This is a genomic window from Pseudoxanthomonas koreensis (assembly GCF_041890415.1).
GTDB lineage: Bacteria > Pseudomonadota > Gammaproteobacteria > Xanthomonadales > Xanthomonadaceae > Pseudoxanthomonas > Pseudoxanthomonas koreensis_A.
On sequence record NZ_CP169056.1, the window covers coordinates 2,417,773 to 2,473,329 of the forward strand.

The following is a 55,557-nucleotide window of genomic DNA, read 5'->3' on the forward strand; positions in this document are numbered from 1 at the left end:
GCTGCTGCAGGCCAGCAAGCTGCAGGCCGGCGCGGCCGACGCCAGCGTCCAGACCGCGCGCAGCGGCCACTACCCGACCCTGTCGCTGGGCGCCGGCTGGGGCAAGGATGCGGCGTGGGGCGACACCGTGGCCACCGGCGGCGGCACCCGCGGCGACAGCACCGGCTCGAGCATCGGCCTGACCCTGAGCGTGCCGATCTTCTCCGGCGGTGCCACCCAGTCCCGCGTGCGCCAGGCCATCGCCCAGCGCGACATTGCCCAGGACCAGTTCGAGCAGCAGCGTCGCGCGGTGGTGCGCAACACCCGCAACATCTACCAGGCGCTGGTGGCCGGCGTGAGCGAGGTCGAAGCGCGCCGCCTGGCGGTGGTCTCGGCGCAGAGCGCCTACGACGCCTCGCAGGTGGGCCTGGAAGTGGGCACGCGCACGGTGCTGGACGTGGTCCAGAACCAGCGCACGCTGTTCACCGCGCAGGTCGGTTACGCGCGCTCCAAGTACAACTTCCTGCTCAACCGGCTGCTGCTGGCGCAAGCCACCGGCGAGCTGGACATCGAGCAGATGCGCGAGGTCAACCGCCTGCTCACCGTGGAGGCCGAAGCGCGCCTGTCGCCGGAGCAGACCACGCAGTAATCCCAGGATGCCGGCGGCGTGACGCGCGGCTACGGCGCGGTGGACGCGGGTGCGTCCACCGATGCCGGCAGGTCGTCGCCGATCAGCTCCAGGGTCCTGCGCAAGGTGCCGCGGTTGCGTTCCAGCAACGCACTGCCGGCGGCGGCCATCGCCTGGCGCGCCGCGCCATCGTCCAGCAACGCGAGCAGGTGGTCGCCCACGGCGGCCATGTCGGCGCCGATGCGCAGCGCGCCGGCGGCGGTCATGCGCCGCGAGATCTCGGCAAAGTTGTGCAGGTGCGGGCCGGTCACCACGGCGGTGCCGGTGGCCGCCGGCTCCAGCAGGTTGTGCCCGCCCACCGGCTGCAGGCTGCCGCCGACGAAGGCGACCTGCGCGCAGGCGTAGAAGGGCATCAGCTCGCCCAGGGTGTCGATCACGAACACGTCATCGTCCGGGCGTGGCCACGGGCCGCACGTGCGCGTCCCCACCTGCCATCCGGCCTCGGCCGCCAGCGCCTGCACCCGGGCGAAGCGCTCCGGGTGGCGCGGTGCCCACAGCAGCAGCAGGTCGGGCCAGCGCGCACGCAGGCGCCGGTGCAGGGCGATGACATCGGCCTCCTCGTGCTCGTGGGTGCTGGCCGCGATCCAGACCGGTCGCGGCGTGCCCAGTGCCGCGTTGAAGGCGGCGACAAACCCGTCGATACCCTCGGGCAGGGCCATGTCGTACTTCAGGTTGCCCAGCACCCGCACGCGCTCGGGGCGTGCACCCAGCACCCGGTAGCGGCGGGCATCATCGTCCGACTGCGCGGCCACGCAGGCCACGGTCCGCAGTGCCCGCCCGATCAGCGGCCGCAGCACCCGGTAGCCACGCAGCGATCGCGCCGACAGGCGCGCGTTGACGATGTACACCGGGATGCGCAGGTCGCGGCAGCCGAACAGCATGTTCGGCCACAACTCGGTCTCCATGATCAGCGCCAGGCTGGGCCGGAAATGCAGCAGGAAGCGATCCATGCTGCCGGGCAGGTCGTAGGGCAGATAGACATGCTTGACCCGCTCGCCCCAGATCGCGCGCACGCGCTCGGATCCCGTCGGCGTGATCGTCGTCACCACCCAGCCGATGTCCGGGCGCTGCTGCAGCAGCGCATTGACCAGCGGCGCCGAAGCATTGACCTCGCCCACCGACACCGCATGCAGCCACACGCATGGGCGCCCGGGCTGGGTGCCATAGGCGGCGTAGCGCTCGTCCCAGCGCCGGAAATACTCGCGCACGCGGAAACCGCGCGCGACCAGGTGGTACAGCGTGAGTGGCGAGAGCAGGTACAGCGCAAGCGAGTACAGGGCGCGCAACGCGCCTTCGCCACGCTCCCTGTGCACGGGGGGGTCGGTCATCGGCGCAGCATAGCCGAGCGCGGATGTGGCAATCGTGGCGTCCACGTAGAATCGGGGCCATGACCGCGCCCGACGCGCCACCTCCGCGCCCCTCGTTCGCCCTGCGCCATTGGCCGATGTGGCTGGGCCTGGGCGTGATGGTGCTGGGCGCGCGGCTGCCATGGCTGTGGCAGCGCGCCATCGGCCTGGGCGTGGGCCGGCTGGCATTGCGCCTGGGGCGCACGCGCCGGCATGCGGCCGAGGTGAACATCGCGCTGTGCTTCCCCGGGCAGACCCCGCAATGGCGGCAGCAGTTGCTGCGCGACAGCTTCGACGCACTGGGCATCGGCCTGTTCGAATTCGCGCGCGCCTGGTGGGGCCGGCTGGGGCCGATCGGCGTGCAGGCGCGGATCGAAGGCCTGGAGCAGCTGCACGCGCTGCAGGCACAGGGCCGCGGGGTGCTGCTGGTGTCCGGCCACTTCATGACCCTGGAAATGTGCGGCCGGCTGATGTGCGCGCACGTGCCGCTGGCCGGCATGTACCGCCGCCACCGCAACCCGGTGATGGAGTGGGCGGTCAAGCGCGGGCGCCTGCGCTATGCCACGGCCATGTTCGCCAACAACGACATCCGCGGCGCGATCCGGCACCTCAAGCGCGGCGGCATGCTGTGGTACGCCCCCGACCAGGACATGCGCGGCAAGGACACGGTGTTCGCACCGTTCTTCGGCGTGCCCGCCTCCACCATCACCGCCACCCACCAGCTGGCGCGGCTGACCGGATGCGCGGTGGTGCCGTTCTTCCATCGCCGCGAGGGCGGGCGCTACGTGCTGCGCGTGGCGCCACCGCTGCAGGATTTCCCCAGCCAGGACGTGGTGGCCGACACCACCCGGGTCAACGCCGCGATCGAGGCGATGGTGCGCGAGGCGCCGGCCCAGTACCTGTGGATCCATCGGCGCTTCAAGCGCCAGCCCGACGGCCGCGGCCACCATTACGCGCGCACGCAGCCTCCCTCTTCCTGACCCGGCTGCAGGGCCTGCGGCGCGTGCAGGGGGATGCAACGCCGCTTCACCCCTCGCGCGCGTGGTGGCCGTGCAGCGCGCCGGCGCACAGGCCGGCCAGCAGCAGGGTCAGGCCGCCCCAGAACGTCGAATAGAACGCCAGGTGGGTGTTGAACGGGAATACCGTGACCGCCAGTGCCAGCAGCGCAGGGCCGGCGCGCGCGCGCGCGGCCACGCCGGCCCGGCGCCACGCACGCCACAGGGCGAAGGCGCCTGCCAGCCATAGCAGCAGGCCGGCGATCCCGGTTTCGCTGAGCAACTCCAGCACGATCTGGTGCGCGTGGTAGGCCTGGCCCTGGCCCCACGCCGGCGCCTGCTCCGGCGCCGGATCGCAGTGCGGCCAGGCACTGCGGAATCCGCGCACGCCCACACCATTGAGCGGATGCGCACGCGCCATGCACAGCGCGCCCTGCCAGATGCGCGTGCGTCCGGACAAGGCCTGGTCCACGCCCTCCCCGCCAGCATCGGCCTGCACCGCCAGCGCAGTGCGCGCGACCCGTTGCTGCAGTTGCGGCGAGGCCGCGTACAGCGCGGCCATCGCCAGCGCGCCGGCAGCCGCGAAACCGAGCAGCCGGCGCGGACCCAGCGTCTTCCATCCCGCCCATGCCAGCACCAGCGCATAACCCAGCCAGGCCGCGCGCGCACCGGCCAGGACGATGGTGATGCCCAGCACCAGCGCCGCCACGCACCAGCCGGCCACGTCGAAGCGGCGCGCCGCCGCAGCCAGCGCGAACGGCGACAGGCTGGCCAGCACCAGCCCGAGCTTGAGGTTGCATGGGCCGAACACGCCGCTGAGGCGATCGGCTGCACCCACCTCGCACAATCCCTCGCCTCCGGCCACGCGCTGCAGGCTGTCCATGCTCCAGAACAGCGCACTGGTCCCCGATGCCGCCTGCAACAATGCATCCACGCTCCACACCGCCACGATCAGTGCCAGCCCGGTGCCGATCCGCTGCAGGCCGCGTGCGTCGGCGGCAGCGATCGCCACTGCCCACAGGAACGGCAGGTAACGCAGGTCGACCGCCACTTCCTTCCACGCCCGCGCGCGGTCCAGCGCGTCCGGCGCCGACAGCAGCTGCGGCAGCCAGTACGCGGCAAACAGCACGCTCGCCAGCGCGGCGGCCCGGCCCGGCAACGGCAGCACCTGGCCGCGCACCAGCGCCACTGCGAGCAGGGCCAGCACCGCCAGCGCGCCCAGCGCCAGTACACCCTCGGCCGGACCCGGCAACGGCCACAGCGCCACGCAGGCCAAGGCCCATGCAGGTGTCCACGCGAATGCGCGCGGCAGCGGTGCGTGGTGGTCAGTGCGCCAGTTCGGCATACAGGTCCAGGGTGGCGTGCTGCATGGCCTGCAGGCTGAAACCGACGTGCGATGGCGGTGGCGGCGGCGCGCGCAGCAGGTTGGTCGCAGTGGCGGCCAGCGCCTGCTCGTCGAACGGCGCCACCGCGCCCTGCGGCTGCAGACTGGCCAGCAGTTCGCCGACCCCGCCATGGGCCCAGCCCAGCACCGGACGGCCCACCGCCAGCGCCTCGATCACGGTGCGGCCAAAGGCCTCCGGCTTGCGTGACAGCTGCAAGACCAGGTCGGCGGCCGCATAGGCCTGGGCGATGTCCGCGGTGGGCGCGGTGAACAGCACCGCATCGGCCATGCCAGCGCCGGCCGCCCGCCCTTCCAGCTCGCGCAGGTAGGCCTCGCGTCCGCGCGCGCGCGCGCCGGGCAGCCACAGCCGCGCGCCGGGAAACGGCCCGGCCCGCAGCGTCGCCAGCAGTTCCAGTGCATCGGCGTGGCCTTTGAGGCGTGTGCCGCGGCCTGGCAGCAGCAGGAGCGGCCCATCGCCGGCCAGCGCCGGATGCAACTGCGCCACCGCCGCACGCGCGGCCGGGTCCGGCTGCGCACGGCGCGGGAACAGCGCCGGGTCGATCCCGCGTGGGATCACCCGCAGGCACTGCGGATCGGTGCGTGGATAGTGCTGCAGCACATGCGCGCGGACGCTGCCGGAGACGCAGATCACGCGCTCGCCGCTGGCCATCACCGCGCTGTAGCGGCTGGGCGAGTTGAGCCCATGCACGGTGGTCACCCAGTGCGGCCGCCGCGCCTGCGGCAACGTCGCCAGGGTGATCCGGCCCAGCCAGGCCGGCAGCCGCGAGCGTGCGTGGACGATGTGCGCACCGGTCTCCAGCAGCAGCCGGCGCAGCGCCGGCACATGCCGCAGCGACGCCGGCGACTTGCGCCCGATGTCCATGGCGATGTGTTCGCCGCCACATGCATGCAGCGCGGGCAGCAGGCGGCCACCGGCGCAGACGACGATGGCGCGGTGCCCGGCGGCGACCAGCGCGGCGGCGATCTCGAGGGTGGAGCGTTCCACGCCGCCGGATTCCAGCGCGGGCAGCAACTGGATCACGGTCAGGCGGCGGTTCATGCTGCCGGCCCGGCGCGGGCGGCGGTCAGTCGACCAACTGGTAGGTGGCGCTGCAGTACGGGCACTGAGCCTGGTGGTCCGGTGCGTCCTCGATCGGCAGGTACACGCGCGGATGCGAGTTCCACAGCGTCATCTCCGGGGTCGGGCAGCTCAGCGGCAGGTCGCTGCGGCGCACGGTGTAGCGCGTCTGGGTGTTGGCGGGCACGGGGGCGGTGGTGGTCATGGCAGGCGCGCAAGGGAAATCCACCGGGATTCTAGCAGCGCCGCGGTGCAGGCGGCCTGCGTGCCGGCTCTGCAGGTCATGTTGGAAATGGGTTCAACCCGCCGGGGATGTGCGTCGCATGGACGTCTGAACACCGTGAGGCCGGAGGTTTGGTCGGGGCGCTTTGACGTCCGGAACGCCGTGAGGCCGGAGGTTGGTCGGGGCGCTTTGACGTGTGGCGTGCTGCCGCTCATGTCCCCCGGCCCAGGCCCTGCGGGCCCGGACCTCCTCCTTTACTTCCCGTCAGCACGCCACACGCCAAATCGCCCCAGGGGTGCCGGCGGCCAAGGAAACGCCAAAGCCGCATCAAGACCGGCGAAGGTGCCCCGGCCTTGCGTGCGGGGCGTGCACGCCCTCGTAGGAGCCGGCCTTGCCGGCGACCGCGGTGGGGTGGGGGGGGTGGCAATGCCGTAGCGCGCATCGGGTCGCCGGCAAGACCGGCTCCTACATGTGGGGGTCGATGAACGTTGGACGGTGTGGTGCGATGCCTGCTGACGGGAAGTCAAGGAGGAGGCTGCGGCCGCAGGCCGGAGCATCGGGTCGCCGGCAAGACCGGCTCCTACATGTGGGGGCCGATGAACGTTGGACGGTGTGGTGCGATGCCTGCTGACGGGAGGTCAAGGAGGAGGCTGCGGCCGCAGGCCGCAGCCGGGGGACATGAGCGGCAGCAGGCATCGCACCGCACCGCCGCGATCAAGCCTCCCGCCTCACGACGCTGCGAAAGCACCTCGACCCCGCCTCTCGCCTATCGCCGCTGCGAAGCATCGTGACACTGCATCCGGCTGTCCGGGCACCTGGAACCACAAAAAAACCGGCCCGCATGACACGGGCCGGCGCACGGCAGGGGGAGGGGCTGCCGGGTTTACTCGGCCTTGGCCGCTGCGGCCTCGGTGGTGATTCGCAGGGTCACCTCGTCGCCCACGTGCGGCACGTAGGCACCCACGCCGAAATCGGTGCGGCGGATGGTGGCGCTGGCGTCAAAGCCAATGGTCGGCGCGTTCGACATCGGATGGACCGCGGCCTTGTTCAAGGTCACGTCCAGCACCACCGGGCGGGTGATGTCCTTGATGGTGAGGTCGCCGGTGACCTTGAGCTTGTTCTGGCCGGCAGCTTCGACCCGGGTGCTCTTGAAGGTCGCATTGGGATACTTGGCGGCGTCGAAGAAGTCGGCCGCACGCAGGTGCTGGTTGAAATCGCTGCTGAACCCTTCCAGCCCCGACAGCGGCATGGTCACCTCCACGCGCGAGGCGGCGATGTCGTCGGCGTCGTACACCAGGGTGCCCTGCACGTCGCCGAAGTTGGCGAACGGGTTGGAGTAGCCGAAGTGGTTCCACTGGGCCAGCACGTTGGTATGGGTGGGATCGAGGGTGTAGGTGACCGGTGCGGCGAAGGCCGGGCCCGTGGCCAGGGCGAGGACGGCGGCGGCGGTCAGCAGGCGGATGCGCATGGGAAGCTCCTTGTGGATTCGGGTGTGGGTGGTGACACGGACGCGGGAGGTTGAACGGATTACTCGATGCGTGCAGCTTCGTCGAACGGCAGTCGCGGCGAACGCGGATGGATGCTGGCCGGATCGCCGCGGCCAAGGTTGACCAGGATGTCGGACTTGATCGACGTGCCGGCGAAGAACTCGGCATCGACCCTGGCATGGTCGAAGCCGGTCATCGGCCCGGCGTCCAGGCCCAGCGCACGCGCGGCCATGATGAGGTAGCCGGCCTGCAGCGACATGTTGCGCAGCGAAGGCCGCTCGCGCCTGGCGCGGGGGCCGTCGAACCAGGCGCGGGCATCGGTGTGCGGGAACAGGTAGGGCAGCTTGTCGTGGAAATCCTCGTCGCGACCGATGATGACTGTGACCGGGGCGGCCATGGTCTTGGCGTGATTGCCCGGGTCCAGCGCCGGACCCAGCCGCGCCTTGGCCTGCGCCGACTTCACGAACAGGAAACGCGCCGGCGTGGTGTTGGCCTCGGTCGGGCCCCACTTGAGCAGCTCGTAGAGCTGGCGCAGGGTGGCATCGTCGACCTCGCCACTGAAGGCGTTGTAGGTGCGGGCACTGCGGAACAACTGGTCCAGGGCGGCATCGTTCAGGGGCGGGGACATGCGGGATTCCTGAGCAATCGATGGAAGGAAGGCTGCACCGTCGCAGCCATGGGAATGATCTGGAGCCAAGTGTAGAGTGTTGCAGTGGCGATAAAAACATGCCGTCACGAAACTAATTAGCATCATTTATGGAACAATTAACTCCCCTATGGGCCTGGCTGCTCACCGATGGCCACGCCGGCAACCTGCGCCAGGCCCAGGCGCTGGCGCACGCCCTGCACGCCGCCGCCAGCACCCCGCCGCTGCTGCCGGCCAGGCCGTGGCGGTGGCTGGCGCCGCGTCGCCTGCCGGGTGCCGAGCGCGCGTTCGGCCCTGGATTTGCGCAGATGCTCGCGCAGCCGCTGCCACCATCCCTGGCCATCGGCTGCGGCCGCCAGGGCGCGCTGGCCACGCGCATGCTGCGCGAGCGCGGCGTGGCGGCGGTGCAGATCCTGGATCCGAGGGTCGATCCGCGCCATTGGGACCTGGTGATCGTGCCCGAGCACGATGCCTTGCGCGGCCCGAACGTGGTCACGATGCATGGCAGCCTGCATCCGGTGGATGCGGACTGGCTGGCCGCAGCCGCCGTCGCGCACCCGCACCTGCAGGCGTTGCCGCAACCCCGGGTCGCGCTGCTGGTGGGCGGGCCGACCCGGCACGCGCCGTGGACGCCACGGCGGCTGCGCAGCCAGCTCACCGCCCTGCGCGCCCACGTGCAGGCCAGCGGCGGCAGCCTGCTGGCCACGGTGTCGCGACGCACCCCGGCGAGCGTGGCCGCCGCCGTGCGCGATGCGGTGGATGGCATCTCCGGCCTGGCGTGGGATGGACAGGTTCCCAACCCCTACCCCGGGCTGCTGGCATGGGCCGACCGCATCGTGTGCACGGCCGACTCGGTGAACATGCTGTCCGAAGCCTGCGCCACCCAGGCGCCGGTGTTCGTGCTCGACCCGACGTGCGCAGGCGGGCGCCTGCGCCGGTTCCTGGACGGGTTGCTCGCCTCCGGCCGCGTCCGCGAAGCCGACGCCGGCCTGCCGTACTTCGATGTGCAACCGCTGCGCGAGACCGCGCGCGTGGCCGCGCAGGTGCGGCAGCGGCTTGGCCTGCCGCGCGCGTAACGGCCTGCGCGCGCACGGATTTCCGGAAACTGCACGAAGCGCCCGTCGCGCCCGCGCCGCCGGCAAACCCGCGACCGGGCTCAGGCCGGCGCCTGCGGCGGCTCGAAATCCAGCCCGTGGCCCTGTACGGCGCGGGCGATCGCTGCACGCGCGGCGGCCACCGCCGCATCCTCGGCCAGCAGGCGCGGGCGGCGATCCAGGGTGCAGCCCAGGCCGGCCTCCACCAGGCTGGCATGGGCATCCCCCAGCGCGGCCGCATCCTCCGGCGCCAGCCAGCCCGTTGCCGCCAGCGCGGTGACGATGGCGGGCGTATCGCGCGGCTGCAGCAAGGCCGGGTGCTCCGCCGCCTGCGCCAGTACGCCGTACTGCACCAGGAACTCCAGGTCGACCAGGCCACCTGCGCCCTGCTTGAGGTCGAAGCGCGCCGCATCGCCGCGGTCCAGTTCGGCACGCATGCGCTGGCGCATCCGGCTGACGTCGTCGGCCAGCGCCTGCCGGTCGCGCGGGCGCGCAAGCGTCTGCGCGCGGACCTGCTCGAAATCGGCGCACAACGCCGCATCGCCGGCCACCGCGCGGGCGCGCACCAGGGCCTGGTGTTCCCAGGTCCAGGCGCGCTGCATCTGGTAGTCGCCATAGCTGGCCAGCGTGGATACCAGCAGGCTCTTGCCACCGTCCGGGCGCAGCCGCATGTCGGTTTCGTACAGGCGCCCGGCGCTGGTCACCGCACCGAGCAGGGCCACCATCTTCTGCGCCAGGCGTGCGTACCAGCGCCCCGGCTCCAGCGGCCTGGCTCCGTCGGACACTGCAGCGCCGTCGGCGTCGTACAGGAACACCAGGTCCAGGTCCGAGCCGAAGCTCAGCTCGCGCCCGCCCAGGCTGCCGTAACCGATCACCGCAAAGCGCCCGCCCGGCAGCGCGCCGTGCGCGGCCTGCACCTCGGCGGCGGCCATGTCCAGCACCTGCACCACCACCGCGTCGGCCAGCGCGGCCAACTGGCGCGCCCCGTCCACCGCGGACTGGCGCCGGTCCAGCGCAGCCAGTGCGATCCGGAAACTCAGCGCCAGGCGCACCTCGTTGAGCGCGCGCAGCGCCGTCTCCGGGTCATCGTGCACGGCGTGCACCGCACTCGCGCAGGCCGCCTGCAGCGCGTCGGTGTCGGGCAGCGGGCCGGCCACCCGGGTGTCGAGCAGTTCGTCCAGCAGCAACGGGTAGGCGGCGATCCGCTCGGCCAGCAGTGCGCTGCGGGCGAGCACGTCCACCAGCCGCGCCAGGGCACTGGGTTGCTCATCGAGCAGGGCCAGGTAGCTGGCCCGGCGCAGGATCGCCTGCAGCAGGCCGAGCAGGCGCTTGAGCGCGGCGTCCGGCTGCGCCGAGCGGGCAGCGGCCGACAGCAGCGCCGGCACCACCCGGTCCAGGCGCGCGCGCGCGGAATCGGACAGTGCGCGCACGCCGTTGCCACGGGCAAAATCGCGCAACGCCGCATCGGCACCATCGGCGTCGAGGAACCCGGCCTGCGCCAGCACTTGCGGCTGGCCGGCCGCCGGAAGCGCACGCCAGTAGCCGCCCAGCGCATCCGGGGCGGACTGGCCACGACGCGGCACCAGCAATGCATCGAACTCGGCCGAGACCTCTGCGCGGCACGCAGCCAGGTCCCGCTCCAGCGCAGGCCAGCCGTCGTAGCCGAGCGCCAGCGCAAGGCGCAGGCGGTCGTCCGGATCCTGTGGCACGGCATGGGTCTGGGCGTCGCGCAGCATCTGCACCCGGTTCTCGAGCCGGCGCAGGAAGCGGTAGCAGCGCGCCAGCGCCTGCCCGTCTGCGGTGGCCACCTGCCCGGCCTCCATCAGCGCCTGCAGCGCCGGCAGCAGGCGGCGCTCGCGCAGCGCCGGTTCGCGGCCGCCGCGGATCAACTGCAGCGACTGCACCAGGAATTCGATCTCGCGGATGCCGCCGGGCCCGCGCTTGAGGTCGTCGGCCATGTCGCGGCGCTGCATCTCCGCCACGATCGCCGCCTTCATCGTGCGCAGGCCGTCCAGCGCGGTGTAGTCCAGATAGCGGCGATAGACGAACGGGCGCAGCGTCTCCAGCCAGGCCTGGCCGGCATCGGTGTCGCCGGCCACTGCATGGGCCTTGAGCCAGGCATAGCGCTCCCAGTCGCGGCCCTCGCGCTGGAAGTACTGGTCCATGGCCGCGAACGACCACGCCACCCGGCCGGCATTGCCGAATGGGCGCAGGCGCAGGTCCACGCGGTGGCAGAAGCCGTCGGCGGTCGGTTCGTCCAGCAGCCGGGCCAGTTGCTGCCCGAGTCGTGCGAAGTAGTCTTCGGCGGCCAGGGTGCGGCGGCCATCGGACTGGCCGTCGCGCGGATAGGCGTAGACCAGGTCCACGTCGGACGAGAAGTTCAGTTCGCCACCGCCCAGCTTGCCCAGTGCAAACACCACCAGGCGCTGCACGCTGCCGTCGGCGGCGCGGATCACGCCATGGCGCTGCGCGAACTCGTGCTCCAGCGCGTCCAGGGCAAGGCGCAGGCAGGTTTCGGCCAGGCGCGTGGTGCCGGCCAGGGTGGCGTCGACATCATCCAGGCCAAGCACGTCACGCCAGATCAGGCGGGTGGACTCGGCGGTGCGGTACAGGCGCAACTGCGCCGGCCAGGCCGTGGGCTGCTGCGGATCCAGCACCGGCTCGGGCATGGGCGGCGGATCGTCGAAGGCCAGGTGTTCGAGCAGGGCGGGCTGCCGGCGCAGGGTGTCGATGGCGAAGTCACTGGCAAGCGCCACCCGGGCAATGCGGTCGCGCAAGCCCGGATTCTCAAGCAACGCCGCATGCGACGACGAAGCGGTGGTCAGCGTGGACAGCGCCCGTTCGGCGCAGCGCCGGCGCAGGGCTTCGGCGTCCTGGGGGCAAGGCGGCGTCGGGGCATCCATGGCGCCGATTGTGGCATGCACCCAGGGGTGACCACAGGAGCGCGGTCAGTCGCCAACCAGGACGTATTCGCGCCCTTCGCTCTTCCACGTCGCAGCGCTACGGTCGATCCGGATGCATGGGCGCCCCCCGCACGAGCTGATCTCCACATGCCGCGCGGCTTCCTGCACCTGCGCGTCCACCTCTGCCGCTTCGGCACGTGCCTGGGCCGCGCTCAACCGCTCATTGGCCTGCTTCAGAAGCAGCAGGCTGCCGGCGAACATGAGTATGAGGACGCCGGCGGCCGCTGCCACGACCTGCCACGCGCGCACGATCGCTGGACGCAGCGCCAGCTCCATCCGTCGCCGGTGTTCCTGGAACATGGCATCCATCGACTGCCGGAACTGGGCCTCCTCCCGCTCGCGGGCTGCATGCAGCTGCTGCCGGCAGTCCGCTGCCTGGTGCTGGAGGTCGGCGACCAGCGTGTGCAGCCTGCCCAGGCTGACGGTGACCTGGTCCAGGCCATCGGGCATCGTGCCACTCACGTTGATGTTTCCATGGCAGGCATGGTCATCATGACAGGCCCAGTTCCTGCGGGGCCGGCGACCGGTCGCGTGTCGCCTGCGCCTCCTGGCGCCGCGCCTCGGCCGCCAGTTCCTCAAGGCTTTGCCCCAGCGGGCGCGTGCCTGCCTGGATGCGATCGACAGTGCAGTAGCAGTCGAGTGCGGCGTGGCGCGGATGCTTCCATGTCGCCATCAGGTGCTTCCCGTCCTGGCTGGGCACGACCTCGTCGATTGCCGGCATCTGGTATTTGCGCGCCTGGGAAGCCAAGGCGCCAGCCATTCCTTCCATCTGCAGACGGTCCAGATATCCGCCCGCCTCGGGGCCCATCCGCTCCAGCGCGCCCAATGCATCGGTGAACAACCGGTGGTCACGGCCTGGAAGTCGCTGCTGCCGGTCCCATGCCCGCTGTTCGGCATCGATCTCGATCTGCCGGCCACGTGCGGATTCGGCAAATGCAATCGACGATTCGCGCATGCCCTGCTCGTCCCCGGTACCCAGCGCCTCCAGGAACCGCGCCATGTTCGGGTCATGAGCCGCGGTGGGACCTTCACTGACGGGAGGCGCGGTCACACGCACCGGCTCCAGTGTCGGGATGCGGGCATCTGCCTGTTGCCGCCGATAGGTCGCCTCCAGCTCGTCGGGCAGGTTGCCCTTGGCCGGGCTGTTCCACAGCAAACCGTCATCCATCCACTGTCCCAATGGATTGCGCTCGTACATCACGCCGTCGGAGCCGACGATCCGGCCCGGATTGCGCAATGCTTCGGTCACTGGGTCAGGCAATGGCCCGTACTGCGCCCAGCCACTGCGCTCATACGTGGCCTTGAACCGCGCGGCCATGGCAGCAGGGGTCTGGGTAGCGTTCTGTGCGATGACAGACTGTGACTGCTGCTCGAGCTGTTCGGCCCGCTGCGCACTTGCTGGCTCGTAGCGGGTAAGCGGGATGCGGTCGATGCTCTGGTCGATCGCCTGCCTCCAGACTCCCGTGGCGGGAACGCGCTCCCATGTTCGCTGCAGTTCAAAGGGGCCGGCCTGGCCGACATCCGTCGCATCCACGGGCAGTCGATAGGGATCGCGGTTACGTGGCGGCTTGCCAAGGGCAAGCTCGATCGCGGTGGCGCTGGCCTGGAAGTCGAGCCGGTCCGACAGCGCGGCATCGGCGGTGAGCGTACGGCCGCGTGGCGCCCCGGGCAGCGGCGGGATAGTGACCGTCCAGCCCTTCTGCGGATGATCGGGATCGGCGGTCCAGACCTGACCCAACGGCCCCTGCTGGCGGAAGATCTTGCGCTCGTCCCACCAGTCGGCCACCTTGTCGCCAGCCACCGCGCCGATGACACCGCCGAGCGCGCCCGTGACCAGCAGGCCGGGGCCGGTTTTCACGCCGGCCAGTGCGCCGCCACCCACACCGGCCGCCGCACCGCTCCAGCCGGCTACGTTCTGGACGGCAAAGCGCTCGATCCGCGCCTGCGCGGCAGTGTCGTTGCCCTGTCCGCGCAGGCGGGCCGCATCCAGAGCAGTGTCGGCCGCGTCGTAGGCGGTCACTGCCACTCCAGCGACACCGACTGCCCGGATGGCATTGGGCCGAACACGGGCGGTGAAATCGATATGCGTGACCTGCCTGGTGGAGCTGGCGACACCATCGACGACGTGAAGTGTGCTTCGTTCGGTCAGCAACCGCTGCGCCGTGTCCGGCGTCACGTTGTGATTGCGCGGAAGGGCCTCCGGCAGTTCGCGATGCCAGGCCTGCTGGTCCTGCCAGCCTTGGCTGAGGCTGCGGGTGAGCTTCGGGTCGCGCAGGCGCGCTTCGCGCGCCTCCTCCAGCGCCGCGCCCGGCAGCCGCGCGTCGGTGCGGCTGTCGTACAGTTCCACGCCCTCCCGGCTGAAGATGCGAATCGGCACGTCCGTGCGCTCGCGGATCATGTCCAGGCTGCCCGGCAGCCTGTCGTGGATCGCGTCGCGGGCGCCGGCGGGGACGTAGCGACCGTGGCCCAATTCGTCCAGCTTGTTGGTAAAGCGCTGGTCTACTCCAAGCTCGCTTTCCAACTTATGGGCAGCGACTACCCGTACTTCCACCTCGTAGCCTTTGGCCTGGAGATCATGGATCAGTTCCGAGGCCCACCCCCCATTACTAAGGGTAGTGTCGAAAACAAAATTCTTGCGACCGGCCACGACGGCATCGCGTAGTTCATCGGCCCATCCGGCCGCATCAGCATGGGTGCGACCGGACCACGTATAGGGGTTGGCGTTGCGAAATTCATTGGCGCCGGGGTGATACTCCCTGAGCTCATCCGGGTCGATCATTACTACATCATTGGCAAGCTCAATCCGTGCTGCGTCCGCCAAACCACCTTTGCCTGCCCCAGGCTGTCCCCCGAGGACGATCGCTTTAGGCCGCTCCTGAGAAATGGCCTGGCCAAGCCCACTCTTGGGCACAACCTCATCAACGAAAATGCGCTCATGCCATCCTTGGCCCAGCTGATCCGCAGGAGCGCTCATTTGAAAGCGCCCTTGTTCGCCCGGAAATATTCCCAAAGGTCATCCATATCCACCATCTCGAAGACGAACCACCCCGCAGTAAATAGCTGGTGACCCTTCTTGGATGCGCTGCCGATCATTCCCGTATCGCCGGCGGCTTCGGCGGCGGCAAGTTCATTGCCAGCCTCTGCGGACAAGGCTTCCAGCGTCCCTTGAAGCTCCAAAATCGCACCTCTAAACGGGTCTCGACAGGAAGGATTGCCTACATATCTGCCCAGGGATTCCTGCAATCGCTGGACACAATCCGGATAGTCCTCGAGCATCTCGCGCAGCTTTTGCGGCACCGGAGGCAGGGGCGCAGAGGGCATGAAAAGCTCCATTTCACATGATCTTTAGAGCCCATTGTAAGCCCAGGACGGTCGCTGCCGACTGGGCGAATGACCTGTACCTGCCCCACTTCGCGCTTAGACTTCCCTCGACCCGGCATCTTTTGCCGCAGGCCCGCTGTGCAACAAGGCAACATGCGCAGGAACCCACCCTTACCGGCTCCGGGCTGACCCGCCAGAATGATCGCCTGGCATGTTCATCGGAATGCGTACTTGTTCGTCTCGAAGTAGTTCCAAAGCCCGTCCAGATCGAGCATTCCGCCTCCGGTGGATTTGGAACGCGCACGCCCCATCAGAAGTTTCTTTGCCTTCGCCAGCTCGATTGCTGTCACATCACCACTGGCCTCGGCCGCCTGGAGTTCGGCACGGGCCTCGGAGTAGAAGGTTTCCAGCCTGCCCTCGATTGCCCAGATGGCACCGTCAAATGGCATGAGATGGAAGATCTTCTTCGCGTACTCATCCAAGGCCTCTTTCAAGCGCTCGATATGCTCCGGATAGTCCTCGAGCATTTCGCGCAGCTTCTGCGGGACCGGCGGCGGTGGTGGAGAAGGCATGACATTCCTCTTGCATGGCCTACGGTCTCGGGCTGAACCTGCTTCCGGGGAGAACATCTTCCGCGAAAGCCCGGGCATGCGTTTCGAGATCGAGACGGGAGTCGGGATCTTTCATTCGCAGGCCTTCCGACTGCCCTCGAAATAATCACGAAAACCATCATCTTGACCAAGCCAGGCGTATTTGGAGCAGGCGCGAGACATCAATGTCCGCTTCGCCTTCGCCAGTTCGATTGCTGCCACATCACCACTGGCCTCGGCCGCCTGGAGTTCGGCGTGGGCCTCGGAGTAGAAGGCCTCCAGCCTGCCCTCGAGTGCCCAGATGGCACCGTCAAATGGCATGAGATGGAAGATCTTCTTCGCGTACTCATCCAGGGCCTCTTTCAAGCGCTCGATATGCTCCGGATAGTCCTCGAGCATCTCGCGCAGCTTCTGCGGGACCGGAGGCGGTGGCACAGCGGGCATGGAAGGCTCCATTTCACATGATCCTTGAAGCCTACTACCCGAAACAGTCCGGTGCCCGTTGAACGGTCAGGGCCTGTACCCGGCCTCCCCCGGAAAGCGCCCACAAAAAAGCCCGCTTGCAGCGAACTGCCAGCGGGCCTGCTCCCTCCCCCACGTCGGGATGCAGGGCCATCGTGAAGGACGTGTCAGCACCTTGCACGCTGCACTGCAAAACAACACCGGAGGGTTCAGTTTGGCGGTTATCACGCAACCCACCCGCCTGGCCGGACCGGTCATGCGTGGCCGGCGCGGCCGGCCCTGCTGTTCCGGGTCGGCTCAGGCAGCGACGCTGTCGCCGCCGCGGGCGCGGCGCTGGCGCACGGCCGCAGCCAGTTGCTCCAGCACCTTGGCCGAGGTCTCCCAGTCCAGGCAGCCATCGGTGATGCTCTGGCCGTAGACGCGCGCACTGCCGTCCACCAGGTCCTGGCGACCACCGACCAGGTGGCTTTCGATCATCACCCCGATGATCCGCCGGTCACCGCCGGCGACCTGGGCGGCAATGTCTTCCACCACGGCAGGCTGCCGGTCCGGGTCCTTGCCACTGTTGGCGTGGCTGGCATCGATCATCAATCGCGGCGCCACCCCTGCCTTGGCCAGCACTTCGCTGGCCGCCTGCACGCTGGCCGCATCGAAGTTGGGGGTCTTGCCGCCGCGCAGGATCACGTGGCCGTCGGGGTTGCCGGTGGTGGCCGCCACGGCCGAATGGCCATCCTTGGTGACGGCCAGGAAATGGTGCGGGTGGGAAGCGGCCATGGCCGCCTCGGCAGCCACGCGCACGTTGCCGTCGGTGCCGTTCTTGAAGCCCACCGGGCACGACAGGCCCGAGGCCATCTCGCGGTGGATCTGGCTCTCGGTGGTGCGTGCGCCGATCGCGCCCCATGCCACCAGGTCGGCCATGTACTGCGGCGAGATGGTGTCCAGGAACTCGCAGCCGGCGGGCAGGCCCAGCAGGTTGATGTCGCGCAGCAGCGCGCGGCCCAGGCGCAGGCCCTTGTTGATGTTGAAGCTGCCGTCCAGGTCCGGGTCGTTGATCAGCCCCTTCCAGCCCACCGTGGTGCGCGGCTTCTCGAAGTACACCCGCATCACGATTTCGAGCGCGTCGCCCAGGCTGTCGCGCAGGGGGCGCAGGCGCCGCGCGTAATCCATTGCCGCCACCGGGTCGTGGATCGAGCACGGGCCGATCACCACCGCCAGGCGGTCGTCCTGGCCGTGCAGGATGCGGTGCAACGCGCGCCGGGCATCGGCCACGGTTTCGGAAGCCTGCTCGGTGCAGGGCAACTCGGCGATCAACTGCGCCGGCGGTGCCAGTGCGTCGATGCGGCGGATGCGCAGGTCATCGGTATTGGGGGCCATGAGGGATGCTCCTTGGGCGTTGCGTTGTACGTGCTTCCCGCCGGAGACTGGCGAAAAAAAAACCGCCAGTGCGTCTGGCGGTTTTCAGGGGTGTGTTCCGGTGTTCGAACTTCAGAACGCGCGTACCCCTTCCTCCGCCGGTGGCTTCAGAAAGTAGAACCAGGAATAAAAAGGGGCGCGCTGCGTATTCACGAAGCCATTGATAACAGCCTGATTCCCGCGGCGCAACCGTTTCAGGGGCAACGTGGCCGGACCGCTGGCGCTTGCGGCCCCTGGCGGGGGGCCACAAACGGGGCACGGTTGCCGGCGGCCGCCATGCGCGACGCCTGCATGTGACCGGGCGCCGGGCCCCATGGCATCCATGGGGTGGCCGGCAAGACCGGCCCCTACTTCTTCTTCGGGATGTACAGGTCGGTGATGGTGCCTTCGTAGACCTCGGCCGCCATCGCCACCGTCTCGCCCAGGGTCGGGTGCGGGTGGATGGTGTGGCCGATGTCGCCGGCCTCGGCGCCCATCTCGATGGCCAGGGCCAGCTCGGAGATCAGGTCGCCGGCATGCACGCCGACGATGCCCGCGCCGATGATGCGGTGGGTGGCCTCGTCGAAGATCAGCTTGGTCGAGCCTTCGGTGCGGCCGATGCCGATTGCGCGGCCGCTGGCCGCCCACGGGAACTTGCCCACGCCGACCTTCAGGCCCTTGGCCTTGGCTTCGGTTTCGGTCACGCCGACCCAGGCGATCTCCGGGCTGGTGTAGGCCACCGACGGGATCACCCGCGCCACCCACTCCTTCTTTTCACCGGCAGCCACTTCGGCGGCCAGCTTGCCCTCATGGGTGGCCTTGTGCGCCAGCATCGGGTTACCGACGATGTCGCCGATGGCGAAGATGTGCGGCACGTTGGTGCGCATCTGCCGGTCGACAGCGATGAAGCCGCGGTCGCTGACCTGCACGCCGGCCTTCTCGGCGTCGATCTTCTTGCCGTTGGGCGCGCGGCCCACTGCCACCAGCACGCGATCCCAGGTGCCCGATTCCAGCGCCGGCTTCTGGCCTTCGGTGGCCGACTCGAAGGTCACCGTGATGCCCTTCTTCTCCGCCTTCACGCCGGCGGCCTTGGTCTTCAGGTGCACCTCGATGCCCTGCTTCTTCAGGCGGTCGGCCAGCGGCTTGACCAGGTCCTTGTCGGCACCCGGCATCAGCTGGTCCATGAACTCGACCACGGTGACCTTGGCGCCCAGGCCGCTGTACACGGTGGCCATTTCCAGGCCGATGATGCCGCCGCCGACGACCAGCAGGGACTTGGGCACTTCCGCCAGGTCCAGGGCGTCGGTGGAGTCCATCACCCGCTTGTCGTCCCACGGGAAGTTGGGCAGCTTCACCGCCTGCGAGCCCGCAGCAATAACGCACTGCTCGAAGCGCAGCAGCTGGGTCTTGCCGTCGTTGCCGGTGATCTCCAGCTCGTGCGGGGAGACGAACTTGCCCACGCCCTGCACCGTGCGCACCTTGCGCTGCCTGGCCATGCCGGCCAGGCCCTTGGTCAACTGGCCGACGACCTTTTCCTTGTAGCCGCGCAGCTTGTCCAGGTTGATCTTCGGCGCGGCGAACTCGATGCCGCACTCTTCGGCATGGGCGGCTTCCTCGATCACCGCGGCCGAGTGCAGCAGCGCCTTGGACGGGATGCAGCCGACGTTGAGGCAGACGCCGCCGAGGCTGGCGTAGCGCTCGATCAGGACAGTGTCCAGGCCCAGGTCGGCGGCGCGGAACGCGGCGGTGTAACCGCCGGGGCCGGAGCCGAGCACGACGATGCGGCATTCGATGTCGGCCGGCTTGCCGGTGCCCAGCGCGGGCTTGGGCGCGGGCGGCTCGGCCGGGGCGCGGTGCGAGGGAACCACGGGCGGCTTGTGCCCGGCCTCGGCGGCCGCACCGGCGCTTTCCAGCACCACCACCACGTCGCCCTCGGACAGCGAGTCACCCAGCTTGACCTTGACCTCCTTGACCACGCCATCGGCCGACGAAGGCACTTCCATCGTCGCCTTGTCCGATTCCAGCGTGACCAGGCCCTCGTCCTTCCTGACCGTGTCGCCGACCTTGACCAGCACTTCGATCACCGGCACGCCGCTGTAGTCGCCGATGTCGGGCACCTTGACCTCGACCCTGCCTGACGCCGACGCCGCTGCAGGCGCCGCTGCAGGCGCCGCACGCGCGGGAGCAGCAGCGGGTGCGGCGGCCGGAGCAGGTGCGGCGGCGGCCGGCGCGGAGGCAGGCGTGGCGCCTGCCACGTCCAGCACCACCACCACGCTGCCCTCGGACAGCGTGTCGCCCAGCTTGACCTTGATTTCCTTGACCACGCCGTCAACGGTGGACGGCACTTCCAGGGTGGCCTTGTCCGACTCCAGGGTCACCAGGCCCTGGTCCTTGCTCACCGTGTCGCCAACGGCGACCAGCACTTCGATCACCGGCACATCGGAGTAATCGCCGATATCCGGGACCTTCACCTCGATCGTGTTCGCCATGCCCGCGCCTCCTTACAGCAGCACCCGGCGCATGTCCGCGAGGACCTGTGCCAGGTAGCTGGTGAAGCGCGCGGCGGCGGCGCCGTCGATCACGCGGTGGTCGTAGCTCAGCGACAGCGGCAGGCTCAAGCGTGGCACGAACTGCTTGCCGTCCCACACCGGCTGCATCGAGGAGCGGGACACGCCCAGGATGGCCACTTCCGGCGCATTGATGATCGGGGTGAACGCGGTGCCGCCGATGCCGCCCAGCGAGCTGATCGAGAAGCAGCCGCCGCTCATGTCGGCCGGGCCGAGCTTGCCGTCGCGCGCCTTCTTGGCCAGCTCGCCCATTTCCTGGGCCACCTGCAGCACGCCCTTCTTGTCCACGTCGCGGATCACCGGCACCACCAGCCCGTTGGGCGTGTCGGCGGCAAAGCCCACATGGCAGTACTTCTTCAGGGTGAGGTTCTCGCCGCTGGCATCGAGCGAGGCGTTGAACTCGGGGAACTGCTTCAGCGCCGCGGCGCTGGCCTTGAGCAGGAACGCGAGCATGGTCAGCTTGATGCCCGACTTGCTCTTCTCCTGCTCCTTGTTGATCTGCACGCGCAGCGCTTCCAGCTCGGTGATGTCGGCCTGCTCGAACTGGGTAACGTGCGGGATCATCGCCCAGTTGCGCGCCAGGTTGGCACCGGAGATCTTCTTGATCCGCGACAGCGGCCGGGTCTCGACCTCGCCGAACTTGCTGAAATCCACCTTCGGCCAGGCCAGCAGGTTCAGGCCGTTGCCACCACCGGCCGAGGCACCCGCCGCGGCCGGCGCGCCGCCGGCCAGCGCGGCCTTGACGTAGCGCTGCACGTCCTCGCGGGTGATCCGGCCACCACGCTCGCTGCCCTTGACCTGGAACAGGTCCACGCCCAGCTCGCGCGCGAACAGGCGCACCGCCGGCGTTGCGTAGGGCACCTTGTCCGGCATCACGCCATCGGCGTTGAACTCCACCGGCGGGGTACGCGGGGCGGCTGCGCCCGCGGCAGGCTGCGCCGCTGCGTGGACGATCTCGCGCTGCGCCAGCTTGTCCGGCTGCGCGGCCACGGCCACCGGCTCGACCCGCTCACCGGTCTCGGCGGACTTCACCGGCGCTGCGGGCGCTGCTGCGGCCGGGGCCTTGGGCGGCTCGGCCTTGGCCGGCGCGCCGCCATCGGCAACTTCGATCAGCGCCACCACGCCGCCTTCGGACAGGGTGTCGCCCAGCTTGACCTTCAGCTCCTTGACCACGCCGGCGAACGGCGCGGGCACTTCCAGCGTGGCCTTGTCCGACTCCAGCGTGATCAGGCCCTGGTCCTGGCTGACGGTGTCGCCGACGGCGACCAGGATCTCGATGACGGGGACATCGCTGTAATCCCCGATGTCGGGGACGCGCGCTTCCTTGATTTCGGCCATGCCAGGCTCCGGCGTTCGTGCGTGGGTAAGAGAGTTCCCTATTGTGGTCTGTCCACGCCCCCCCGCCAACCTCTGCGCGCGCCGATGCGGCCGCGCGGGCATTGCCGCGCAACATGTTTCCAGCGTGACCATTCCCGGAAAGCCATGCGCCAGGGCGCGTTGCGGGTGTGCCCGCCGGGCCGGGGACCGCGCCGCAGCCGGCACATGGCGGCGTTCCAGTCAGGCCGGTTGCGGCACCGACGCCGGATCGGCCCACACCAGCGAGCGATAGTCGAAGCCGGCCTCCAGCCGCGGCTTGACCACCTGGAAGAATGGCGAGACATCGAAATCGCGCGGCGTGTACAGGCTGTGATGGCGGATGTGCAGGATTTCCTCGCGCATGCGCTGGCCGTGGGTGGTGCGCACGTCGAGCAGCTCGATTTCCGGCAGGATCGGGTAACGCACCGCCTCGAACGCCTGCGCCAGCAGGGTCGAACAGATCGCCCGGGTGGGTTCGCCGCTGCCAAGCGCCAGCATGCGCCGCTTCATCGGGTCCGGCAGCGGCGGCTGGCGCACCAGGTAGCGGGCCAGGTCGACGATGTTCTTGAGGTCGTAGCTGTGGCCCAGCCGGTCCAGCATGTGCCCGACCACCGCGTCGATCTCGGCCGCGCCCAGGCCCACCGGGCGGCAGATGCGCAGGTGCAGCCCGGCAAACTCCGCCAGCGGCACGGTGCGCACGCCGTCGTTGACGTCCACGTCGACGAACTGCGGCTCGGCTTCGTCTCCCGGGGTCCCCATGCACAGCGCCGCGTGCGACCAGGTCGACTGGGTCAGGTACTTGATCGCGCCGGCGAAGCGGCTGGTGCCTTCCACCAGCAGCACGTCGCCACGGCGCAGCGCCGCCACCACCAGTTCACGGCGGCTGCTCGGGCCGCGTCCGTACTCGGGCCGCGGCGTGGCCAGGAACCGCGCCAGCCGCCTGCCCACCAATCCCAACCCCATCGGCCCACTCCCCTTGACCTGGCACAAGGCTAACCCGGATGCAGCGCAGCGGCGATGCGCAGGCCACCGGCCTATGCCGAGGGCGGCTGCGAGGGCGGCTGCGGCGGTTGCACCCGGCCGCGGCTCAGGAGTGGTCGATCGGCGGCGTCCGCCCGGTGCCGACGGTGCGGTCCCGGCGCAGCAGGTACAGGCCGCTGGCCATGATGATGACCGCGCCGGCCCAGGTGAACGCGTCCGGCAGGCTGCGCCACAGCAGCCAGTCCCAGCAGATCACCCAGACCAGGCCGGTGTACTCCAGCGGCGCCACCAGCGAGGCATCACCGCGCATGAAGGCATGGGTCAGGGCCACCTGCCCGAACGCGCCGGCCAGGCCCATGCCCAGGATCAGCCCGGCATGCTCCCAGCGCAGCGGCATCCAGCCGGGGATTGCCGCCAGCCCGGCGCCCAGCACCATCAGTGCCAGGAACCAGACCACGATCGATTGCGGCGTGTCGCTGCGCGCCAGCAGGCTCACCGACACCGCCGCAAACGCGTATGCCGTGGCCGCCAGCAGCACCAGCAGCCCCGGCAGGGAGATGAAGCCGTCCACGCCCGGACGCAGCACCACGATCACGCCCAGCAGGCCGATCCCGATCGCGGTCCAGCGCCGCGGGCCCACCCGCTCGCCCAGCAGCGGCACCGACAGCGCCGCCACCAGCAGCGGTGCGACGAAGTAGATCGTGTAGGCGGTGGACAACGGCAGGTCCTGCAACGCGAACACGAAGCAGCCGATCATCACCAGCCCCAGCACGCCGCGCACCAGGTGCAGCCCCCAGCGCACCGGCAGCAGCGAGCGCGGGCCGGCGGTGGCCAGCACCCAGGCCAGCACGAACGGCAGCGAGGCGGCGCCGCGCAGCAGGGTCACCTGCAGCGGCGGATAGTGCGTCACCAGCAGCTTCAGGCCGGCGTCCATCACCGAGAAGCCGCCGATGGCCGCGACCATCCAGCCGGCGGCAACCAGCGGTGAACGATGCGGGGCGACGGCGGGCGGCATCGGCGCATTATCACTGCTGCGGGCTGCCGGGCCGCGCGCAGGCCTCCGGCCACGGCGGCGCACCCGTACAGGCCCGCAGGGCTAGAATGCGGGCTGCCTACTGCCGGAGCCCGCCATGCCCTCTTTCGACGTCATCTCCGAAGTCGACACCCATGAGCTGACCAATGCGGTCGACCAGGCCAGCCGCGAGCTGACCACCCGTTTCGACTTCAAGGGCGTGGACGCCAAATTCGCGCTGGAGGACAACGTGGTGTCGCAGTCCGCGCCCAGCGACTTCCAGCTCAAGCAGATGACCGACATCCTCAAGCAGCGGCTGACCGCGCGCAGCATCGACATCCGCTGCCTGGAGTTCGGCGACGTGGAGACCAACCTGGCCGGCGCGCGGCAGAAGGTCACCATCAAGCAGGGCATCGAGCGCGAGACGGCCAAGAAGATCCAGTCCGCGCTCAAGGACGCCAAGCTCAAGGTCGACAGCCAGATCAACGGCGACAAGCTGCGGGTCAACGGCAAGAAGCGCGACGACCTGCAGGACGCCATCGCGCTGCTGCGCAAGGCCGACTTCGGCATCCCGCTGCAGTTCGACAACTTCCGCGACTGAAGCCGGCCACGATGAACGAACCCCGCCACAACGGCGCGATCGACCCCGGCACGGACGCGGTGCTGGCCGCCACCCGGCGCTGGCTGGAACTGGCGGTAATCGGGCTGAACCTGTGTCCGTTCGCCAAGGCGGTGTACGTGAAGGACCAGGTGCGCATCGTGTCCACCGACACCACCAGCCCGGAGCAGCTGCTGGCGCAACTGGGCGAGGAGCTCCTGCACCTGCGCGACACCCCGGCCGAACAGACCGACACCACCTTGCTGGTGCACCCGCACGTGCTGCAGGACTTCCTGGACTACAACGACTTCCTGGACCAGGCCGACGCGCTGGTGGAAGCGCTGGAGCTGGACGGCGTGCTGCAGGTGGCAAGCTTCCACCCCGATTACCGCTTCGCCGACTCGGCGCCGGACGACATCGAGAACTACAGCAACCGCGCGCCCTGGCCGATCCTGCACCTGCTGCGCGAGGACAGCGTGGGCCGGGCGGTGGACGCCTACCCGGACGCGGACGTCATCGTCGAACGCAACTACGCCACCCTGCGCCAGCTGGGCCACGACGGCTGGCGCCGGCTGTTTGAAGGCGGCAGCAGCAGCTAGCGGCCGGGCGCGCGCAACCGCCGGCAACGCGGGCCGCGGGGCGCTCAGTGATGCGCGTGGCCGGCCTCCGCCCCGGTGGCGGCCAGGGCCCTGACCTCGAACTCCACCGGCACCCGGCCGGCATGCTCGAACACCAGCGTGGTCGCCACCCGGGCGCCCTCTTCGAACGCGACCTGCGGGCCGATGAACATCAGGTGGTAGCCGCCCGGCTCCAGCACCACGGTCTGGCCGGCGGGCACCGGCAGGCCGGCGTCCATCTGCCGCATCTGGGCCACGTCGCCCTCGTGGCGCACCTCGTGGATCTCCACCCGCTGCGCCGCGTCCGTTTCCACCGCAAGCAGGCGCTCATCGGCGGTGCCGCGGTTGCGCAAGGTCACGAAGCCGCCGGCCACCGGTGCGCCCGGCGGCGTGGCCCGCGACCAGGCCACCGATATTTCCATGTCGCCGGCACGCTGGTGGTCGTGCCGGGCGCAGCCGGCCACGACAACAATGGCCAGCAGGGCGGTGAACATCATCTTCTTCATCGCGTGGTACTCCTTCATGTTCAAGCAGGTTGCGCGGGCGCGATGCCCGCGCGATGGATGGCATGCCCGGCATCGGCGCCGGGCGCGCCTTCAGAACCGGATGCGTGCGCCCAGGTACAGCGAACGCGGTTCGCCGGCATGCAGCAGTGCATCGCCGATGCCGGCACGGTCGCGCACGGTGAGCATGCCTACATGGCGCGCATCGCGCAGGTTGCGCAGCTCGCCGAACACGCTCCAGCGCGCACGCTCCATGCCCACCCGCAGCCCCAGCAGGTGATGCGCGCGCACGCGGTAGGTGTTGGCGAAATCGGCATGGCGCGCACCGACCAGGTCGAAGGTCGGGCCGGCGAACAGTCCATCGGCATGCCGGTACATCAGCTCGCCGCGGATGGCGTAGCGGGGCGCGGCGGGCAGGTCGTTGTCACCGTACACCGCATCGCCATCGAACGAGAACGCGTTCCAGCTGGCGCTGACCTGTGGCTCGATCCGGTGGATGCCGCCGCCGAACGGCAGGCTGGCCCCGGCCAGTGCCTCGACCCCCGCATGCACGGTGCGGTCGATGTTGGCCGACAGGCTTGTACGCGGCGCGGCCGGATCCTCGACCGACAGGATCTCGTCACCGATGCGTGCGTAGTACGCCGCCACGTCCCAATGCCATGACCCCTCGCCCGCCAGTTGCATGCGGCCACGCGTGCCCACCTCGACCACCGCGCCATGCATGGCATCCAGGGCAATGCCGTCGCCGCGCACGTCATCCTCCAGCTCGAAACTGGTGGGCGCCTCGTACAGGCGGCTGACGCTGGCGAACAGTTCGCTGGACGGCGCCAGTGCCCGGATCACCCCCAGCCGCGGGTTGATCGCGCTGTAGTCGGCGCGCACGCGCGACGCCGCGCCGCTTGCCGCATCGACGCTTGCCGCATCGACGCTGCGCACGTCGCGCGTGGCGGCCACCGCCTGCGCACCATAGACCAGGGTCCAGCCGGGCGCGAACGTCCAACGGTCCACCACGAACACTTCGGCACTACCGGCGTGCCTGTCGGCGAAGGTACTGCGGCCATTGCGGCGGCCGCCATCGTTGCGGAAGTTGCCGCCCTGCTCGCGGGTGTCGGCCAGGTTGATCCCGGCCAGCAGGTCGTGGTCGCCGCTGCGGCGCTGGTAGCGGAGCATGCCTCCCCAGGTGCGCTGGTCGGCCTGGCGCAGCAGGCTGAACACCTCGACCGGCTGCAGCGGGCCGGGCCCGTCGAAATCGACCATCACCTTGTCCACGATCGGGTGGTAGAGCGCTTGGTCCTCCCAGGACAGGCCCACCTCAAGGCGGCTGCGCGCATCGATCTGCCAACTGGCCTTGGCGGCCAGCCGGCTGCTGCGCACGTTCAACTGGTAGTGGCCGCTCACCGCCGCCGGTTGCGCCTGGTAGGGGTCGGCATCGAACTGGGCGCGGGTCAGCGGCCCGGCCAGTTCCTCGTCGTTGTCCACGTGGCTGGCATACACGCGCAGGCCGAATGCCGCCGTGGGTTGCCAGCCCAGGTTGGCATGCATGCCGGCACGTTGCTGCCGCGCATGCTCGCGGTAGCCGTCGCGTTGGCGGGCCTCGAGGCTGACCTGGCCGTCGAGCGTGGCGGACACGCCGCCGGCAGTGAGTCGCCCGGCGCGCAGCCCGTGGCTGCCGGCGTCCAGCGACAGTTCGCCCGGCGCGCTGTTGCGCGCGGTCGGCGCGATGAAGTCGATTGCCCCGCCCAGGGTGCTGGCGCCGTAGGTCAGCGCATTGGCGCCGCGGGCCACCACCGCATGGCGGGCCGCCAGCGGATCCAGGAAGCGGTTGTGGTTGTTGCCGTCGGCGGTGGTAACCGGCAGGCCGTCCTGGAACAGCTTGATGCCGTTGCCGTCGTAGCCTGTCGCGTCCAGGTTGGAGCCACGGCTGGAAATGAAGACCGCATCGCCACCGGTGCCGCTGCTGGCCCACACGCCGGGCACGTAACGCAGTGCATCGGCCATGTTGGTGACGTTGCGCGCATCGAAGTCGCGGCCATCCACCACGGTCACGCCGCCGGGCGTGAGCGACTGCTCGGCCCGCAACGCAGCCCCGTCACCCTGCACCTGCACCGCGTCCAGGGTGGCCGGATCGGCAAGCATGTCCTCGGCACCTGCGGCAGGCGCGGCCAGGGCCACGGCCATTGCCGGCGCGAAGGCCACGGTGCGCAGGCTTGCGTGCCACGCCCGCCACCGGCGCGGCGTGCGCACGTGCACGGCCGCGCCGCACGGAATGTTCGCATCTACGAGAGGCATGGGAGGCATGGGAGGCAGGCTCATGCGTGTGGCCCCGCCGCAGGCCGTGCCAGCCACAGGCGCTCACCCAGCCACAGCACGCACGCCGAGGCCGCCAGCAGCGGCAATGTCACGAACATCACCAGCGCCGCCACCCGCAAGCCCCACGGCCAGGGCTGCTGCGGTGCGGGCGGCACGCCCAGCGCGCCTGGCGGACGCCGTCGCCACCACGCCATCGCCCCGGTGATGCACAGCCACGCCAGGGCCAGGGCAAAGCCGGTATTGATCCATGGCCCGACCCGGCCGAAATACTCCGCCTCGTGGATGTCCACCCCGGCCGCCACTGCGCGGGCGATGCCTGGAAGCAGGCTGCGATCGGCATGTTCGAGCACGCCGCCATCGCCACGGTCCAGCAACAGGTAGCGCTGCTGCCCACCGCGGCCCAACTCGCGCACCGACACCGCCGAACCGGGCGGGCCATCGACCATGTGGAACAGCAGGTCGCCATCCATGCCGCGCGCACGTGCCTGCCGCAGCATGGCCTGCAACGGCATCTGCACCTGCGCACCGCTGCCGCCGGCGAACACCGGCGCAAACCCGGCCGCGCGCGGTGCCTGCTGTCCCACCGCCGACTCCAGCGCCGGCAGCATGGTCCCGCCCCAGAAGCTGGTCCACGGCAGCGCCGTGCACAGGAACAGCACGATCAGCAGCGCAAACCACACCGCCACGCATGCGTGCAGGTCGCGCCAGAACAGCCAGCGGCCACGACCCACGCGCGGCAGCAGTGCGCGCCAGCCGCGCCCGTCGCGCGGCCACCACAGGTACAGGCCGGTGAGCACCATCACGATGGTCCAGCACGCGCCGATCTCCAGCAGCCAGCTGCCCGCATCGCCCAGTGGCCAGCCACCGTGCAGGCTGCGCGTCCAGCCCACCGGCCAGGCGCTGCCTTCCAGGCTGCCCAGCAGCACGCCGCGGTGGGGATCGACGAAGGCCGCCACTGGCAGGCCATGCGCGCCGCCCAACACCACCTGGGTACTGCGCGCCGGGTCGGACCGCACCACCACGCCGGTCACCGCGCGGCCGGCATGGAACACGCGCGCGGCACCCACCTGTGCATCGAGCGGCACCGATTGCGCCGCAGGTTCGACAAAGCGCAGGTCCGGATGCCGCTGATCGACCCAGTGCTCGGACCACAGGTACAAGGTGCCGGTGACCGCTTGCCACAGCACGAACGGGATCACCAGCAGTGCGGCGATGAAATGCCAGCGCCATGCGCGACGGCGCAGGTCGCCGGCGCGGTTGCCGGCAGGCGCAGCGGCGGCCGGATCGGCCACCGGCGGACGCGACGCGCGCGGCGCCGCAGGAAGACGGACGGACATGGATGCTCCAAAGCACGCAGGCGCGGCACGGGAGGCCGCGCAGGTCACGGAAGGACGGCGTGGTTCAGGGCAGGCTGGGCGGACCGCGGCTGCCAAGGCCGCGCGGATTGACCAGCACCCGCAGGCGCGGTGCCGGCGGCAGGGCCAGATGGCGATGGCGTGACCAGGCCGCCGACAGCATTGCCGGCGGCGGCAGCGGCATGGCCAGCGAGGCCACCAGCGGGCAGTAATCGCAAAGGTCGCCAACGCCTGGCGCCGGCAGCGGATCGCCCGCCAGCGCACGTGCCGGAGCGGGCGCCAGTTGCAGGCCCATGGTCGTGCACAGCTCCGACCAGCCGGCCAGCACCTGGGTACTGCCGGCCGACAGCGCACGGCTGACCGACGGCGCCAGCGCCAGCAGCAGCACGGCCAGCAATGCCAGCCGGGTCATCGAGCGGTGGAGGTGGCGGGAACGGAGCACGCGCAGATTGTAGGCCATGGCGATGACCACGCCGCATGCACGCCCACGGAAGCCATTCCCGCAGGAGCGCCCTGGGGCGCGACCGCCTCCCGCACATCCCGCCATCGCGGCCAAGGCCGCTCCTACACCCACGCCCCCGTAGGAGCGCCCTCGGGCGCGACTGTGCTGACCGAGCGGTTCCTGCACAGGTCAGGTCGCTAAAGCATGCGCCTCGCCGGGTGTCTTCATTAAATGCCGGGTCCGGGCGCCGGTGGTTGTGGAACCGCTGCCAGTCGCCGATCACGCGCTGGAGCACATAGGTTGGAGATCACCGGTCCAATGCAGCGGCAGGCTGGGCGGCCATGCATCTACGCATTCACGGCGCTGGCAGCTGCGCGGCCAGCAGCCGCTGGGCTTCGTCCAGCGAGGCGACGATGCGGTGGCCCAGCGCGCGCACCTGGGCATCGGGCGCCACCAGGTCCGGCACCTGCACCGCAGTCATGCCGGCCGCCAGCGCGGCGCGCACGCCGGTCGGCGAATCCTCCAGCACCAGGCATTGCGCCGGCGCCACGCCAAGCCGCTGCGCAGCCAGCAGGTAGACGTCGGGTTCGGGCTTGGGGTGGAACACGTCGGTGCTGGTGCACACCGCGGCGAAGAACGGCAGCAGGCCGGCCTTGTCCAGCTTGTACATGGCCAGCGGGCGGCGGGTGGACGTAGCCACCGCGCGCGGTACGCCGCGGGCTTGCAACCAGTGCAGCAGCGGCAGGATCCCGGGCCGGTGCGGGATGCCGGCGGCTACGCGGGCGTCGTACAACTTGCCCGAATGGGCCAGCAATGCGTCGGCCGCGGCCTCGCCCAGGCGCTCGACCAGCATGGTCCGGCACGCCGCATCGCCGGTGCCCACCATCCGCAGCCAGTAGTCCGGCGGCAAGTCATGGCCCAGCGCTGCGGCGGCTTGTGCGTGGCAATCGGTGATGGCGCGCTCGCTGTCGAGCATCAGCCCATCCATGTCGAAGATCACCGCCTGCGGGAAGAATGGCAGCGGTGCGGGGAAAGCGACGGCGGTCACGGCAACTCCGGGGAAAACAGGCGGTCCAGGTCGGCGGCATCGAGCACCCGCCAATGGCCCTCTGGCAGGTCGTCCAGGGCCAGGCCGCCGACCTGCGGGCGATGCAGGGCCTGCACGTGGTTGCCGGCGGCGGCAAACATGCGCCGCACCTGGTGGTAACGGCCCTCGTGCAGCACCAGGCGCGCACGGCGGGGGCCAAGCACGTCCAGGCGTGCCGGCAGCAGCGGCGTGGTTTCCGATTCGAGCATCAGGGTTCCACTGGCAAACAGCGCGGCCTCGTCGCCACGCAGGTCCTGCGCCAGTTCGGCCTCGTAGACCTTGGCCAGTTTCGATTTGGGCGACACGATCCGGTGCAGCAGCGCACCATCGTCGGTGAGCAGCAGCAGGCCGGTGGTGTCGCGGTCCAGGCGGCCGACCGTGGACAACGCCGGGCTGCGCAACCGGAAACGCGGCGGCAGCAGGTCGAACACGATGCGCCCGGGGTCCTTCATCGAGCAGGTATGGCCAGCCGGTTTGTGCAGCATCACGGTCAGCCCCGGCGGCGGGTCCAGCGGCTCACCGTCCACTCGCACGTTGGCGTGGTCCAGCGGATCGTCCGCATACAGGACCTCGCCCTGCGCATCGGTGACGCGGCCCTCGCGGAACATCCATGCCACCTCCTTGCGGCTGCCATAGCCCAGGTTGGCCAGGTGCTTGACCAGCTTCATCGACTTGCTCAACGGGCGCGCTCCTTCGATCCCCACTCGCGGGCGGCACGCTGCTTCGATCCCCATTCCTTCGGCGCGCGCTCCCTTGGCGCCCGCTCCTGCGATGCGCCGCCCTTCAGTGCCTCGACCACCTTGAAGCCACCGCCCTGGGCCAGCACCTGCACCCCGGTGAATGCGCGGGCCAGGGTGGCCTCGTACGGCAGGTGGCGATTGGCGACCAGCAGCAGCCGACCGCCCGGACGCAGCGCCTGCGCGGCAACCTCGATGAAGCGCTGGCCCAGGCCGGGCCGGTCGCCGCGGTCGTGGGCATGGAACGGCGGATTGCTGACGATGAAGTCGTAACCGTCGTCAGGCAGGCCGGTGGTCACGTCGTGCCAGTGGAAACCCAGCGTGGTGCCGGTCGGGGCGGACAGGTTGCTGCGCGCCAGATCCAGTGCGCGCGCCTCGGCCTCGTACAGGTCCAGGGCCCGCACGCCCGGCGCACGCGCCAGCACCTCGGCGGCCAGATAGCCCCAGCCGGCGCCCAGGTCGGCACCACGCCCGGCCAGGCTCGCGGGCAGTTGCGCGGCCAGCAGCGCCGAGGCCGGATCGATGCGGTCCCAGGCGAACACTCCCGGGCGGCTGCTGAAGCGCCCGTCGAGGATCGGACGCGGGGCATCGGCCAGGCGCCATTGCGCGGCCAGCGCCGCGTCGTGCGCGCCGGCCAGCGGCGGCGTCCAGAACACCCGGCAGTGGAACTTGGACAGCGAGCCATCCAGCCCGGCCAGTGCCTGCAGGTCGCGCTCGTGCGAACGGGCACCCTCGTCGTTGGCGGCGGCCACCACCACCCGCGCACCCGCGCCGGCCATCGCCACGGCACGGGCAAACAACGCGCGTGCCTCATCGCGCTGGCGCGGCGGCAACACCAGCACCAGCGCGGCGGACTGGCCGTCGTCCAGGTGCGGGTGCACGTCCACGCCGGCTTGCTGCAGGGCATCGGCCAACGGGCGCAGGCTCTGTTCGGCCACCAGCGCGGTAAGAGGATGGCGCTGCAGCGGCCAGCCGGCGCGCGCACGCAGGAACACGATGCGCCCCTGTGGCGGCCATGGCAGCACGCCATCGTCAAACGGCAACAGCAGCGCCTTCAGTGGCAGGTCGTCGGGGCTCATGGGCAGGATCATCGGGATGGACCTGCATTATCGGCCAAGCCGATCCCCGCACCGGCCCCCGGCATGAACCCTTGCGCAACCATGGGCCGTGCGGCCAACGCCATGCATGCCATTGGTCGCACCGGTGGGCCGCATCGTTCCAACGCGGGATTGCACGCCACCGCACGCACCCGGCCCTGCCCCCGGATGACTGCAAAACCGGGAACTGACCCAGGTCAATGCACGCACCCGATGCCCGGCCGAGCATGCAGGCATGGACACGAGTACCCAATCACCGGAAATCGACGGCGCGCTGGTCGCCGACAGGCTCGGCCTGGAGGTGGACGCGTTCCGCCAGTTGATGGCCGACGGCAAGGTCTCGGTGCTGTGCGAGCGCGGCACCGGCGAAGACGCCGGCACCTGGCGGGCGACGTTCTACTACGGCAGGCAGCGCGCGCGGTTCCTGATCGACGCAGGCGGAGAAGTGCAAGACGCGGCGTGACCACGGGCCTGCACGGTGCATGTGCTGCCGACAGGCGTGGACGCTCCTTGCAGGAGCGTCCCTCGGGCGTGACTTCGCAAATGCCTGAAGACGTCCCGCGGTCGCCGGCAAGGCCGGCTCCTACGGCGGATGCTGCCGTTTACCGGCTGGACGAAGAGCCAAAGAAAAACCCCGCCTTGCGGCGGGGTTTTCCGTGTCGCAATGGAACGGCTGGGGGGCCGGATCAGAAATCCATGCCGCCCATGCCGCCCATGCCACCGCCGCCGCCGTGGGCGTGCGGCTCTTCCTTCTTCGGCAGCTCCGCCACCATGGCTTCGGTGGTGATCATCAAGCCGGCGATCGAGGCCGCGTTCTGCAGCGCCGAACGGGTGACCTTGGTCGGGTCCAGGATGCCGAACTCGATCATGTCGCCGTACTGGCCGGTGGCGGCGTTGTAGCCGTAGTTGCCCTTGCCGTCCTTGACCGCGTTGAGCACCACGCTGGGCTCTTCGCCGGCGTTGGTCACGATCTCGCGCAGCGGGGCTTCCATGGCGCGCAGGGCGATCACGATGCCGTGGTTCTGGTCTTCGTTGACACCCTTCAGCTCGCCGATGGCCTGCAGCGCACGCACCAGGGCCACGCCGCCGCCCGGGACCACGCCTTCTTCCACCGCCGCACGGGTGGCGTGCAGGGCGTCTTCGACACGGGCCTTCTTTTCCTTCATTTCGATCTCGGTCGAGGCACCGACCTTGATCACCGCCACGCCACCGGCCAGCTTGGCCACGCGCTCCTGCAGCTTCTCGCGGTCGTAGTCCGAGGAGGTTTCCTCGATCTGCGCCTTGATCTGCTTGATGCGCGACTCGATGCCAGCGGTCTCGCCGGCGCCGTCGATGATGGTGGTGTTTTCCTTGGACACCTGGATCTTCTTGGCCCGGCCCAGATCCTTGATGGTGGCCTTCTCCAGCGACAGGCCCACTTCCTCGGAGATCACGGTGCCGCCGGTCAGCACGGCCATGTCTTCGAGCATCGCCTTGCGACGGTCGCCGAAGCCCGGGGCCTTCACGGCCACGACCTTGACGATGCCGCGGATGGTGTTGACCACCAGGGTCGCCAGGGCCTCGCCCTCGACTTCCTCGGCCACGATCAGCAGCGGCTTGCCGGCCTTGGCCACGCCCTCGAGGACGGGCAGCAGGTCACGCACGTTGGAGATCTTCTTGTCGTGCAGCAGGATGAAGGGGTCATCCAGGTCGGCGGTCTGCGACTGCTGGTTGTTGATGAAGTACGGCGACAGGTAGCCGCGGTCGAACTGCATGCCCTCGACCACGTCCAGCTCGTTCTCCAGGCCCGAGCCTTCCTCGACCGTGATCACGCCTTCCTTGCCGACCTTCTTCATCGCCTCGGCAATGATGTTGCCGATCGAATCGTCCGAGTTGGCCGAGATGGTGCCGACCTGGGCAATGGCCTTGTCGTCGGCGGTGGGCTTGGACAGCTTCTTCAGCTCTTCGACGGCGGCCTTCACGGCCTGGTCGATGCCACGCTTGAGGTCCATCGGGTTCATGCCCGCGGCCACGGCCTTGGAGCCCTCGCGGATGAAGGCCTGGGCCAGCACGGTGGCGGTGGTGGTGCCGTCACCGGCGTTGTCGGAGGTCTTGGAAGCAACTTCCTTGACCATCTGCGCGCCCATGTTCTCGAACTTGTCGGTCAGCTCGATCTCCTTGGCCACGGACACGCCGTCCTTGGTGATCGTCGGGGCGCCGAAGCTCTTCTCGAGCACGACGTTGCGGCCCTTCGGGCCGAGGGTGGCCTTGACGGCATTGGCGAGCACGTTCACGCCGCGGACCATGCGGGCGCGTGCGTCTTCACCGAAGCGGATTTCTTTGGCAGCCATGTGGAAAACTCCGTGATTCGTTATTCGTGATGGGTGACTGGAGGAGTGGGCGGCGCTTAGCCGAGCACCGCGAAGATGTCGTCTTCCTTCACCACCAGGTAATCGGCGCCATCGAGCTTGACCTCGGTGCCGCTGTACTTGCCGAACAGCACCTGGTCGCCGGCCTTCACCTTCGGTGCGCGGACAGTGCCGTTCTCCAGCACCTTGCCCTCGCCAACGGCCACCACCTCGCCCTTGATCGGCTTCTCGGTGGCCGAATCCGGGATCACGATGCCACCGGCGGAAACCTTCTCTTCCTCGGTGCGCTTGATGACAACGCGGTCGTACAGCGGCTTGATGTTGCTCATTTCAATCCCTCTAAGTGATTGATTAGGTTCATAAACGGGCGGCGATTCTAGCACTCGCACGAAACGAGTGCCAGCGCCGCGGGCGGCAAAAGTCCGGCCAGTAGACCGGATTGCAGGGCATATGGGGATGGCCCCGGGCCTTTCAAGGGCCGGGCGGCAGGGCACCGGCGCGCGAGGCTATGATGCCTCCGATGAGTGTCCAGCTCGTCATCTGCAGTTGTCCGGACCGCCAATGCGCCGAGGGCATGGCCCAGTCGCTCGTCCAGGAGCAGCTGGCCGCCTGCGTCAGCGTGCTGCCCGGGGTGCGCTCGATCTACCGCTGGGAAGGGCGCATCGAGCAGGCCGACGAGGTCCTGCTGCTGGCCAAGACCACGGCCGGTGGCGTGCCGGCACTCGTGGAGCGGCTGCAGGCGCTGCATCCGTATGAACTCCCCGAAATCCTGGCGGTCGAAACCGCCGGCGGTTTGCCCGCCTACCTGGCCTGGGTGGCCGCGCAGATCCACGAGGTCGAGTGAGTCCGATGTTCCTGTCCTGCCGATTCCTGCTCCAGACCATGCTGGGCCTGCTGCTGGCGCACGCCTTCGTCCCCGCCGCGCAGGCGCTGGACGAACGCGACCTGCTGCCGGTGGACCAGGCGTTCGTGCTCAGCGCCAAGGCCACCACGCGCGACCGCATCGAACTGCGCTGGAAGATCGCCGACGACTACTACCTGTACCGGCACCGCACCCTGGTGACCGCCAGCGCCGGCTTTGCCGACGGCCAGTTGCAGTTGCCGGCCGGCGCGCCGCACGAGGACGAGTTCTTCGGCCCGGTGGAGACCTACCGCGGCGAACTGGTTGCCGTGTTGGCCGGCCAGGGCAGCGCCGACGTGGCGATGCTCGAGGTCAAGTACCAGGGCTGCGCCGACGCCGGCATCTGCTATCCGCCGCAGACCCGGCGCCTGCGGGTGGCGCTGCCCCCGGCCGATGCGGCGCCGGCCGGCCTGCCGCTGCAATCCGGCCGGCCAGGCAGCGGTGGCGCGCTCGGCGCACTGCTGTCCGGGCAACCGGCGCTGCCCGAGGCCCAGGCCTTTGCGGTGGACGCCATCGCCGATGGCGGCAACCTGCTGCGGGTCCGCCTGCAGCCGGCGCCGGGCTACTACATCTATCGCGACCGCAGCCAGTTGGTGCTGGAAGGCGACCCCGGGCTGCAGGCGCTGGCGCCACGCTGGCCCGACGGCAGCCTGCACCACGACGACTACTTCGGACAGGTGGTGGTGTACTTCCGCACCGTGGACGTGGAGCTGCCGCTGCGGCGCAGCCATGCACGCGCCGGGCGCACCACCGTGGTGGCGACCTTCCAGGGCTGCCAGGACGGCGGCATCTGCTATCCGCCGATGACCCGGCGGGTAGTCGTGGACCTGCCCGCCGGGCAGGTGGGCACAGCCACGCCCGCCACCGCGAACCCGGCCGGCGACGGCGACGACGCGTCCGCTGCCCGCGCCCCGGCGGCGGCAGCCACGGGCGAGGACGCGCCGTCAGGCCAGGCCGCGATCCTGGCCCCGCCGGCGGCCAGCGCCGGCACCTCCATCGGTGCAGTGGATGCGTCGGCCGGCAATGCATTGCGCACCGCCGCGCCGCCGCCCAGTGCCAGCGCCAGCGCCCTGCCCGGCGTCCTGCTGCTGGCCCTGCTCGGCGGCCTGGTCCTCAACCTGATGCCGTGCGTGCTGCCGGTGCTCTCGCTCAAGGCGCTGGGCCTGGTGGAAAGCGGGGAAAGCAGGCTGCGCGCACGCACGCATGCACTCTGGTACACGGCCGGCGTGCTGGTGTCCTTCACCGCGATCGGCGCGCTGGCGGTGGGCCTGCGCGTGGCCGGGCAGGTGGCCGGCTGGGGTTTCCAGTTGCAGCAGCCCTGGTTCGTGGCGGCCCTGGCCTACCTGATGTTCGCCGTCGGCCTGAGCCTGTCGGGGGTGTTCACCCTGGGCGGGGGCATCGGTGGCCGCCTGGCCAATCCGCGCAGCGGCCCGGCCGGCGACTTTCTCACCGGCGTGCTGGCCTGCGTGGTCGCCAGCCCGTGCATCGCCCCGTTCATGGGCCCGGCACTGGCCTACGCCTTCGCCGCGCCGGCAGCGGCCGGGATGCTGGTGTTCCTGGTCATGGGCCTGGGCCTGGCCCTGCCGTTCCTGCTGATCGGCCTGGTCCCGGCCGTTGCGCGCCGGCTGCCACGGCCCGGAGCGTGGATGGAAACCCTCAAGCAGGTGCTGGCCTTCCCCATGTACCTCACCGCGATCTGGCTGCTGTGGGTGCTGGGCAAGCAGCGCGGCGTGGATGCGGTGGCGCTGGTCCTGGTTGGCGCGGCGGTGCTGGCACTGGCGCTGTGGGCGCTGGAGCGCGGCCGCTGGCGTGGTTCACGCGCACTGGTGTTTGCATCGCTGCTGCTGGCGGTGGCGGCACTGGCGCCGGTGTGGACGGTGACTCGGATGGCCGCACCGGCCGCGGTTGCACAGGCCGACGACGCGGTGGCGTATTCGCCCGAGGCGCTGGATGCGCTGCGCGCGCAGGACCGGGCGGTGTTCGTCAACATGACAGCCGACTGGTGCGTGACCTGCAAGGCCAACGAACGCAACGTGCTGGCACGCGACGCCTTCCGCGACGCACTGGCGCGCACCGGTGCGGTCTACATGAAGGGCGACTGGACCAACGAGGATCCGCGCATCAGCGCATTCCTGGAAGAGCACAAGGCCGTGGGCGTGCCGTTGTATGTGGTGTACGGGCCCGGCGCGCCACCGGCGGTGCTGCCGCCGGTATTGAGTGCGGCCATCGTCGAGGACGCGCTGTTGCGCGCTGCAGGACGATGAAGGGCGCAACCCTGCGCCTGGCCGCGGTGGCGGCCTGCGCCGGCGCGCTCGGGCTGGCAGCCAGCTACTGGTACGGCGGCAGCCCGCTGCAGCGCAGTGATACCGGGCAGCGCGCCCTGCAGGCGATGGCCGACGCCAGCGCGCCAGCGCCACCGGCCGGGGTCGAACCGGCCAGGCCGGGCGACCGGATCGCGCCCATCCAGTTGCCCGACCTGGACGGCAACCTCGTCGATCTGGCCGGCATCGCGCCGGAGCGTCCGTTGCTGGTCAATGTCTGGGCCAGCTGGTGCGGACCCTGCGTGGAGGAGATGCCCGAGTTGCAGCGCTACGCGCTGGCCCAGGGCGACACCGGGGTGCAGGTGGTGGGCCTGGCCCTGGACACGGCCGAGGGTGTGCGCGGCTTCCTGCAGCAGGTGCCGGTGGACTACCCGATCCTGCTGGAAACTCCGGGGCCGGCCGATGCCAGCGTCTGGCTGGGCAACACCCGCGGCCTGCTGCCCTACAGCGTGCTGCTGGATGCCCGGCGCCGGGTGGTGAAGCAGAAACTGGGCCCGTTCGCGCCCGGCGAAATCGAGCATTGGGCAGCGGAGCCAGGATTGCAGGACGGGTCGTAGCGGCGCGAAGCCATTGCTGCCCTCTCTTGCCGCGCCTCTCGCCAGCCCCTCTCGCCGGACCCTCTCGCCGTGCCCTCTCGCCGTGCCCTCTCGCCGTGCCCTCTCGCCGTGCCCTCTCGCCGTGCCCTCTCGCCGTGCCCTCTCGCCGGGGCCTCTTGCCGGAGCCTCTTGCCGGAGCCTCTTGCCGGAGCCTCTTGCCGGAGCCTCTTGCCGGAGCCTCTTGCCGGAGCCCTCTTGCCGGAGCCTCTTGCCGGAGCCCTCTTGCCGGAGCCCTCTTGCCGGGGCCCTGTTGTAAGAGCCGGTCTTGCCGGCGACCGCGCAGAACCACGACAACCGGCGATGCCATTGCCACCCGCGGTCGCCGGCAAGACCGGCTCCTACAGGAGGGCAGCGGATTCAATCGAACGCTTGAAACGCGGCCAACTTCGCCGAACTGGACAGTAACGACGTCATCGCGCAGACTGCCGCCCTTTCCGGCGTTGCGTTCCCAGATGGCCAAACTGCTGGTCCTGCACGGTCCCAACCTCAACCTGCTCGGCACCCGCGAGCCGGAGGTCTACGGCCGCACCACCCTGGCCGACATCGACGCCGACCTGGCCGCCCGCGCCACCGCTGCCGGGCACGCGCTGGAATCCCTGCAGTCCAACGCCGAGCACACCCTGGTCGAACGGGTCCAGGCTGCGCGCACGGACGGCACCGCGTTCATCCTGATCAACCCGGCCGCCTTCACCCACACCTCCGTCGCCCTGCGCGACGCGCTGGCGGCGGTGGCCATCCCGTTCATCGAGATCCACCTGTCCAACCCGCATGCCCGTGAACCGTTCCGCCAGCACAGCTATTTCAGCGACAAGGCGGTCGGGGTGATCTGCGGGTTCGGCGCCGACAGCTACCGCTATGCCCTGGACGCCGCGCTGTCGCGGTTGCCGGGCTGACCGACCTTTCCCACTGAGACCGCGCCGGCCCAGGCCGGCGGCGCCCATCACAGAGGCCACCATGGACCTGCGCAAGATCAAGAAGCTCATCGACCTGCTGGAAGAATCCAATCTCGCCGAAATCGAGATCAAGGAGGGCGAGGAGAGCGTGCGCCTGTCGCGCATCCCCCATGGCGTGGCCGTCGCTGCACCGGCAGCCGTGCCGGCAGCCGCAGCGGACGTGCGCAGCCTTGCGGCGCCGGCCATGCCGATGAACTCGCCGGTGGAAGCGGCCACCGGCGGCACGCCCAGGCCGGGCGCCGACCTGCCCCCGGGCCAGGTGGTGCGCGCGCCGATGGTAGGCACCTATTACGCCGCCCCCGCCCCGGACAAGCCGCCGTTCCTCACCGTCGGCCAGCAGGTCAAGGTCGGCGACACCCTGGGCATCATCGAGGCGATGAAGATGTTCAACCCGATCGAGGCCGATACCGCCGGCACCGTGGTCGCCATCCTGTGCGAGAGCGGCCAGCCGATCGAATTCGATCAGCCCTTGTTCGTCATCGGCTGAGCAGGGCCTTGTGGCACCGCGGGCGCGAGCCTGCGAACGCCCGCCGGCATGCAGGCCGGCGGCCGGATGAGCGAATACATTGAGAGACCACGATGCTCGATAAAGTAGTAATCGCCAACCGCGGCGAGATCGCGCTGCGCATCATGCGCGCCTGCCACGCACTGGGCATCCGCACCGTCGCGGTGCACTCCACCGTGGACCGCAACCTCAAGCACGTGGCCATGGCCGACGAGTCGGTGTGCATCGGCCCGGCGCCCTCGACCGACAGCTATCTCAACATGGCCTCGATCATTGCCGCCGCCGAGGTCACCGATGCGCAGGCCATCCACCCCGGCTACGGCTTCCTGTCCGAGAACGCCGACTTCGCCGAGCGGGTGGAGCAGTCCGGCTTCATCTTCATCGGCCCCAGGGGCGACACCATCCGCCTGATGGGCGACAAGGTCGAGGCGATCCGCGCGATGAAGGACGCCGGCGTGCCGTGCGTGCCCGGCTCCGGCGGCCCGCTGGGCGAGGATGCGGCGGTCAACGTCAAGATCGCGCGCGAGATCGGCTACCCGGTGATCGTCAAGGCCGCCGGCGGCGGCGGTGGCCGCGGCATGCGCGTGGTGCACTCGGAGGCGGCGCTGGTCAACGCCATCGCCACCACCAAGCAGGAAGCCAAGGCCGCGTTCGGCAACGACATGGTCTACATGGAGAAATTCCTGGAAAACCCGCGCCACGTGGAAATCCAGGTACTGGCCGACGGCCAGGGCAACGCCATCCACCTGGGCGAGCGCGACTGCTCGATGCAGCGCCGCCACCAGAAGGTGGTGGAGGAAGCGCCGGCCCCGGGCATCAGCGCCGAACAGCGCGCCCAGATCGGCAAGGTGTGCGTGGAAGCCTGCATCCGCATCGGCTACCGCGGCGCGGGCACGTTCGAGTTCCTGTACGAGAACGGGCACTTCTACTTCATCGAGATGAACACCCGCATCCAGGTCGAGCACCCGGTCACCGAGATGGTGACCGGCATCGACCTGGTTGCCGAACAGCTGCGCATCGCCTCGGGGCGCAAGCTGTCCATCCGCCAGCAGGACGTGGTGCTGACCGGCCACGCCATCGAGTGCCGGATCAACGCCGAGGACCCGGAAAGCTTCATCCCCAGCCCCGGCCTGATCCAGCATTTCCATGCCCCGGGCGGCCCGGGCGTGCGCGTGGACACCCACATCTACGAGGGTTACCGGGTGCCGCCCAACTACGACTCGATGATCGGCAAGCTGATCGTGTACGGCCCGGACCGCGAAACCGCGATCTGCCGCATGCGCGTTGCGCTGAGCGAGATGGTGGTGGACGGGATCAAGACCAACATCCCGCTGCAGCAGCGGATCATGCGTGACAAGGGCTTCCAGGCCGGTGGCCAGAACATCCACTACCTGGAAAAGCGCCTGGCCGAGCGCAAGAACAAATCCATCGCACTGGGCTGACCGGTGCCCTACCTGGAACTGAGCCTGCGCAGCACCGAGGCCGAACAGCCGCGCTACGAGCGCGCGCTGGAGGACGTGGGCGCATTGTCGGTGACCCTGCTCGACGCCGACGCCGACACCCCCAACGAGCGCGCCATCCTCGAGCCGGGCGTGGGCCAGACTCCGGTGTGGAAATCATTGGTGCTGACCGCGCTGTTCGACGCCGATACCGATGCGCTGGCGCTGCTGGCCGCGCTGGAGGCGTTCGACCCGGCACTGGACTGGAGCGACGCCGCATTCCGCAGCGTGCAGGACCAGGACTGGGAGCGGGTGTGGCTGGACCAGTTCCAGCCGATGCACTTCGGCACCCGCACCTGGATCGTGCCGTGGGACCACGCGCTGCCCGACGCAGCCGACACGCCCGATGCGGCAGTGGTGCGGCTGGACCCGGGCCTGGCCTTCGGTTCGGGCACCCATCCGACCACCGCCCTGTGCCTGCGCTGGCTCGATGGGCTGGCCACCGCCGGCGTGCTGGACGGCGCACCCGTGCTCGATTTCGGCTGCGGCTCGGGGATCCTGGCGCTGGCGGCGCTGAAGCTGGGCGCGGCCGGCGCGGTGGGCGTGGACAACGACCCGCAGGCGCTGCAGGCCAGTGTCGACAACGCCCGCCGCAACGCGGTCGATGCGCAGCTGGCGGTGTACCTGCCGCACGACGAGCCAGCCGCCACCTACCCGGTGGTGGTGGCCAACATCCTGGCCTCGGCACTGGATGCGCTGGCTCCCACCCTGGCCGCACGGGTGGCGCCGGAGGGGCGCATCGCCCTGTCGGGCATCCTGCGCGGGCAGGAACAGGAACTGCTGCAGCGCTACGGCGCCTGGTTCGACGCCCTGCAGGTGCACAACGACGACGACTGGGTGCTCATCCACGGCCGCAAGCGCCGCTGAGCTTGCCGAACCGGTGCCGGTACGTGCTTGAATAGCGGGCATGTTCCTTCCATGCCCGCATTGCCAGTTCCTGGTCGCCCACCACCCGCAGCTGCGGCCGCTGCCGGTGGCCTGCCCGAACTGCGGCAAGCCCCTGCAGGAAGACGAACCCGGACACGGCGCGGACATTCCACCGGCCGCGCCCGCGCCGGTGCCCCGGCCCGCGGCGGACGCCGCGATGCCCGCCGCGCCAGAGGCTGCTGCCACCGTTGCCGCCTCCGCGCCCGCACTCGATGCCAGTGCGGGCGACGACACGGGCAGCGAGGCCGGCGGTGAGGCCGGCAGTGATGCTGGTGGTGATACCGGCAATGCCATCGGCAACGACACCGGCCCTGACAGCGGCACCAGTACCGACAGCGACACCGGGCCTGACACCAGCATCAGCGCCGAAACCGAAGCCGGCAGCGACACCGCGGCCGCTGTCGAAGCCGAAGCCGGACCCACCGCTGGCAGCGACCATCACGGCAGCATCGATGCCGATGCCGATGCCGATGCCGACGCCGACGCCGACGCCACCATCACTCCCGATCCCGCCATCGGCGCCGACGAGCGCGCCAGCCCCACCGCCGCAGCCACGCCCGCTGCGCCGTTTTCCGTCACCAGCCACACCCTGGCGCGCTGGCGCTGGCCGCTGGTGGCGATGCTCGCCCTGCTGCTGGTGGTGCAGAGCCTGCTGGCCGACCGCGTGCGCCTGGCAGCCGATCCACAATGGCGGCCGCTGCTGACGGCCGTGTGCACGGTCCTGCGGTGCGAGCTGCCGCCCTGGCGCGAACCGGGTGCGCTGCGCATGCTGGACCGCAAGGTGCGCGCGGTCCCCGAGCCGTCCGGCGCGCTGCGCGTGGATGCCACGTTCCGCAATGACGCACGCTGGGCGCAGGCCTGGCCGGCGCTGCAACTGACCTTGACCGATGCCGATGGCCGCACCCTGGGCAGTGGCGTGTTCGCGCCCGAGGACTACCTTGGCGTCGTACCCGATACCCTGCTGGCGCCCGGCCAGAGCGCGCAGGTCACCTTCCTGGTGCAGGAGCCGGCGCCGGGCACGATCGCGTTCGCCTTCCGGTTCCGCTGAAACCACCCGCCGTGGCAGCCACCGAAGCAGCGCGCTAGACTCGTCGTCCGCTCGACGCGGCCGCCTCCCTTACGGATTCCTCGTGCAGCAGCCCTCTTCTCCCCGTGCCGACGCCGGCCGCACCGCCCCTCGTCCGCCGCTGCGCGAGCACGTGGCGCAGTCGGTTCGTCGCTACCTGCGCGACCTGAACGGAGTGGACGCCAACGATGTCTACGAGATCGTGCTGCGCGAGATGGAGATCCCGCTGTTCGTGGAAGTGCTCAACCACTGCGAGGGCAACCAGAGCCGCGCCGCAGGGCTGCTGGGCATCCACCGGGCGACGTTGCGCAAGAAACTGAAGGATTACGGCCTGGTCTGAGCGCCACGGCGCTGCCCGCGCGCCGGACGCGCGGGGCAAGGCGGCTATAATTCCGCTTCTTTTCCTGCGGCTTTGCTCCCTTCATGACCGTCGATTTCCTGCCCGTGCGCCGGGCACTGCTGTCCGTTTCCGACAAGACCGGCCTGGTCGAACTGGCCCGCGCCCTGGTGGCACGCAACGTCGAGCTGCTCTCCACCGGCGGCACCGCCAAGGCCCTCCGCGAGGCCGGGCTGCCGGTGCGCGACGTATCCGAGGCCACCGGCTTCCCGGAAATGATGGATGGCCGGGTCAAGACCCTGCACCCGGTGGTGCACGGCGGCCTGCTGGGCCGCGCCGGCATCGACGAGGCGGTCATGGACCAGCACGGCATCGGCGCGATCGACCTGCTGGTGCTGAACCTGTATCCGTTCGAGCAGGTCACCGCGCGCGCCGACTGCACCCTGGCCGAGGCGGTGGAGAACATCGACATCGGCGGCCCGGCGATGCTGCGCAGCGCGGCCAAGAACTTCGCACGCGTCGCGGTGGCCACCGCGCCGGACCAGTACGCGGCGTTGCTGGCCGAGCTGGAAGGCAACGACGGCCAGTTGTCGGCCGCCACCCGCTTCGCGCTGTCGGTATCCGCCTTCAACCGCGTGGCCCAGTACGACGCGGCGATCAGCAGCTATCTCTCCGCGGTGACCGATGCGTCCTCCGCCGTGCCGGTGCGCAGTGCGTTCCCCGCCCAGGCCAACGGCAGCTTCGTCAAGGTGATGGACCTGCGCTACGGCGAGAACCCGCACCAGCAGGCCGCCTTCTACCGCGACCTGCATCCGGCACCCGGCTCGCTGGCCACGTTCGAGCAGTTGCAGGGCAAGGAGCTGAGCTACAACAACATTGCCGATGCCGACGCGGCCTGGGAATGCGTGCGCCAGTTCGACGCGCCGGCCTGCGTGATCGTCAAGCACGCCAACCCCTGCGGGGTGGCGGTGGGCGCCGACTGCGGCGCTGCCTACGAGCAGGCCTACGTCACCGACCCGACCAGCGCGTTCGGCGGCATCATCGCGTTCAACCGCACCCTGGATGCAGCAACCGCAAAATCCATCCTCGACCGCCAGTTCGTCGAGGTGCTGCTGGCGCCGGACTACGAGGCCGGCGCGCTGGAATACGCCACGAAGAAGGCCAACGTGCGCGTGCTGCGCATCCCGATGGCCGCGCCCGCACCCGGCTTCATCGATACCAAGCGGATCGGCTCGGGGCTGCTGCTGCAGACCGCCGACGACCGCGTGGTCGGCCGCAGCGAGCTGAAGGTGGTGACCAGGCTGGCGCCGACCGACGCGCAGTTCGCCGACCTGCTGTTTGCGTGGAAGGTGGCCAAGTTCGTCAAGTCCAACGCCATCGTGTATGCCCAGGACAACCGCACCGTCGGCGTTGGCGCCGGGCAGATGAGCCGCGTGTATTCGGCGCGCATCGCCGGGATCAAGGCGGCCGATGCCGGCCTGGTGGTCGAAGGATCGGTGATGGCCTCCGATGCGTTCTTCCCGTTCCGCGATGGCATCGATGCGGCGGCCGAGGCCGGGATCAAGGCCGTGATCCAGCCCGGTGGCTCGATGCGCGACGCCGAGGTGATCGGCGCGGCCGACGAGCACGGCATCGCCATGGTGTTCACCGGCGTGCGCCACTTCCGCCACTGAGCCTGTCCACGCGCAGGAGGCGGCAGCGTCGCCTCCGCGCAGGCCGGATGTGCCGCCTGCAATCCGGCAGCGGGCCGCTTGCGAGTCCGGCCATGCGGGCGTGCCAGGCGCAGTGACGGTGCTGCGTTGACGTGCGGGCCGGGCCGGTGCCGCTATGCTTCCTTGCACCGCCGCCCGGAGGGGCGGCCCCGTGTACGCGCCGGAGCAGGCCATGTGGATCCGCGAAGAAAGCCCTGACGATGCCGACGCCATCGGCGCCGTGGTCCTGGCCGCGTTTGCCGGCACCGCGCATGGCGACGGCCGCCTGGAAACCCGCATCGTCGATACGCTGCGCGCCGACCGCGCCCTGGCCGTCTCGCTGGTGGCCGACATCGACCGCCGCATCGCCGGGCACATCGCCCTCTCCGCGGCACGCCCCTCGCGCGACGGCGATGGCTGGTACGTACTTGGCCCGGTAGCAGTGGCTCCCGCCGACCAGGGCCACGGCATCGGCACGGCGCTGGTGCATGCCGGCATGCGCATCCTGCAGGAACGGCAGGCCAACGGCTGCGTGGTGCTGGGTGACCCGGCGTACTACGGCCGCTTCGGCTTCCGGCCCGATCCCCTGCTGACCCTGCCCGGCGCACCCGAAGGCGCCTTCCAGGCCCTGCGCTTCACCGATGCGGCCTCCGCCGGCGAAGTCATCCTGCACCCGGCCTTCGGCCTCCACGAACAGGACTGAGCGAGACAGTCGCGACTTCCACGCGCGGACGGATCAATGTGGGGGGTTGGCCGAGCGACGATGAAGTAACAGGCAGAACCGTCGAGATGCGGTTGGATCGCCAGTGGATCCGTCGTGATACCCCCTGGCGTCCGTGTCCCCCGGTCCCGGCCTTACGGCCGGCACCTCCTCCTTTACCTCCCGCCAGGGGGCATCACGACGCATCTTCCAGATATCGCGGCGCTTTCTGCACTTCGCGTTCGCTTTCGGCCGTACCCCCTTTGCAGGCCGTCCGCGCGCACACAACGAAGCACACCACCGCACGGCCGCGAAGGACGTCGCGGCATGGGGGCATCGACCGAGTGGCACATGGATGTGCCACGGCCGCGAGTGCGTACATGGATGTACGCCCGAGCGGTGGGCGATGCCCCCATGTCGCGGCGGCCCCGTCCGAAGCCGCCCACACGCCGTTGCCCGGCCGTCGCCGTTGCTTCGGCCGTTGCCGCTGCAAGCAACCGCCCCCGCAACCCCGTCGCGCTAGAATCGCAGCCCCGTCAGCAAGCCCCACCCCCAGCCTCATGTCCAAAGTCCTCGTTATCGGTTCCGGCGGCCGCGAACACGCCCTGGCCTGGAAACTGGCCCAGTCGCCGCGCGTGGACGAAGTCATCGTCGCCCCCGGCAACGCAGGCACCGCCACCGAGGGCAAATGCCGCAACGCCCCGGTCAAGGTCACCGACATCGACGGCCTGCTCCAGCTTGCCCGCGACGAAGGCATCGACATCACCGTGGTCGGCCCCGAAGTGCCGTTGGTGGCCGGCGTGGTCGACCGCTTCCGCGCCGCCGGCCTGCGCATCTTCGGGCCCAGCGCCGCCGCGGCGCAGCTGGAGGGCAGCAAGGCGTTCGCCAAGGATTTCCTCGCCCGCCACGGCATCCCGACCGCGTTCTATTCGGTGTTCACCGAGGTCGAGCCCGCGCTCGCCTATCTGCGCGAGCATGGCGCGCCGATCGTGGTCAAGGCCGACGGCCTGGCCGCAGGCAAGGGCGTGATCGTGGCCATGACCCTGGACGAGGCCGAAGCGGCGGTGCGCGACATGCTCTCTGGCAACGCCTTCGGCGACGCCGGCGCGCGGGTGGTGATCGAGGAATTCCTCGACGGCGAGGAAGCCAGCTTCATCTCCATGGTCGACGGCCGCACCGCGCTGCCGATGGCCACCAGCCAGGACCACAAGCGCGTGGGCGATGGCGATACCGGCCCCAACACCGGCGGCATGGGCGCCTACTCGCCCGCGCCGGTGGTCACCCCCGAGGTGCACGCGCGGATCATGCGCGAGGTGGTGGAGCCGACCGTGGCCGGCATGGCCGCCGATGGCGTGCCGTTCACCGGCTTCCTCTACGCCGGGCTGATGATCGATGCCAGCGGCACGCCCAAGGTCATCGAATTCAATGTGCGCTTCGGCGACCCGGAAACCCAGCCGGTGCTGCTGCGCCTGCAATCGGACCTGCTGGAACTGCTTGAAGCAGCCCTGGACGAGCGCCTGCACGAAGTGGACGCGCAGTGGGACCGGCGCCCCTCGCTGGGCGTGGTGATGGCCGCGCGCCCCTATCCGGACACGCCGGTCACCGGCGAGCCGATCAGCGGCCTGGACGCGGTGACGGGTGATCCGGCCAGCGGCAAGGCCAAGGTCTTCCACGCAGGCACCACGCTCGACAACCAGGGCCGCGTGCTCAGCGCCGGTGGCCGGGTGCTGTGCGTGACCGCGCTGGGCGACAGCGTGGCCGATGCGCAGCAGCGCGTGCACACAGGCGTGGATGCCATCAGCTGGGCCAGCGCCTTCCATCGCCGCGACATCGGCTGGCGCGCGATCGCACGCGAGCAGGGCCGCTAGCCCGTGCGCGGCCGGATCGAACCGTTCCGCGCAATCGCCATCAGCCAGCTTGCGCGTGCACTGGAGGGTGAAGGCCGCTCCGTGGTGCACATGGAGTTCGGCCAACCCTCCACCCCGGCCCCGCCCGCGGCGCTGGCCGCCGTGCGCGCGGCGCTGGACCAGGACCCGCCCGGCTACTGGGAAAGCGTGCCGCTGCGCGCGCGCATCGCCCGCCACTACCGCGACAGCTACGACGTGGACGTGGACCCGGCGCGGATCATCCTCACCTGTGGCGCGTCACCGGCGCTGCTGCTGGCGTTGCTGTCGCGCTTCGATGCCGGCGACCGCATCGCCTTCGCGCGCCCGGGTTACATCGCCTACCGCAACACCACCGTGGCCGCGCACCTGCAGCCGGTGGAGATCGGCTGCGGCGCCGACACCGGCTACCAGCTCACCGCCGCGGCGATCGCCGCGCTGGATCCGGCACCGGCCGGGGTCATCCTGGCCAGCCCGGCCAACCCCACCGGCACGATCATTCCCGCCGCCGGACTGCAGGCCATCGCGCAGGTCTGCCGCGAGCGCGGCATCGTGCTGGTGTCCGACGAGATCTACCACGGCCTGCACTACACGCAGCCGGCACGTTCGATCCTGGAGTACGCGCCCGACGCGCTAGTGGTGAACAGCTTTTCCAAGTACTACAGCATGGTCGACTGGCGCCTGGGCTGGCTGCTGGTGCCGTCCGCGCACGTGGACACCGCCCGCGCCTATGCCGGCAACCTGTTCCTCACCCCGCCCTCGCCGAGCCAGCAGGCCGCGCTGGTGGCGCTGGACTGCACCGAAGTACTGGAAGGCCATCGCGCCATGTATGCGCGCAATCGTGCGCTGCTGCTGGAGGCGTTGCCATCACTGGGACTGGAACGCATCGCGCCCCCGGATGGCGCGTTCTACATCTGGGCCGACGTGGGCCACCTCACCGATGACAGCATGGCGTTGTGCACCCGCCTGCTGGAAGACACCGGCGTTGCCCTGGCGCCGGGCGTGGATTTCGACCCGGTCGACGGCCACCGCTTCATCCGCTTCAGCTTCGCCCCGGCCACCGCGCACATCGAAGAAGCGCTGCGGCGGCTGCGACCGTGGTTCGCCGCGCAGCCACGCATCGACGCGTAGGCGGCCGCGGACCGCAAGCGCGTCGGGCCGGGCTCGGCGGCGGCGGCGTGCCGAGGGCCCGGCGCGCCGGCTACACGTTGGCCGAGATCGGCGGCAGGCTGGTGTCCAGCGCCGCGGCGCCCTCGTCGCTGCGCAGCACTGGTTGCGCGCCCACGTCGATGCCGTAGGCGGTCATCGACAGCGATCCGTAGCTGTAGCCCTCCACCAGCGTTTGCGCCGGCCGCTGCGCCGCGGCCGCCAGCCCGGCCACGTACAACAGCGGCAGGAAGTGGTCGGTGATCGGCACCGCCGTGCGGTAGTCCGGGTGCGAGGCCAGCGATGCGATCTGGTGCGGCGCCTCGGCCATCAGCTCGCGCGCGCGCTCGTCGAAGCGGTGCGCCCAGTCGAAGCCGGCATCGGGCTGCTTCCAGTCGATCGCGCGCAGGTTGTGCACCACGTTGCCGCTGCCCACGATCAGGATGCCGCGCTCGCGCAGCCTGGCCAGCTTCGCGCCCAGCTCCAGGTGCCACTCCAGCGGCCGGCGCGTATCCAGCGACAGCTGCACCACGGGGATGTCGGCATCCGGGAACGCATGCACCAGCACCGACCAGGTGCCGTGGTCCAGGCCCCAGGAATCGATATCCGGGCCCACGCGGTCGGGCTGCGCCAGCTCGGCCACCTCCTCCACCAGTTCCGGCAGCCCCGGCGCCGGATACTCCACGTCGAACAGCGCCTTCGGGAAGCCGAAGAAATCGTGGATCGTGCGCGGCCGCGGCATCGCCGTCACCGCCAGCATCGGCACGTACCAGTGCGCCGACACCGCCAGGATCCCGCGCGGGCGCGGTACCGAAGCGCCGAACGTCCGCCATGCCTCGGTATAGCGGTTGCGCTCCAGCGCATTCATCGGGCTGCCGTGGCCGAGGAATGCGGCGGGCATGAGGGGCGTGGTCATCGCGGTTCTCCGGTATGGGATGCCTGCACGGGGGCGGGCAGGCACAGCCTGGGCCAGCTGCGCGGCTGGCGGCGTAAACGCAAGCTTGCCATCGTCTGCTAGGCTCCGGCGCAGTCCCGCGGAGACCCGCATGTCCGGCCACAGCCAGTTCGCGCTGCTGACCCAGCGCCGCTTCCTGCCCTACTTCATCGTCCAGGCACTGGGCGCATTCAACGACAACGTCTACCGCCAGGCCATCATCGGCCTGCTGTTCTTCCTGGGCGTGAGCACGGCCGAGCGCTCGATGTACGCGATCATCGCCCCGGCGATCTTCATCGCGCCGTACTTCCTGTTCTCGGCCATCGCCGGGCAGGTGGCCGAGAAGCTGGAAAAGCAGCGCCTGATCGTGATCACCACCACCATGGAAATCGTGATCATGTCCCTGGCCGCGACCGGTTTCCTGCTGCAGAGCATGCCGGTGCTGCTGGTGGCGCTGTTCTGCACCGGCATGCAGTCCACCCTGTTCGGCCCGGTGAAATATTCGGTGCTGCCGGCCATCCTCAAGCCCGAGGAACTGACCGGCGGCAACGGCCTGGTCGAGATGGGCACCTCGATCTCGATCCTGGGCGGGATGATCTTCGGCGGGCTGATCTTCCAGCTGGCCGGCGCGCACGGGCCGGTGGTGGCCGCCACCGCCATCGTGGCGCTGGCGGTGGTCGGCAACCTGGTGGCGCGGCGCATCCCGCGGGTGGACGCCGGTGCGCCGGGGCTGAAGGTCAACTTCAACCCGCTGCCCGAGTCGCTGGCAGTGCTGCGCATGGCCCGGCGCCAGCCGGCGGTGCGCAACGCGATCCTGGGCGTGTCCTGGTTCTGGTTCTTCGGCACCGTGCTGACCTCGCAGTTGCCGGCCTATGCCGAGCTCAACCTGGGCGGCATGGCCGGCTCGGCCACGTTGTACATCTTCGCCCTGGCCCTGTTCTCGGTGGGCACCGGCACCGGCTCGCTGCTGTGCGAGAAATTGTCGGCGCGCACGGTGGAGATCGGCCTGGTGCCGCTGGGCGCGCTGGGCATGAGCGGATTCCTGCTGGACCTGTACTTCGCGCGCCCCGGGCTGGCGCCTGCAGGCGGGCTGGACGTGGCCGGCTTCCTGGCCGCACCGGGCAGTTGGCGCATCGTCATCGACCTGCTGGGCATCGGCATGTTCGCCGGGTTGTTCGTGGTGCCGCTGTTCGCGCTGATCCAGAGCCGCAGCCCGAACTCGGAGATGTCGCGGGTGTTCGCCGCGCTCAACATCCAGAACTCCGGCTTCATCGTGCTGGCCGCACTGGTGGCGCTGGCCGCGCAGCAACTTGGCTGGACCGGACCGCAGCTGTTCCTGGCCCTGGCGGTGGCCAACCTGCTGGTGGCCGCATGGATCTTCACGCTGGTTCCGGAATTCCTGATGCGCTTCCTGAGCTGGCTGCTGGTGCGCGCGTTGTACCGCATGCGCATCCGCGGGGTGGAGGCGCACGTGCCCGACGACGGGGCGGCCGTGATCGTGTGCAACCACGTCAGCTACATGGACGCGCTGATCCTGGCGGCCAGCATCCCGCGCCCGGTGCGCTTCGTCATGTACTACCGCATCTTCAACATCCCGGTGATGCGCTGGATCTTCCGCACCGCCAAGGCCATCCCGATCGCCGGCGCGCGCGAGGACCCGGCGCTGATGCAGCGCGCGTTCGACGCCATCGACGCCACCCTGGCCGAGGGCGAGATGGTGTGCATCTTCCCGGAAGGGGCGCTGACCCGCGATGGAGAAATCGCGCCGTTCAAGTCCGGGGTGGAGAAGATCCTGGAGCGGGCCACGGCCGCCGGGCGCCCGGTCCCGGTGGTGCCGATGGCCCTGCGCGGGATGTGGGCCAGCATGTGGAGCCGCCGCAGCGAGCGTGCCCAGGCCAGCGCCCTGGGCCGGATGCGGGTGCCGCGCCGCTTCCGCGCCCTGGTCGAGGTGGTGGCCGCGCCGGCGCTGCCGGGCGATGCCTCTGCCCAGACACTGGAAGCCCATGTGCGTGCCCTGCGCGGTGATGCGGCCTGAGCCGGCCGCGCACGCGCACACATGAGACGGCTATGCCGGTGCCGTCGCGTCGGTTAGGCTTTGGCCTCGTTGCCAGGGGAACCCGATATCCATGAGTGCCATGCCGCCATACGGCCAGACCGAATACGTGCCGAACAATCTGGTCTGGGCCATCCTGACCACCCTGTTCTGCTGCCTGCCGCTGGGCATCGTCTCGATCATCTATGCCTCCCAGGTGGACGGCAAGCGCGCGGCCGGCGATATCCACGGCGCACGCGAGGCTGCGCGCAAGGCCAGGCTGTGGGCCATCTGGTCGGCGCTGTCCGGCCCGATCCTGATCACCGTGTGGATCTTCCTGTTCGGCGGCCTGGCCCTGCTGGGCGGCATGTCCGGCGGCGCATACTGACCGCCGAGCGGCGGACCTTCCCGATCGTTCCCCAAGGAGACTTGCCATGAGTTATGTGCCGCCCCCGGCGCCGCCTGCCGCTTCCCACCTCCCGGCTCACGGCCCGGTGCCCAACCACCTGATCTGGGCGATCATCGCCACCTTCTTCAGCCTGTGCCTGTGCTGCGGCATCCCTGGCCTGGGCACCGGCATCGCCGCCATCGTGTTCTCGTCCAAGGTCAACAGCCGCCTCAACGCCGGTGACTTCGACGGCGCGCGCAGCGCTTCCAACACCGCCAAGATCCTGTGCTGGGTCACCACCGGCTTCGCCATCCTGGGCCTGCTGTGGATGGTCTACTCGTTCACCGCCGGCAACGGCGCGGCGCAGTGGCAGGAAATGATGCAGCAGATCCAGCAGGCGCAGTAACCCGCGTGCCGGTCTCGCGCCCGCTGCAGATCGCGATGCTGGCGTCGGCCACCGTGGTGGCCGGCGCTGGCGTGTGGGCGCTGCGCACCTGGGATCCGAACGTGGCGGGAAATCCCTTCCCGCCGTGCATGTTCCGCGCCTTCACCGGCTGCTGGTGCATCGGCTGCGGGTTGACCCGGGCGCTGCACGCACTGGTCCATGGCGACCTGGCGCGGGCGTTGTCGATGAACGCGCTGGCGGTGCTGATGATGCCGCTGGTCCCGTTGATGGTCGCCTGGTCGGGCGGCTGGCGGCCACGCACGCTGGCGCCGCTGATGCGCTGGCTGATGGAACCGAAACTGTGGCTGTGGCTGCTGCCGGCGTACTGGATCGCGCGCAACCTGCCCTGGTATCCGTTCACCCTGCTCGCCCCCGGCTGAGCCCGGCACCCCGCCATCCCATCGGCACCCCTGCCGGCGCTGGTTGGCCACGCGCGCGATCCATGTCACGGACTTGCCGGCCACCGCGCAGAATCCGCAGCAACCGGCGATGCCATCGATCCCCAGGTCGCCGGCAAGGCCGGCTCCTACAACAGCAGGCTCAGCCCACCCAGCCGGCGATGATCAGCAGTGCCAGCAACGCCAGCCACAGCAGCAGCATCCGCCAGACCAGGCTCATTGCATCGCGCAACTCGGGGCTTTCGACGTCGGCGACGGGATAACCTTCGCGACGCGCATCTTCCAGGTCTTCGGCCAGTTCACCCGACACGGCCGCACGTGCGCATTCCTCCAGGAAGCCGCTGCGCGCCTGCCAGCGGTTGCCACCAGCCACACGCCACGCGCGCGCCACCTTGGCGAAGTCGCCGGCCAGCGCCAGCGACAGGGTCATGGCCTGGGCGACCGGCCACTCCAGCCAGCGCAGCAGGCGGCGCGCGCCTGCCGCGTTTTCCTGCGGCAGCAGCGCCGGCGCGTGCACGGCGGCACGCTCGCACAACCGGTACAGCATCGCCCCGGCCGGACCGAGCAGCAGGAACCAGAACAGCGGCGCGAACCAGCGCCGCAACGCACTGCGGAACACCATGCCGGACAGCCCCGCGCCTGCATCCACCGCCTGCCCCGTGGTGGACGCGAGCAGGTCCAGGCGCTGGCGCCGCGTGACGGCATCGTCGGCATCGAGCACCGACTCCACATCCACGTCCAGGTCACGCGGGCCCCAGGCATAGACCAGCACCAGCACGCCGAACAGCAGCGCCGGCAACCCCAGCAGCAAGTCCGCCAGCAGCAGTTGCACCAGCAGCACCAGCAGCACCGGCGGCAGCAGCACCAGCCACAGTCCGTGACGCCCGCTCCACAGGCCACCCTGCCCGTCCTGCCGGCCCAGCCACAGCAGGCACTGCCGGAACCAGTTGAACCGGCGCAGCGCCACCACCAGGGTCGGGGCGATGTGCCCGAGCACCAGCGCAGCGATGACGGCGACCAGGGTCGTGAACATTGGCTCCCTCCCTCTCGGCCCCCGATTCTAGCCACTGCGTTGCAGCAGTAGCGCTACTGTGGCGTGAGTCCGGCGTGCACGCCCTCGTGCCAGCGCACGATCAGGGCATGGGCAATGGAGATCGGCGAGGCCAGGCGCGGACCATCGGCCTGCGCCCCGCCACCGTCCAGCGCACGCGCGATTTCTTCGCGGCTGAACCAGCGCGCCGCCTCCAGCTCGGCGCTGACCCGCGGCTCGGCCGCCTGTGCCCGGGCCGCATAGCCCAGCATCAGCGCACCGGGGAACGGCCACGGCTGCGCGCCCAGATAGCGGCAATGCTGCACCCGCACCGCGGTTTCCTCGTACACCTCGCGGGCCACCGCCTGCTCGGGCGATTCGCCCGGCTCGATGAAGCCGGCCAGCACCGACCAGCGCTGCGCCGCCCACCCCGGCTGGCGGCCCAGCAGCAGGCGCTCGCCATCGTCCACGGCCATGATCACCGCCGGGTCCACGCGCGGGTAGTGGTCGTTGCCGCACTGCGCGCAGTGGCCGACGAAGCCGGCCCGGCGGAACGCCACCGCTCCGCCGCAGACCCCGCAATAGCGGGTGCGAGCATGCCAGTACAGCATCCCGCGGGCATAGGCGAAGGCGCCGGCTTCGCTTGCCGGCCAGTGCACGGCCGCTTCGCGCAGGTCGATCCAGCGGGCCGCACCCACCGCGGGAACGGTGTCGGCCTCCAGTGCGAACCACGCCTGGCCCTCGGCATCCAGGCCGAGGAACACGGCTGCGCCCGGGCCGCCGCCGAAGCGGTCGCCCCGCAGTGGCAGGCACGCACCGTGCGCATCGGCGGCGGCGCGGCCCTGCCCATCAAGCAGCAGCAGGCGTGCCTGCGGCCAGTGCCGGCGCAGGGCATCGGGATCGTCACGCAAGGTGTCGGCGCGGTCCAGGCCGGTGTCCTGGAAGGCGAAGCCGCCCAGCGCCTGGGCCGAAGCGGAGTCGAGCGCCGGGTCGGTCACCGCGCGCCCCGCGCGGTCACACGGTGAAGCTGCTGCCGCAGCCGCAGGTGGTCTTGGCGTTGGGATTGCGGATCACGAACTGGGCGCCGCTCAGGCCCTCGCTGTAGTCGACCTCGGCGCCCATCAGGTATTGCAGGCTCAGCGGGTCC

53 protein-coding genes (2 of these 53 cut by a window edge) are annotated in these 55,557 nt (G+C 70.1%); 23 read left to right on the forward strand and 30 right to left on the reverse strand.

Annotated features, from left to right (window positions below; all coding sequences use genetic code 11):
* Nucleotides 1–628: the end of a TolC family outer membrane protein gene (locus ACEJ41_RS11040; RefSeq protein ID WP_374012320.1), read on the forward strand. The gene continues 737 nt to the left of window position 1, outside the view; the window shows 628 of its 1,365 coding nt (coding positions 738–1,365); the start codon falls outside the window, past its left edge; its stop codon occupies nt 626–628.
* 29 nt (nt 629–657) lie between these two features.
* Here ACEJ41_RS11040 and waaA read toward each other — a convergent pair whose 3' ends face one another.
* Nucleotides 658–1,995, reverse strand: a complete 1,338-nt coding sequence (waaA, locus tag ACEJ41_RS11045) for a lipid IV(A) 3-deoxy-D-manno-octulosonic acid transferase (protein ID WP_374012321.1) — start codon at nt 1,993–1,995, stop codon at nt 658–660.
* Nucleotides 1,996–2,054: 59 nt separating this feature from the next.
* On the opposite strand from waaA, the gene ACEJ41_RS11050 reads away from it, so the two are divergent.
* Nucleotides 2,055–2,993, forward strand: a complete 939-nt coding sequence (locus tag ACEJ41_RS11050; protein WP_374012322.1) for an LpxL/LpxP family Kdo(2)-lipid IV(A) lauroyl/palmitoleoyl acyltransferase — start codon at nt 2,055–2,057, stop codon at nt 2,991–2,993.
* Between the two features lie 46 nt (nt 2,994–3,039).
* On the opposite strand, the gene ACEJ41_RS11055 is transcribed toward ACEJ41_RS11050, so the two are convergent.
* The 5 genes from ACEJ41_RS11055 to ACEJ41_RS11075 form a co-directional block, all read right to left on the reverse strand.
* On the reverse strand, nt 3,040–4,353 hold the full coding sequence (locus tag ACEJ41_RS11055) for an O-antigen ligase family protein (RefSeq protein WP_374012323.1): 1,314 nt from the start codon (nt 4,351–4,353) through the stop codon (nt 3,040–3,042).
* Nucleotides 4,334–5,452 carry a glycosyltransferase gene (locus ACEJ41_RS11060; protein ID WP_374012324.1) on the reverse strand — a complete coding sequence of 373 codons (1,119 nt, stop codon included), beginning with the start codon at nt 5,450–5,452 and terminating at the stop codon, nt 4,334–4,336. Before ACEJ41_RS11060 ends, ACEJ41_RS11055 begins: the two co-directional genes overlap by 20 nt.
* A gap of 25 nt (nt 5,453–5,477) precedes the next feature.
* Nucleotides 5,478–5,675 carry a zinc-finger domain-containing protein gene (locus tag ACEJ41_RS11065; RefSeq protein ID WP_374012325.1) on the reverse strand — a complete coding sequence of 66 codons (198 nt, stop codon included), beginning with the start codon at nt 5,673–5,675 and terminating at the stop codon, nt 5,478–5,480.
* Between the two features lie 901 nt (nt 5,676–6,576).
* Nucleotides 6,577–7,161, reverse strand: a complete 585-nt coding sequence (locus ACEJ41_RS11070; RefSeq protein WP_374012326.1) for a YceI family protein — start codon at nt 7,159–7,161, stop codon at nt 6,577–6,579.
* Nucleotides 7,162–7,220: 59 nt separating this feature from the next.
* Entirely contained in the window at nt 7,221–7,808 is a 588-nt protein-coding gene (locus ACEJ41_RS11075) for a malonic semialdehyde reductase (protein ID WP_374012327.1), read from the reverse strand.
* 128 nt (nt 7,809–7,936) lie between these two features.
* Here ACEJ41_RS11075 and ACEJ41_RS11080 point away from each other — a divergent pair, with 128 nt between their 5' ends.
* A complete protein-coding gene (locus ACEJ41_RS11080) occupies nt 7,937–8,902 on the forward strand; it encodes a mitochondrial fission ELM1 family protein (protein ID WP_374012328.1) in 966 nt (321 codons plus the stop codon).
* Between the two features lie 80 nt (nt 8,903–8,982).
* Here the strand turns inward: ACEJ41_RS11080 and glnE are convergent, their stop codons facing one another.
* The 11 genes from glnE to ACEJ41_RS11135 form a co-directional block, all read right to left on the reverse strand.
* Nucleotides 8,983–11,823: a bifunctional [glutamate--ammonia ligase]-adenylyl-L-tyrosine phosphorylase/[glutamate--ammonia-ligase] adenylyltransferase gene (gene glnE / locus ACEJ41_RS11085; RefSeq protein ID WP_374012329.1), complete on the reverse strand. Its 2,841-nt coding sequence runs from the start codon at nt 11,821–11,823 to the stop codon at nt 8,983–8,985.
* A 45-nt stretch (nt 11,824–11,868) separates the two neighbouring features.
* Entirely contained in the window at nt 11,869–12,333 is a 465-nt protein-coding gene (locus tag ACEJ41_RS11090; RefSeq protein ID WP_374012330.1) for a hypothetical protein, read from the reverse strand.
* Nucleotides 12,334–12,373: 40 nt separating this feature from the next.
* Nucleotides 12,374–14,857 (reverse strand): zeta toxin family protein, encoded by a 2,484-nt coding sequence (locus tag ACEJ41_RS11095; RefSeq protein ID WP_374012331.1) that lies wholly within the window; start codon nt 14,855–14,857, stop codon nt 12,374–12,376.
* Complete coding sequence (locus ACEJ41_RS11100) at nt 14,854–15,204, reverse strand: hypothetical protein (RefSeq protein WP_374012332.1); 351 nt, start codon at nt 15,202–15,204, stop codon at nt 14,854–14,856. The genes ACEJ41_RS11095 and ACEJ41_RS11100 overlap by 4 nt, the downstream gene beginning before the upstream one ends.
* Nucleotides 15,205–15,419: 215 nt before the next feature.
* Nucleotides 15,420–15,776, reverse strand: coding sequence for a hypothetical protein (locus ACEJ41_RS11105; RefSeq protein WP_374012333.1), 357 nt, complete (start codon nt 15,774–15,776; stop codon nt 15,420–15,422).
* 111 nt (nt 15,777–15,887) lie between these two features.
* Nucleotides 15,888–16,250, reverse strand: a complete 363-nt coding sequence (locus ACEJ41_RS11110) for a hypothetical protein (RefSeq protein ID WP_374012334.1) — start codon at nt 16,248–16,250, stop codon at nt 15,888–15,890.
* 303 nt (nt 16,251–16,553) lie between these two features.
* Nucleotides 16,554–17,630, reverse strand: coding sequence for a 3-deoxy-7-phosphoheptulonate synthase (locus ACEJ41_RS11115; protein WP_374012335.1), 1,077 nt, complete (start codon nt 17,628–17,630; stop codon nt 16,554–16,556).
* Nucleotides 17,631–18,016: 386 nt separating this feature from the next.
* A complete protein-coding gene (gene lpdA, locus ACEJ41_RS11120) occupies nt 18,017–20,137 on the reverse strand; it encodes a dihydrolipoyl dehydrogenase (protein ID WP_374012336.1) in 2,121 nt (706 codons plus the stop codon).
* 12 nt (nt 20,138–20,149) lie between these two features.
* Nucleotides 20,150–21,553 (reverse strand): dihydrolipoyllysine-residue acetyltransferase, encoded by a 1,404-nt coding sequence (aceF, locus tag ACEJ41_RS11125; protein WP_374012337.1) that lies wholly within the window; start codon nt 21,551–21,553, stop codon nt 20,150–20,152.
* A gap of 219 nt (nt 21,554–21,772) precedes the next feature.
* Nucleotides 21,773–22,534 (reverse strand): YiiX/YebB-like N1pC/P60 family cysteine hydrolase, encoded by a 762-nt coding sequence (locus tag ACEJ41_RS11130; RefSeq protein WP_374012338.1) that lies wholly within the window; start codon nt 22,532–22,534, stop codon nt 21,773–21,775.
* Nucleotides 22,535–22,658: 124 nt separating this feature from the next.
* On the reverse strand, nt 22,659–23,567 hold the full coding sequence (locus ACEJ41_RS11135; RefSeq protein ID WP_374012339.1) for a DMT family transporter: 909 nt from the start codon (nt 23,565–23,567) through the stop codon (nt 22,659–22,661).
* Between the two features lie 115 nt (nt 23,568–23,682).
* Here ACEJ41_RS11135 and ACEJ41_RS11140 point away from each other — a divergent pair, with 115 nt between their 5' ends.
* Nucleotides 23,683–24,165: a YajQ family cyclic di-GMP-binding protein gene (locus tag ACEJ41_RS11140; protein WP_374012340.1), complete on the forward strand. Its 483-nt coding sequence runs from the start codon at nt 23,683–23,685 to the stop codon at nt 24,163–24,165.
* An 11-nt stretch (nt 24,166–24,176) separates the two neighbouring features.
* Complete coding sequence (locus tag ACEJ41_RS11145) at nt 24,177–24,761, forward strand: DUF1415 domain-containing protein (RefSeq protein ID WP_374012341.1); 585 nt, start codon at nt 24,177–24,179, stop codon at nt 24,759–24,761.
* A gap of 44 nt (nt 24,762–24,805) precedes the next feature.
* Here ACEJ41_RS11145 and ACEJ41_RS11150 read toward each other — a convergent pair whose 3' ends face one another.
* From ACEJ41_RS11150 to ACEJ41_RS11180, 7 genes are all read right to left on the reverse strand, one after another.
* Nucleotides 24,806–25,303 (reverse strand): copper chaperone PCu(A)C, encoded by a 498-nt coding sequence (locus tag ACEJ41_RS11150; RefSeq protein WP_374014129.1) that lies wholly within the window; start codon nt 25,301–25,303, stop codon nt 24,806–24,808.
* A gap of 72 nt (nt 25,304–25,375) precedes the next feature.
* Nucleotides 25,376–27,460 (reverse strand): TonB-dependent receptor family protein, encoded by a 2,085-nt coding sequence (locus ACEJ41_RS11155; protein ID WP_374012342.1) that lies wholly within the window; start codon nt 27,458–27,460, stop codon nt 25,376–25,378.
* Between the two features lie 131 nt (nt 27,461–27,591).
* Nucleotides 27,592–28,929, reverse strand: coding sequence for a PepSY-associated TM helix domain-containing protein (locus ACEJ41_RS11160; protein ID WP_374012343.1), 1,338 nt, complete (start codon nt 28,927–28,929; stop codon nt 27,592–27,594).
* A gap of 64 nt (nt 28,930–28,993) precedes the next feature.
* A complete protein-coding gene (locus tag ACEJ41_RS11165; RefSeq protein WP_374012344.1) occupies nt 28,994–29,389 on the reverse strand; it encodes a DUF2946 family protein in 396 nt (131 codons plus the stop codon).
* 355 nt (nt 29,390–29,744) lie between these two features.
* On the reverse strand, nt 29,745–30,437 hold the full coding sequence (locus tag ACEJ41_RS11170) for an HAD family hydrolase (protein WP_374012345.1): 693 nt from the start codon (nt 30,435–30,437) through the stop codon (nt 29,745–29,747).
* Complete coding sequence (locus tag ACEJ41_RS11175; RefSeq protein ID WP_374014130.1) at nt 30,434–31,144, reverse strand: pseudouridine synthase; 711 nt, start codon at nt 31,142–31,144, stop codon at nt 30,434–30,436. Before ACEJ41_RS11175 ends, ACEJ41_RS11170 begins: the two co-directional genes overlap by 4 nt.
* 8 nt (nt 31,145–31,152) lie before the next feature.
* Nucleotides 31,153–32,292 (reverse strand): methyltransferase, encoded by a 1,140-nt coding sequence (locus ACEJ41_RS11180; protein WP_374012346.1) that lies wholly within the window; start codon nt 32,290–32,292, stop codon nt 31,153–31,155.
* 253 nt (nt 32,293–32,545) lie between these two features.
* Here ACEJ41_RS11180 and ACEJ41_RS11185 point away from each other — a divergent pair, with 253 nt between their 5' ends.
* Nucleotides 32,546–32,773, forward strand: coding sequence for a DUF6522 family protein (locus tag ACEJ41_RS11185; protein WP_374012347.1), 228 nt, complete (start codon nt 32,546–32,548; stop codon nt 32,771–32,773).
* 223 nt (nt 32,774–32,996) lie between these two features.
* Here the strand turns inward: ACEJ41_RS11185 and groL are convergent, their stop codons facing one another.
* Nucleotides 32,997–34,640: a chaperonin GroEL gene (groL, locus tag ACEJ41_RS11190; protein ID WP_374012348.1), complete on the reverse strand. Its 1,644-nt coding sequence runs from the start codon at nt 34,638–34,640 to the stop codon at nt 32,997–32,999.
* Between the two features lie 56 nt (nt 34,641–34,696).
* Nucleotides 34,697–34,987 carry a co-chaperone GroES gene (gene groES / locus ACEJ41_RS11195; protein WP_374012349.1) on the reverse strand — a complete coding sequence of 97 codons (291 nt, stop codon included), beginning with the start codon at nt 34,985–34,987 and terminating at the stop codon, nt 34,697–34,699.
* A gap of 182 nt (nt 34,988–35,169) precedes the next feature.
* On the opposite strand from groES, the gene cutA reads away from it, so the two are divergent.
* The 13 genes from cutA (at nt 35,170) to ACEJ41_RS11260 (ending at nt 49,168) form a co-directional block, all read left to right on the forward strand.
* Nucleotides 35,170–35,502, forward strand: coding sequence for a divalent-cation tolerance protein CutA (cutA, locus tag ACEJ41_RS11200; protein WP_374012350.1), 333 nt, complete (start codon nt 35,170–35,172; stop codon nt 35,500–35,502).
* 5 nt (nt 35,503–35,507) lie between these two features.
* A complete protein-coding gene (locus tag ACEJ41_RS11205) occupies nt 35,508–37,823 on the forward strand; it encodes a protein-disulfide reductase DsbD family protein (RefSeq protein ID WP_374014131.1) in 2,316 nt (771 codons plus the stop codon).
* Nucleotides 37,820–38,437, forward strand: a complete 618-nt coding sequence (locus ACEJ41_RS11210; protein ID WP_374012351.1) for a TlpA disulfide reductase family protein — start codon at nt 37,820–37,822, stop codon at nt 38,435–38,437. Before ACEJ41_RS11205 ends, ACEJ41_RS11210 begins: the two co-directional genes overlap by 4 nt.
* 491 nt (nt 38,438–38,928) lie before the next feature.
* Entirely contained in the window at nt 38,929–39,369 is a 441-nt protein-coding gene (aroQ, locus tag ACEJ41_RS11215; protein WP_374012352.1) for a type II 3-dehydroquinate dehydratase, read from the forward strand.
* Nucleotides 39,370–39,430: 61 nt separating this feature from the next.
* Nucleotides 39,431–39,916 (forward strand): acetyl-CoA carboxylase biotin carboxyl carrier protein, encoded by a 486-nt coding sequence (gene accB, locus ACEJ41_RS11220; protein WP_374012353.1) that lies wholly within the window; start codon nt 39,431–39,433, stop codon nt 39,914–39,916.
* Nucleotides 39,917–40,008: 92 nt separating this feature from the next.
* A complete protein-coding gene (gene accC, locus ACEJ41_RS11225; RefSeq protein WP_374012354.1) occupies nt 40,009–41,376 on the forward strand; it encodes an acetyl-CoA carboxylase biotin carboxylase subunit in 1,368 nt (455 codons plus the stop codon).
* A 3-nt stretch (nt 41,377–41,379) separates the two neighbouring features.
* Entirely contained in the window at nt 41,380–42,300 is a 921-nt protein-coding gene (gene prmA, locus ACEJ41_RS11230; RefSeq protein WP_374012355.1) for a 50S ribosomal protein L11 methyltransferase, read from the forward strand.
* 40 nt (nt 42,301–42,340) lie between these two features.
* On the forward strand, nt 42,341–43,408 hold the full coding sequence (locus ACEJ41_RS11235) for a DUF3426 domain-containing protein (protein WP_374012356.1): 1,068 nt from the start codon (nt 42,341–42,343) through the stop codon (nt 43,406–43,408).
* A gap of 82 nt (nt 43,409–43,490) precedes the next feature.
* Nucleotides 43,491–43,766 carry a DNA-binding transcriptional regulator Fis gene (fis, locus tag ACEJ41_RS11240; RefSeq protein WP_374012357.1) on the forward strand — a complete coding sequence of 92 codons (276 nt, stop codon included), beginning with the start codon at nt 43,491–43,493 and terminating at the stop codon, nt 43,764–43,766.
* Between the two features lie 83 nt (nt 43,767–43,849).
* Nucleotides 43,850–45,436: a bifunctional phosphoribosylaminoimidazolecarboxamide formyltransferase/IMP cyclohydrolase gene (gene purH / locus ACEJ41_RS11245; protein WP_374012358.1), complete on the forward strand. Its 1,587-nt coding sequence runs from the start codon at nt 43,850–43,852 to the stop codon at nt 45,434–45,436.
* A gap of 211 nt (nt 45,437–45,647) precedes the next feature.
* Nucleotides 45,648–46,157 (forward strand): GNAT family N-acetyltransferase, encoded by a 510-nt coding sequence (locus ACEJ41_RS11250; RefSeq protein WP_374012359.1) that lies wholly within the window; start codon nt 45,648–45,650, stop codon nt 46,155–46,157.
* A 557-nt stretch (nt 46,158–46,714) separates the two neighbouring features.
* Complete coding sequence (purD, locus tag ACEJ41_RS11255) at nt 46,715–48,022, forward strand: phosphoribosylamine--glycine ligase (protein ID WP_374012360.1); 1,308 nt, start codon at nt 46,715–46,717, stop codon at nt 48,020–48,022.
* Between the two features lie 3 nt (nt 48,023–48,025).
* A complete protein-coding gene (locus ACEJ41_RS11260) occupies nt 48,026–49,168 on the forward strand; it encodes a pyridoxal phosphate-dependent aminotransferase (protein WP_374012361.1) in 1,143 nt (380 codons plus the stop codon).
* 70 nt (nt 49,169–49,238) lie between these two features.
* On the opposite strand, the gene ygiD is transcribed toward ACEJ41_RS11260, so the two are convergent.
* The gene (gene ygiD / locus ACEJ41_RS11265) at nt 49,239–50,099 is read right to left on the reverse strand and encodes a 4,5-DOPA dioxygenase extradiol (RefSeq protein ID WP_374012362.1); all 861 of its coding nucleotides are present in this window, start codon (nt 50,097–50,099) and stop codon (nt 49,239–49,241) included.
* 130 nt (nt 50,100–50,229) lie between these two features.
* On the opposite strand from ygiD, the gene ACEJ41_RS11270 reads away from it, so the two are divergent.
* The 4 genes from ACEJ41_RS11270 to ACEJ41_RS11285 all read left to right on the forward strand — a co-directional run bounded on the left by ACEJ41_RS11270 (nt 50,230) and on the right by ACEJ41_RS11285 (nt 53,362).
* Complete coding sequence (locus tag ACEJ41_RS11270) at nt 50,230–52,152, forward strand: MFS transporter (RefSeq protein WP_374012363.1); 1,923 nt, start codon at nt 50,230–50,232, stop codon at nt 52,150–52,152.
* Between the two features lie 91 nt (nt 52,153–52,243).
* A complete protein-coding gene (locus ACEJ41_RS11275; protein ID WP_374012364.1) occupies nt 52,244–52,537 on the forward strand; it encodes a CD225/dispanin family protein in 294 nt (97 codons plus the stop codon).
* Nucleotides 52,538–52,583: 46 nt separating this feature from the next.
* Nucleotides 52,584–52,943: a CD225/dispanin family protein gene (locus ACEJ41_RS11280; RefSeq protein ID WP_374012365.1), complete on the forward strand. Its 360-nt coding sequence runs from the start codon at nt 52,584–52,586 to the stop codon at nt 52,941–52,943.
* Nucleotides 52,944–52,978: 35 nt separating this feature from the next.
* Entirely contained in the window at nt 52,979–53,362 is a 384-nt protein-coding gene (locus ACEJ41_RS11285) for a DUF2752 domain-containing protein (protein ID WP_374014132.1), read from the forward strand.
* Nucleotides 53,363–53,522: 160 nt separating this feature from the next.
* Here the strand turns inward: ACEJ41_RS11285 and ACEJ41_RS11290 are convergent, their stop codons facing one another.
* The 3 genes in view from ACEJ41_RS11290 to erpA are tightly spaced (at most 53 nt apart) and all read right to left on the reverse strand, a layout consistent with a single transcriptional unit that may run on beyond the window.
* Nucleotides 53,523–54,413: a hypothetical protein gene (locus ACEJ41_RS11290; RefSeq protein ID WP_374012366.1), complete on the reverse strand. Its 891-nt coding sequence runs from the start codon at nt 54,411–54,413 to the stop codon at nt 53,523–53,525.
* Nucleotides 54,414–54,466: 53 nt separating this feature from the next.
* Nucleotides 54,467–55,408 carry an NAD(+) diphosphatase gene (nudC, locus tag ACEJ41_RS11295; protein WP_374012367.1) on the reverse strand — a complete coding sequence of 314 codons (942 nt, stop codon included), beginning with the start codon at nt 55,406–55,408 and terminating at the stop codon, nt 54,467–54,469.
* A gap of 16 nt (nt 55,409–55,424) precedes the next feature.
* Nucleotides 55,425–55,557 carry the end of an iron-sulfur cluster insertion protein ErpA gene (gene erpA, locus ACEJ41_RS11300; RefSeq protein WP_374012368.1) on the reverse strand. The gene runs 245 nt beyond the window's last position, so the window shows 133 of its 378 coding nt (coding positions 246–378); the start codon falls outside the window, past its right edge; the stop codon is at nt 55,425–55,427.

Coding starts and splice junctions, on each gene's coding strand:
- ACEJ41_RS11285 (WP_374014132.1), top strand. CDS start 52,979: ATGCTGGCGTCGGCCACCGTGGTGGCCGGCGCTGGCGTGTGGGCGCTG.
- ACEJ41_RS11140 (WP_374012340.1), top strand. CDS start 23,683: ATGCCCTCTTTCGACGTCATCTCCGAAGTCGACACCCATGAGCTGACC.
- ACEJ41_RS11095 (WP_374012331.1), bottom strand. CDS start 14,857: ATGAGCGCTCCTGCGGATCAGCTGGGCCAAGGATGGCATGAGCGCATT.
- ACEJ41_RS11280 (WP_374012365.1), top strand. CDS start 52,584: ATGAGTTATGTGCCGCCCCCGGCGCCGCCTGCCGCTTCCCACCTCCCG.
- ACEJ41_RS11205 (WP_374014131.1), top strand. CDS start 35,508: ATGTTCCTGTCCTGCCGATTCCTGCTCCAGACCATGCTGGGCCTGCTG.
- accC (WP_374012354.1), top strand. CDS start 40,009: ATGCTCGATAAAGTAGTAATCGCCAACCGCGGCGAGATCGCGCTGCGC.
- ACEJ41_RS11065 (WP_374012325.1), bottom strand. CDS start 5,675: ATGACCACCACCGCCCCCGTGCCCGCCAACACCCAGACGCGCTACACC.
- ACEJ41_RS11235 (WP_374012356.1), top strand. CDS start 42,341: ATGTTCCTTCCATGCCCGCATTGCCAGTTCCTGGTCGCCCACCACCCG.
- accB (WP_374012353.1), top strand. CDS start 39,431: ATGGACCTGCGCAAGATCAAGAAGCTCATCGACCTGCTGGAAGAATCC.
- ACEJ41_RS11175 (WP_374014130.1), bottom strand. CDS start 31,144: ATGAAGCTGGTCAAGCACCTGGCCAACCTGGGCTATGGCAGCCGCAAG.
- ACEJ41_RS11250 (WP_374012359.1), top strand. CDS start 45,648: ATGTGGATCCGCGAAGAAAGCCCTGACGATGCCGACGCCATCGGCGCC.
- ACEJ41_RS11075 (WP_374012327.1), bottom strand. CDS start 7,808: ATGTCCCCGCCCCTGAACGATGCCGCCCTGGACCAGTTGTTCCGCAGT.
- purH (WP_374012358.1), top strand. CDS start 43,850: ATGACCGTCGATTTCCTGCCCGTGCGCCGGGCACTGCTGTCCGTTTCC.
- aroQ (WP_374012352.1), top strand. CDS start 38,929: ATGGCCAAACTGCTGGTCCTGCACGGTCCCAACCTCAACCTGCTCGGC.
- ACEJ41_RS11160 (WP_374012343.1), bottom strand. CDS start 28,929: ATGTCCGTCCGTCTTCCTGCGGCGCCGCGCGCGTCGCGTCCGCCGGTG.
- ACEJ41_RS11055 (WP_374012323.1), bottom strand. CDS start 4,353: ATGCCGAACTGGCGCACTGACCACCACGCACCGCTGCCGCGCGCATTC.
- ACEJ41_RS11115 (WP_374012335.1), bottom strand. CDS start 17,630: ATGGCCCCCAATACCGATGACCTGCGCATCCGCCGCATCGACGCACTG.
- cutA (WP_374012350.1), top strand. CDS start 35,170: ATGCCTCCGATGAGTGTCCAGCTCGTCATCTGCAGTTGTCCGGACCGC.
- ACEJ41_RS11210 (WP_374012351.1), top strand. CDS start 37,820: ATGAAGGGCGCAACCCTGCGCCTGGCCGCGGTGGCGGCCTGCGCCGGC.
- ACEJ41_RS11050 (WP_374012322.1), top strand. CDS start 2,055: ATGACCGCGCCCGACGCGCCACCTCCGCGCCCCTCGTTCGCCCTGCGC.
- ACEJ41_RS11290 (WP_374012366.1), bottom strand. CDS start 54,413: ATGTTCACGACCCTGGTCGCCGTCATCGCTGCGCTGGTGCTCGGGCAC.
- glnE (WP_374012329.1), bottom strand. CDS start 11,823: ATGGATGCCCCGACGCCGCCTTGCCCCCAGGACGCCGAAGCCCTGCGC.
- ACEJ41_RS11105 (WP_374012333.1), bottom strand. CDS start 15,776: ATGCCTTCTCCACCACCGCCGCCGGTCCCGCAGAAGCTGCGCGAAATG.
- aceF (WP_374012337.1), bottom strand. CDS start 21,553: ATGGCCGAAATCAAGGAAGCGCGCGTCCCCGACATCGGGGATTACAGC.
- waaA (WP_374012321.1), bottom strand. CDS start 1,995: ATGACCGACCCCCCCGTGCACAGGGAGCGTGGCGAAGGCGCGTTGCGC.
- ygiD (WP_374012362.1), bottom strand. CDS start 50,099: ATGACCACGCCCCTCATGCCCGCCGCATTCCTCGGCCACGGCAGCCCG.
- ACEJ41_RS11275 (WP_374012364.1), top strand. CDS start 52,244: ATGAGTGCCATGCCGCCATACGGCCAGACCGAATACGTGCCGAACAAT.
- purD (WP_374012360.1), top strand. CDS start 46,715: ATGTCCAAAGTCCTCGTTATCGGTTCCGGCGGCCGCGAACACGCCCTG.
- ACEJ41_RS11185 (WP_374012347.1), top strand. CDS start 32,546: ATGGACACGAGTACCCAATCACCGGAAATCGACGGCGCGCTGGTCGCC.
- ACEJ41_RS11145 (WP_374012341.1), top strand. CDS start 24,177: ATGAACGAACCCCGCCACAACGGCGCGATCGACCCCGGCACGGACGCG.
- ACEJ41_RS11150 (WP_374014129.1), bottom strand. CDS start 25,303: ATGAAGGAGTACCACGCGATGAAGAAGATGATGTTCACCGCCCTGCTG.
- ACEJ41_RS11100 (WP_374012332.1), bottom strand. CDS start 15,204: ATGCCCTCTGCGCCCCTGCCTCCGGTGCCGCAAAAGCTGCGCGAGATG.
- ACEJ41_RS11135 (WP_374012339.1), bottom strand. CDS start 23,567: ATGCCGCCCGCCGTCGCCCCGCATCGTTCACCGCTGGTTGCCGCCGGC.
- lpdA (WP_374012336.1), bottom strand. CDS start 20,137: ATGGCGAACACGATCGAGGTGAAGGTCCCGGATATCGGCGATTACTCC.
- ACEJ41_RS11180 (WP_374012346.1), bottom strand. CDS start 32,292: ATGAGCCCCGACGACCTGCCACTGAAGGCGCTGCTGTTGCCGTTTGAC.
- ACEJ41_RS11130 (WP_374012338.1), bottom strand. CDS start 22,534: ATGGGGTTGGGATTGGTGGGCAGGCGGCTGGCGCGGTTCCTGGCCACG.
- ACEJ41_RS11270 (WP_374012363.1), top strand. CDS start 50,230: ATGTCCGGCCACAGCCAGTTCGCGCTGCTGACCCAGCGCCGCTTCCTG.
- ACEJ41_RS11090 (WP_374012330.1), bottom strand. CDS start 12,333: ATGCCCGATGGCCTGGACCAGGTCACCGTCAGCCTGGGCAGGCTGCAC.
- ACEJ41_RS11060 (WP_374012324.1), bottom strand. CDS start 5,452: ATGAACCGCCGCCTGACCGTGATCCAGTTGCTGCCCGCGCTGGAATCC.
- groES (WP_374012349.1), bottom strand. CDS start 34,987: ATGAGCAACATCAAGCCGCTGTACGACCGCGTTGTCATCAAGCGCACC.
- ACEJ41_RS11110 (WP_374012334.1), bottom strand. CDS start 16,250: ATGGAGCCTTCCATGCCCGCTGTGCCACCGCCTCCGGTCCCGCAGAAG.
- ACEJ41_RS11070 (WP_374012326.1), bottom strand. CDS start 7,161: ATGCGCATCCGCCTGCTGACCGCCGCCGCCGTCCTCGCCCTGGCCACG.
- ACEJ41_RS11080 (WP_374012328.1), top strand. CDS start 7,937: ATGGAACAATTAACTCCCCTATGGGCCTGGCTGCTCACCGATGGCCAC.
- ACEJ41_RS11155 (WP_374012342.1), bottom strand. CDS start 27,460: ATGGCCGTGGCCCTGGCCGCGCCTGCCGCAGGTGCCGAGGACATGCTT.
- groL (WP_374012348.1), bottom strand. CDS start 34,640: ATGGCTGCCAAAGAAATCCGCTTCGGTGAAGACGCACGCGCCCGCATG.